Source organism: Arthrobacter sp. Leaf141, from assembly GCF_001424565.1.
Taxonomy (GTDB): domain Bacteria; phylum Actinomycetota; class Actinomycetes; order Actinomycetales; family Micrococcaceae; genus Arthrobacter.
Genome location: NZ_LMOL01000022.1, coordinates 15,772 through 58,955 on the forward strand (window position 1 = coordinate 15,772; position 43,184 = coordinate 58,955).

Genomic DNA, 43,184 nt, shown 5'->3' on the forward strand with positions numbered 1-43,184 from the left:
CAGTGGGCGGTGGGTAGTGGACAGTGGCCACTGGACAGCGGCGGGCGCGGGGTCGGTGCAGCTCAGCCTGCCTGCCAGATGTCGGGACCAAACACCTCGTAGTGGATCGAGGTGGCGGGGATGCCGGCGTCGATGGCCTCGCTGCGGATGCTGCGCATAAAAGGCAGGGGGCCGCAGAGGTAGAGGGCGGCGCCGGCTGGCAGGTCCACTTCCCGCAGGGACATAAAGCCCTGGTTGGATCCGGCTGCGGGCTCCTCCAGCCACAGCTGCAGTTCCGCGCCGTCCAGCCGCGCGACGTCATGCGTCATCTGACTGCGCAGCGCCCAGCTGTCCATTGTGCTTTCTGCGTGCAGCACCAGGACCTGCCGCTCCGAACCGGCCGCCGCGAGCGAGCGCAGAATGGAGGCTGTGGGGGTGCAGCCGATACCGGCCGAGGCCAGGATTACGGGGCCGGTACCGTCTTTGAGCGTGATTCCGCCGTAGGGATTGGAGATCTCCAGGATGTCGCCAACCTGGACGTCCCGGTGCAGGACGGGGGAGACCTCGCCACTGTCGTCGAGTTTGGCGGTGAAGCTGCGGCCGGTGCCGGCGTCCCCCGACAAGGAGTACTGGCGGACCTGGCGGATCCCGTCCGGCAGCGCGACCTTGACGCTGATGTATTGGCCGGGCAGCGCTGCAGTGACGGGGGTGTCGTCGGCAGGTTCCAGTGTGAAGGTCAGGGCGCCGCTGCCGGCGGGGGTTTTGGCGGTGACGGTCCAGGGCATCCACATGCGGCTGTTGGCCTGGCTGGCGTACAGTCCCTTTTCGAGTTTGATCAGGGCGTCCGCCATCAGCCAGTAGACCTCGGTCCACGCTGCGGCGATGTTGGGGGTGATGACTGCGGCGAGGTCCTCGGCGATGGCGGCGAACAGGTGCTGGTACACCACCTGGTACTGCGGTTCGCTGATGCCAAGCGACGCGTGGCGGTGGGCGATGCGCGCCAGGACAGCCTCGGGCAGAGTTCCTGGATTGTCCACCAAATGGGTTGCAAATGCGGCGATGCTGCCGGCCAGGGCCTGCTGCTGGGTGCCGGAGCGCTGATTGGACCGGCTGAACAGGCCGTCCAGCAGTTCCGGGTGGGCGGTGAACAGCCGGTCGTAGAAGTTGGTGGTGATGGCACCGATCCGTGAGCCAACCAGCGGGAGGGTGGCTTCGATGACGGGGCGTGATTTGTCCGACAGCATGGGAACTCCTGAAGTAGGGACCGGGGCCTTCGTTCGGCCGATAATACTTGCATTGGAAATGCAAGTATTTATGCCCCATTTCTACACTGCGTAGAAATTTGGGTCAAATCCCTCGTGGGTGGGCAGCTGGGTGCGGGCAAAACCGGTCGGGTCAGAGCCCGGGGCGCAGGCCAATCAGTTGGAAGACCGGCGCCATCTGGCCGCTTCCGGGCAGTTCCGCCACCACGACGGTGTCGAGCTCCCGGTAGAAGGCCTCGCGGGCCCTGGCCAGCGCGGCCCGCAGCTTGCAGTCGTTGATCAGCGGGCACGGTCCGCCGGGGGCCACGCAGTCCGCAGGATCGGTCCGCGTATCAAGCTCCCGGAGGACCCGGCCAACAGTGACCCGGCGGCCGGCAGGGTTCAGCCGGGAACCGCCTGAGCGGCCACGCTCCACATCGATCAGGCCAAGGGCCCGCAGCCTGGCCATTGCCTTGCTCACGTGGTTATACGGCGTCCCCACCGCATCGGCGATGTTTTGGGTGGTGAGCAGGGTCCCGTCCGGGACTGCGGCGAGCACCAGCAGTGCCCGCAGGCTGACATCCGCGAACGCGTTGATCTTCACGGCAGCTCTGGTCTAGTCCACCCAGATAACGGGCTCGTTAGTGTCTGCCGCGAGTTCCCCGAACTCCCACGTGTGGGTGGCCTGGTTGGCCGCGTACGGCAGCACGGCGGCGAACACTGCGCCGTCCCGGTGCTCGGTGGCCACGGAGATGGCGTCCGAGTCCTCCTCGAGCAGCATGATGTCGCAGACCACTGCCGCCGCCCGGAAATCGTCCCGGTTCTGGCGCAGCAGGGCGTGCAGGTCGCTGATCATGGCGTCGGCGTCGAAATCCGCGTCCTCCCCTGCCGGGGAATCAGCGGGGGAGACCGCCACCAGGCGCACCTCGCCGTCGTTCTGCACGGTCAGGGCGAAGGGCAGGAAACCGCCGTTGCGCTCCAGCTGTTCCTGGGCTGCACTGACGCCGGTCCCCAGGAGGTTTTCCAGGTCCGTGGCCGTGGCCTCGGGCACCGAATCGCGCCATGGGAGGTCGCCGTTCGTGGTCTGGTCCGCGGCGGCAACGCCGTTCTCTTCCGCCAAGGGTCAGGCCCGCACGATCGACAGGACCCGGTCGCGGACGCGTTCCATGGTGGCGCGGTCCGTGGCCTCTGCGTTGAGCCGCAGGAAAGGTTCGGTGTTGGAGGGGCGGAGGTTGAACCAGTAGCTGCCGTCGTTGGCCGTGAACGTGCTGCCGTCCATGGTGTCGATGGTGATGTCCTCGGCGGCGAAGTCCTGCCGGACGCGGTCCACAGCGCCGGCCTTGTCCTCGATTTCGGAGTTGATCTCGCCTGAGCTGACGTACGGTTCATATTCGCGGCCCAGGTCGGAGAGCGCGCCGTCCTGCTCGCCGAGCGCGGCGAGGACGTGCATGGCGGCCAGCATGCCGGTGTCCGCGTTCCAGAAGTCCCGGAAGTAGAAGTGGGCTGAGTGCTCGCCGCCGAACACCGCGCCTTCCTCAGCCATAACGGCCTTGATGAAGGAATGGCCGACACGCGTGCGGACGGCGCGGCCGCCGTCGTGCGCCACCAGTTCCGGAACCGCGCGGGAGGTGAGGAGGTTGTGGATGATCGTGGGGGTGCTTTCGCCCTGGGCTTTCGCGCGGGCAATCTCGCGGCGCGCCACCATACCGGTGATGGCCGACGGCGACACCGGCTCGCCTTTTTCGTCAATCACAAAGCACCGGTCGGCGTCGCCGTCGAAGGCGAGGCCGATATCGGCACCGTGCGCCACCACCGCTGCCTGCAGGTCGCGGAGGTTTTCCGGCTCCAGCGGGTTGGCCGGGTGGTTGGGGAAGGACCCGTCCAGCTCGAAGTAGAGCGGAACGATGTCGAAGGGAAGCTTGGGCAGCAACGTGTCGCCGAGGACGGCGGGGGTGGTCAGGCCGGCCATGCCGTTGCCTGCGTCCACCACGATCTTGAGCGGGCGGGAACCGGTGAGGTCCACCAACGTGCGCAGGTACTCGGCGTAATCCTTGAGGACGTCACGGACGCCGATCAGGCCACGGGTTTCCGCTGCGGGGATGCTGCCGGTGTTGAGGTACTGCTCGGCGAGGGCCTGGATGTCCTTGAGCCCGGCTTCGGAGGAAATGGGCACGGCCCCGGCCTTGGACATCTTGATGCCGTTGTAGCCGGCGGGGTTGTGGCTGGCGGTGAACGTGGCGCCCGCCCGGTTGAGGAACCCGCAGGCAAAGTACAGCTCATCGGTGGAGATCAGGTCCAGCAGCTCAACGTTGGCGCCGCGGGTGGCTGCGCCGTCGGCGAAGGCCTTACTGAACTCGGGGGATGAGGGACGCATGTCCCCGCCCACCAGGATGGTCTGGCCCTCAAGTTCCAGAATGTCCACAAAGGCGGCCCCCACGGCTTCGACAATTTCGGCGGTGATGGACTCGCCCACAATGCCACGGACGTCGTAGGCCTTGAAGGATGCTGAAAGATCAAAAGTCTTTGTCTGTTCGCTAGTCACGGGCTTTATCTTACGTGGGCCGGTGAAGCGGCTGTTCAGGCGCGGGCGCGGCGGCATTTTGTGACGCCGCCGGGGCACGGCCCCCGGCCCGGTTGTCCACAAACGGGACTCCGGTTGGGCGGGGTGTCGGTGCCGGCTGGGATACTGAATCAATGGTCGATAACCAGAACGCCACCGCAATGTCCCCTTCCACAGAAACCGGAACCGCCCCCACCGGCACCCTGGTGGCCGGTGATGCCCCGGCTCCCGGCGGCACCCGCGGGCAGGCGCTGGAAGTCCTGCGTGGCCTGGTGGGCCACCCTGACGCCGCGTTCCACGACGGCCAGTTTGAAGCCATCGAGGCACTGGTCGACGGCGGCCGGCGGGCCCTGGTGGTCCAGCGCACCGGCTGGGGCAAATCGGCGGTCTACTTTGTGGCGTCCCTGCTGCTGCGCCGGCGCGGTGCGGGGCCAACCCTGATCGTTTCGCCGCTGCTGGCCCTGATGCGGGACCAGGTGGCCGCCGCGGCGCGGGCCGGAGTCCGGGCGGTGGCCATCAACTCCGCAAACCAGCTGGAATGGGATGCGGTGCGCCAACAGCTGGCAAATGATGAGGTGGACGTCCTGCTGGTGTCCCCGGAACGGCTTACCAACCCGGCGTTCCGCGAAACCCAGCTGCCGGAGCTGATCCGGCGGACCGGGCTCCTGGTCATTGACGAGGCCCACTGCATTTCCGACTGGGGCCACGATTTCCGGCCGGACTACCGCCGCATTGCGGACCTGATCACGCAGTTGCCGGACACCGTCCCCGTGCTGGCCACCACGGCCACCGCCAACTCACGTGTGGTCCATGACATCGAGGAGCAGCTCGGCGCAGGTGTCCTGACCATCCGCGGCGCCCTGGGCCGTGACTCGCTGCGGCTGGGCGTCCTCCGGCTGCCGGACTCCCGGCAGCGTCTGGGCTGGCTGCTCACGCACCTGGCGGAGCTCCCCGGCAGCGGCATCATCTATACCCTCACGGTGTCCGCGGCGGAGGACACCGCCCGGCTGCTGGCGGAGGCAGGCCACGAGGTCCTTGCCTACACCGGCCGCACCGATCCGGCGGACCGCGAACGTGCCGAGCAGCTTTTGAAGGACAACCAGGTCAAGGCCCTCGTGGCCACGTCCGCGCTGGGCATGGGCTTCGACAAGCCGGACCTCGGCTTTGTGGTGCACCTCGGGGCGCCGTCCTCTCCGGTTGCCTACTACCAGCAGGTGGGCCGCGCCGGCCGTGGCGCCGCCAACGCGGACGTCCTGCTGCTCCCTGGCTCGGAGGACCGTGACATCTGGCAGTACTTCGCCACCGCCTCCATGCCGTCAGAGGAAAAGGCTGCGGCAGTGCTCACCGCCCTGGCCGAAGCCGGATCCGCCTTGTCCACGGTGGCGCTCGAAGCGCGTGTGGACCTTCGCCGGACCCCGCTGGAGCTGCTCCTGAAGGTACTGTCCGTGGACGGCGCAGTGGAGCGCGTTGGCGGCGGCTGGCGCTCCACCGGCCAGCCCTGGATCTACGATGCCGAGCGGTACGAGCGCATTGCCGAAGCCCGGGTGGACGAGCAGGACTCCATGGTGATCTACCAGGACACCGCCGGGTGCCGGATGGAGTACATAACCTCCGTCCTGGACGACGAAACGGCCCACCCCTGCGGCCGCTGCGACAACTGCGCCGGGCAATGGTTCCAGGCCGATGTGGCTGCCGATGCCACGGCAGCCGCGGGCCAGACCCTCAGCCGGGCGGGCGGCCCGCTGGAAGCCAGGCTGCAGTGGCCCAGCGGCATGGACCGGCTGGGCGTCCCGGTGAAGGGGAAGCTTAAAGCGGGGGAGGGCCTGTCGGAAGGACGGGTCCTGGCGCGGCTGACGGACCTGGGGTGGGGCGGGGCCCTGCGGGGGATCTTCGCTTCAGGGGCCCAGGACCAGCCCGTGGAGCCGGGCATGCTGCAGGCCTGCGTGCAGGTCCTGCGCGAATGGGGCACCGGGGACGGCCGCAGCGCCGGCTGGAGCGGCGCCGGGAGGCCGGCCGCCATCATCAGCATCCCGTCGCGGAGCAAGCCCCAGCTGGTGGGCTCGCTGGCACGGGGCATCTCCGAGATTGGCCGCATCCCCTACCTGGGGGAGCTGCAGCTGGCCCACGGCGGACCCACCGGCGCCCGCGGCGGCAACAGCGCCTACCGCCTGGCCGGCGTCTGGGACAGGCTGGTGGTGGGCCCCGAACTGGAAGAAGCCCTGGCCGGGGTGCAGGGCCAGAGCGTGATGCTCATCGACGACCTCGTGGACAGCCGCTGGACGGTGACCGTGGCCGGCCGTGCCCTCCTGCAGGCCGGGGCGGGAGCCGTGCTGCCGCTGGTGCTGGCGCAGGCCGGCTGACGGGCAGGGCGCGCGGGGAGGTCCGGGTTCAGGCAGGTCCGGCTGCGTTTGCTGCGTTGCCGGGTCGGCTGACTTCCGCGCCCGCGTGCCGCGATAAAAAGAGGCTGTCCACGGTGCTGGCCAGCATCAGGACAGCCATGGCCAGGAACGCGCCGCGGAACGGGGCCGCCTGGTCCTGCCCAAAAACGGCCACCCCGTCGAAAAGCCGGATCAACAGGGCCGCCACGGCGATGCCGGCCCCGGCGGCGAGCTGCACCAGGGTGGCCGACACCGTGTTTGCCGAGGTCAGCATGGCGGGGACGATGTCCGCGTACTGCACCGACGCGTAAGCGGAGAACCCGATGGACCTGAAAACGCCGCTAAGGACCAACAGGGCGAAGATCAGGGCGCCGGGTGTATCCGGGGTCAGCGCGGCGCACAAGGCGAAGGTCACCGCTGATGACAGGGAAGCAAACACCAGCATCGCCTTGAACCCGAAGCGCCGGATCAGCGGCGTGGTGGCAGGCTTGATGCCAATATTGCCGATGAAGACCGCCGCCACCATGATGCCTGCCTGCAACGGCGACCAGCCGAAGCCCGACTGGAACATCAGCGGCAGCAGGAACGGGACCGAGCTGATGGTCAACCGATAAATGAAACCGCCCGTGGCCATGGCCCGGAACGTGCGGGTCCGGAACACCTCCAGGTTGAACAGCGGGTTCCGGGCGCGGCGCATCCACAGCACCGCTGCCAGCAGGGACACCGCCCCTGCCGCCGCCGACAGGGCAACCCACGGCGTCTCCGGGTGGCCGCTGGCGAGCTCAAGGCCCACCACCAGGGCGCCAACACCCATGGTGGTGAGGGCGAGGCCGGGCCAGTCGAGCCGCCGCCCGGGGTCGCCCGCGGAAACGGGAACCAGGCGCAGCGCCGCCACAAACGCGGCCAGGCCCAGGGGCAGGTTGATCAGGAAGATCCAGTGCCAGGAAAGGTACGTGGTCAGCGCACCGCCCACCAGCGGGGCCAGCACGGGGGCGAGCAATCCGGGCCAGACAAGGAAAGCCGTGGCCCGCAGCAGCTCCGACTTGGGCGTGCCGCGGAGCACCACCAGCGTGCCCACCGGCACCATCATGGCCCCGCCCGCGCCCTGGATGATCCGGCTGATGGTCAGGGCCGTCAGGTCCTGGCTCAGCGAGCAGGCCAGTGAAGCCACCGTAAACACGGCCAGGGCCAGGCAAAACACCCGACGGGCGCCGAAACGTTCAGCCAGCCAGCCGCTGATGGGAATCCCCACGGCCACGGTCAACAGGTACGCCGTCATGGTGATGTTCACGTCCGCGGCGGGGACGTCGAAGTCAGCGGAGATGTTGGGGATGGCGGTGGTGAGGATGGTTCCGTCGAGGAACTCCATAAAAAACGCCGCCGCCACCAGGAGGGCAAGGCGCGGGTTCCAGGCCGGCCCGGTACCCGGTTCCGCGGCGGCCTGCTTGCTTGTTGACATCGTTTTATCCTGCCACCGGGCCCGCCGGCGCCGGTGGTGCTGTCCGTCCTGCGGACCGGCAGGCCGGACACACGCCCGGCCCTGCCGGCTGCCTGGGTGTTCAGAAGCCCCGGGTACGCAAAAGGCCAGGTACGCAAAAGGCCCCGGTCAAGGACCGGGGCCGAACGCGGAGACGGGGGGATTTGAACCCCCGGTGGAGTTGTGCCCCACACTTCATTAGCAGTGAAGCCCATTCGGCCGCTCTGGCACGTCTCCAATTGCTATTCCTAGCCCACCAAGAATACGCAGATGTGGCCATGCAGTGCAAAACGGCAGGCGCCCTGTCCGCAGCAGGCTTCCCGGGCTCGCGGTTTCAGCCGGAAATCCCGGCCTGCCCGGGCCGGACCATCCTCATTTCGGCAAGGTTTTCCCACTCCGGAACCAGGTCCGCAGCGCCATCGGCCCTAAAGCCGAAGTGCCGGTAGAAGCCGATGGCGCGGGCGTTTTCCGAGGCCACCCAAAGGCTAGCGGCATCGGTGCCAAGCGCTGCCCGCAGCAGTCGGCCACCAAGACCCAGGCCCTGGTGCGAGGCCAGGAGGTACAGCCCCCACAGTTCACGGTCCGCCGCTGGCGGTTCCACGCCTGCGGTGCTTGGCACGGGCCGGACGCCGGCGAACCCCACTGCCGTGCCGCCGTCGTACGCTGCCCATAGGATTCCTGCCGGCGGATCCGCCAGCAGCTGCGTCCACAACGGCAGCCGGCCTGCGGGTTCCAGCGCCGCCAGGAACCCGTCCGACAGGATGCCGTGGTAGGCCTCCTGCCAGCAGCGGACGTGCACCTCGGCAAGCCGCCCGGCGTCCGCCGCCGTGGGCGGCCTTATGGACAGCACGGGGCTCACCCGGCCCCGCCAGCAAGGGCCTTCCACAGGAAGTGCTGGCTTCGGGCCTGCAGCGCTGCTGCCTGCCGGTTGTCGGAGGCGCCGGCGTGGCCGCCCTCAAGCGCTTCGTGGAACCACACGTTGGGGATGCCCATGGCCAGCATCCGGGCAGCCATCTTGCGGGCCTGCACGGGACCCACCCTGTCATCCGAGGTGGCGGTCCAGATGAACGTTTCGGGGTATTCCACGCCGTCCTTGAGCAGGTGGTAGGGCGAGAAGGTCCGGATGTACTCCCACTGGTCCGCTACGTCCGGATCGCCGTATTCGGCGATCCACGAGTGCCCGGCGGACAGTTTGGTGTACCGGCGCATGTCCAGCAGCGGCACCCCGCAGGAGACCGCGCCGAAAAGTTCGGGGTACGAGGTGAGCATGTTGCCCACCAGCAGGCCGCCGTTGGACCCGCCCACACACCCCAGCCGCTCCCTTGAGGTCACGCCGCGGGAGATCAGGTCCCGGGCCACGGCCGCGAAGTCCTGGTACGCCTTGTGCCGGTTTTCCTTCAGGGCCGCGCGGTGCCAGGACGGCCCGTATTCGCCGCCGCCGCGGATGTTGGCCACCACGTAGACGCCGCCGCGCGAGTGCGTCCCGCCGCCGTCCGCCCCGGCCGCGCCGGTGGTGCGCCGCTCCAGCCAGGCCCGGCCCACGGTTCCGCTGTAGGCCGGGGTCCGGGACACCTCGAAGCCGCCGTAGCCGGAAAGCTGCGTGGGGTTCTGGCCGTCCAGGGCCATGCCGCGCGCGGCGATCTGGAAGTAGGGGACCCGGGTGCCGTCCTCGGAGACCGCAAAATGCTGCTGGACCTCGTAGCCGCCGTCGGCAAAGTACGACGGCGACGACTTCACTTCGGCGTGCCGGCTCAGGACCGCGGGGGCGCCGGAGTCCTGGCCGCCACCGTCCGTGCGCTCCAGTGAGCCCCGGAACAGGGTGCTGGGTGTGGTGAAGCCCGTGGCGATGAGCCAGAAATCGTCGCCCGCGCCGCCACCGTCCGTGGTGTCCTCATCATCCACCGCGAAGGCGTTCACGTCGTGCAGCGGCGGGCAGGCATCCAGGATCGTGGAGGTCCAGGCGGCGTCCGGGCTGCCCGATGGTGTGGCGGGGTCCAGGACCCGGATCTCGGCGGAGACGTCCTTGAGCAGGTTCAACAGCAGGAAGTTCCGGGTCCAGCTCCAGGACTGCAAGGACGTGGCGGCGTCAGGGGCGAACAGCACCGAGATGTTCCGGCCGCCTGCGAGGTAGTCCTCGAACTTCGTGGCCAGCAGCGAGCCGGCAGGATACGTGGTGCCGGCCAGGGTCCAGTCCTGCTGGGGACGGAACAGCAGCCACTCCCGGTGCACGCTCAGGTTGACGTCCGTGGGCACGTCGACCGCCACCCAGCCGCCGTCCCGCAGCACCAGGTTGGTCTGGTTGTAGAAATCGATGTAGTCAATGGCGAAGGTCCGCTCGAAGCCGGGGGTGGAGTCGTGGGCCACCACCGCCACCATGTGGTCCGCCGGCACTTCGAAGAGCAGCGGCGCGTCAGCCAGGGCCATACCGCGTTTGAGGGTGACGGCCGTCCGGGCGTACGAGGAGGCGGTCACGGGCAGACCTTCGGCCGTGGAGGCCACCAGCAGGGTGTCGGCATCGAGCCAGGACACGTTGCCCTTGGCTGTGGGGAGGTCGAAGCCGCCGTCGGCCGGGTCCACAAACCCGCGGGACTGGACATCGTATTCGCGGTACCGGTTGGCGTCCCCGCCGTCGGGGGAGAGGGCCAGCAGCGCCAGGCGGTGCGGTTCCCCGGGTGCGGGCCGCAGGAACGTGGCACCGTGGAAGACCCACTCCACGCCTTCCCTGGCGGCCAGGGCGTCCACGTCCAGGAGGACGTCCCACTCGGGCGTATCCGTGCAGTAGCTCTCCCACGTGGTCCGGCGCCACAGGCCCTTGGGGTTGTCCTGGTCCTTCCAGAAGTTGTAGTACCAGTCCCCGCGCTTGCCCACCATGGCGATCCGGTCCGTGGCGTCCAGCACCTCCAGGATGCTGCTTTCCAGGGCTGCGTACTCCGCGTCCTCCAGGAGGTCCTCCGTCCGGGAATTCTGCTCCCGGACCCAGGCCAGCTGTTCTTCGCCGTAGATCTCCTCCAGCCAGACGTTTTCGTCGGTAGGCTCCGGCGCCGCACCCGTGGCGGACGATGAATCAGCTGCTGTGGTGGTCATGCGCCCCATCCAAACAACATCTTCAGCCTGCGGGCAAGTCAAGCGTTCAGCCCTTAGCGGATACGCTGGATGCCGTGGAAACAACGCAGAGCATCCGGACCGTCATCATCGGTGCCGGTCCCCGCGGCACCAGTGTGCTGGAGCGCCTGCTCGCCCACACCGCAGCCCGTCCCGCCGCAACGGCCGGTCCGCGCCTCCACATCGACGTGGTTGACCCCTACCCGGCCGGGCCCGGCCATGTCTGGCAGCCGCACCAGTCCCGGCTGTTCCTGATGAACACCCAGTCGTTTTATCCGACGCTGATTCCCGAGGACCCCGAACTCCCGGCTCCGGTGGCCGGCACCACCTTCGACCAGTGGCGGATCCGTCAGCAGGAGCACCCGGCGTCCTCACTTTCAGCAGCTGAACGGGCCGAACTGGCGGGTCTTGGTTCCACCGGCTTCCCCAGCCGCGCCCTCTACGGCCGGTACCTGCGCAGCACCCTCGAGCAGCTGGTGGACCACGCGCCGCAGGATGTCACCCTTGAGTTCCACGAAACCAGCGCCTTGTCGGTCCACCGCCGCGACGACGGGATGTTCGACGTCGGCCTGGCCGCCGGGGCCGTGCTGACGGCAGGGTCCGTGGTGCTGGCGCTGGGGCACATCCCGTCACGCCTGAACCCGGAGCAGCGGGACCTGCAGGCTGCTGCGCAGCAGCTTGGCCTGCGCTACCTGCCGCCCGCGGTCCCCGCCGACGTCGACTGGGACAGTGTCCCCGCCGGCGAACCCGTCCTGGTCCGCGGGATGGGCCTGAACTTCTTCGACACCATCGGCCAGCTCACCGAAGGCCGCGGCGGCACGTTCCTCAGCAACGGCGGCCAGCTGGAGTATCAGCCCTCCGGCCAGGAACCCCTCATCATTGCCGCGTCCCGCCGCGGAACCCCGTACCGGGCCAAGGCGGCGCTGGAAGGCTACTACCCGGCGTCGGTATCCCTCCGCTACTTCACCGAAGAGGCCCTGGGCCGGCTCCGGAAGGCAGGGATCAGGCCCGGTTTCGACTTCGACCTGTGGCCGCTCCTGCACCGGGACACGCTGTGGGCCTACTACGCCACGCTGGTGCGCTCGCAGCCCGGCGCGGTCCCGGACGCTGACGCTTTCCTGGCTGCCCTGGATGAGGCGCTGCACCCGCACGCCCACACGGCCGCGAACTGGGAAGACACCGTGGAGAGTGTGCTGGCCGTGCATGTGGGACCGCGGCACCGCCTGGACCTTCGTGGGCTGGCTGCGCCCCTGGCCGGCCGGACGTTCGCGTCCCGGGCGGAGCAGGACGCCGCAGTGGTGGAATACCTGCTGGATGACGCCCGCCGGTCCGGCCTGGGCGAGGACGATCCCGTCAAGATGGCCATCGGTGCCCTGCACCACGGCCGGGCGCTCCTCAAAACCGCAGTGGCCGACGGCGGCATCACCGACGAATCGTGGGTGGCCGGCCTGCGCGGCTGGTTCGAAAACTTCGTGGAGGGTCTGGCCAGCGGCCCGCCCGCCCTCCGCTCCGAGCAGCTCGCAGCCCTGGCCACCGCCGGGGTGGTCAGCTTTGCCGGACCCGACCCCAAGTTCGGCGTGGACCGCAAGAGCCGGACGTTCACCGTCAGCTCGCCCTGGGTGCACGATGCGCCGGTGGCAGCCCGGACCATGGTGGAGGCCCTGGCGCCGGGCAACCGGGTGTCCGCGAATGACTCGCCGCTGCTGGAACAACTCCTGGCAGACGGCCTGGTCCGGCCCCGGCTGATGATGACCGCCGAGGGCGCCCCCATCCAGTCAACAGGCCTGGACGTGGCGCCGCACCCGTACCGGCCGCTTGCCGCGAACGGGTCGGTCACCGAGGGCCTCTACGTGCTGGGCCTGCAGCTCTCTTCGGCCCAGTGGGGTACCGCCATCGCGGCTGAAGCGGCACAGCCCGGCAGCCCCGCTTACCGCAGCGCCCAGCGGACCCTCAGGGACGCCGACGAAATCGCCGCCGCCATCCTGGCCGCCTGACCCCCGCCCGGTTAACGTCCAACGCCCGCCCACGGATGTGGGCGGGCGTTGGACGTCAGGGGCGGATCAGCCCCGCAGGCAAACCTGGTACTGGAGCCACTGGATGCCGTAGCGGATCCAGCCCAGCACGTCGTACCACTTGGTGGGGGCCGTGGGGGCCTTGCAGACCGGTGCCGGCGGAGTGACGGCTGCAACCGTCACGTCCGCAGTCACGGTCGTTCCGGATTCCGCGGCGGTCAGCACCAGGGTGGCAGTCCCCGCCGCAGCTCCGGCGGGAACCGGCAGGCTGACGGCGGCGGTTCCGGCTGCCACGGGAACCGTGCCCAGCCGGGTCACCTTTCCGGCCGCGTCGGTAAACACCGCGGTGAGCGAGGTGTTCACCGGGCTGCCCAGGGAGGTGAGGTCCAGCTTGGTGATGGCCAGCGTCACCGGCTCGCCGGGCTTGACCCCGGCCGCTGTGCTGTTGGCTACGGCCACGGAGCGCCGGGCGAAGTCCGGTGCCACGGGACCGCTTTTCTGCAGGTACCCGATCCAGGCGTCGCGGTCCACCAGGCCGGAGTCCTTGGTGCCGGTGCCCTGCGTGAAGACCCGGAAGTTGTCGCCGCCCGTTGCCAGGAAGCTGAACGTGCCGATCCGGTAGGACTTCGCCGGATCGATCAGGGTGCCGTTCACGCGGATCGAGGTGATCCGGTCACCGGCGGCGCGGGCTGCGTCGTAGGTGTAATTGACGTTTTTGGACAGGCCCAGCTGCTGGTAGGCGCGGCTGGGAACCGAACCGTCGGCGTTGGTCTGCCACTGCTGCTCCAGCAGGGTTTTCACCTGCGCGCCGGTCAGCGACGTGGTCCACAGGTTGTTCACAAACGGCAGTACCGCGTTGGCCTCGGCGTACGTGATGGTGCCGTCCGGGGCGTAGTACAGCTCGTTGCGCAGGCCGCCGGGATTGACGACGCCGATCTCCGCGCCGCCGAGGTCCGCGGACTTCAGCGAATCCAACAGGGAATCGGCCACCAGGTTGCCCAGGGTGGACTCGCTGGCACGGTCATCGCGCTTGGCGGGGCCTCCTGCGGGGTCCGGGGTGAACGCGGTGGTGATGTCCTTGGTGACCGAACCGATGGGCTGGTCGCCGATGACGGCTGCGTCGGCGAGGGCCTTCTTGACGATGCCGTCCACCGTTGCGACGCGGGGGTAGGCGGCGATCAGCCCGGCGGCGGGGTCGGTGGTGCGTTTGACGTTCCCGGCCTTGTACGCGGTCACGGCCTTGGTGGCGGTGTCCACGGTCAGCTGGATCTGGCCGATGTTTTCGCCGTAGTTGCCGGTCTGGACGATCGGCCGGGTCTTGCCGTCAACGCCGGGGACGGGTGCGTCCCAGGCGTATTCCTTGTGCGTGTGGCCGGTGAAGATGGCGTCCACGTCGGCTGAGGTTTCGGTGACCAGCTTGGCGAACGGTCCGCCGGCTGCCACTTCCTGCTCCAGTGTTGCGCCGTCCGGGGTTCCCGAGCCGGCGCCGTCGTGGTTCTCCACGATGATGACGTCCGCCAGGTTCCCGGCGGTGATGGTGGCAGCCACCCGGTTGATGGCCGCTACGGGGTCGCCGAACTCGAGGCCGGTGATGCCGGCCGGGGTGACCAGCGACGGGACTTCCTGGGTGACGGTGCCGATCACGGCCACCTTGATGCCGTTCATGTCCAGGACCGTGTACTCCGGCAGGACCGGGGTGGTGGTGCCCTTGGCATAGACGTTGGCGCCCAGGTACGGGAACTTCGCGTTGGTGCCGCCGGCGATCACGCGGTCCCGCAGGTCCGCCCAGCCGCCGTCGAATTCGTGGTTGCCCACCGCGGATGCCTTCAGCTCCAGGGTGTTCAGCACGTCGATGGTGGGCTGGTCCTTGGCAACCGCGGACGCGAACAGCGAGGCGCCGATGTTGTCGCCTGCGGAGAGGAACGCCGTGGCGCCCGGGGCAGCGGCTGCCCGCAGCTTCTCGATGGTGCCGGCGAACTGGACGGTGTTGGTGTCGATCCGGCCGTGGAAATCGTTGATGCCCAGGAAGTTCAGGTCAACGCTGGCTGGAGCGGACTGCAGGTTCAGGCCCACCACCACGGGATCGTGGTCGCTGGCGCGGAACTGGTCCGGGGCGTAGTAGTCGGTGACGTTGTTGTTGTAGCGGCTGTATTCAAGGGCCACCGACTCCACCGAGTTGATGTTCCAGATGTCGGCACCGGACACCACGGCGTCAGCCGCGGGGGAGGCGAGGATGTGGTCCAGGGAACCCACCAGGCCACCGAAGAGGTAGGAATGCTTCGCGGAGCCGTCGGTGTTGCGGGCCTTGTTGTCCTGGTTGACGTAACCGGCGGCGGTGAAGACATTGATGGGGTCTTCGTGGCCGTAGGAGTTGAAGTCGCCGATCAGGAAGACCTTATCGGTGGCCTTGCTGGCCTGCAGGCCCTCGGTGAACGCCAGTAGGGATTTGGCCTGGGCGGTACGTGCGAGGTTCGAAGCGCCCTGGCCCTTGTCGGTGTCGTCCGGGGTGGCTGCGGAGCCCTTGGACTTGAAGTGGTTGGCGATGGCGATGAATTCGGTGCCGGCTGCGCCGCCCACCGGCTTGAAAACCTGTGCCAGCGGTTTGCGGGCGGTGGCGAATGCCGCGGTGTCGTTGTGGATGATGGACTCGCCCACCGTTTCGACTGCCGCTTTTTTGAAGATGAAGGCCGTGCGGATCATGTCTTCATCGGACAGCGGGGGAGCATTGGCGGGGGTCCGGACGTAGTCCCAGATACCGGGCGTCTCGATGTTCAGCGCCGCCACCAGCTTGGCCAGGGCGTCGTCGCGGTTTTTGCCGAACTGGGCGGAGTTCTCAATTTCCATCAGCGTGACCACGTCCGCGCCGGCCTTGGTGATGGCCGCCACGATCTTGGCCTGCTGGCGTTCGAAGTTTTCCGCGTTGGCGGCACCGCGGGCGTCGCAGCCGCTGCGGACCGTGATGGGATTGCCTGCCCGGTCCGGGTAGAACGTGCAGCCGGCAAGGGTGTCGCCGGTGGTGGGGAAGTAGTTCAGCACGTTGAACGAGGCGATCTTGACGTTGCCGCCTACAGCCTGCGGCGCTTCGGTGCGGGTGGCGCCGAAGGATGCCGGCTGCACCGTGTCCTTGTTCGCTGCGGTGAGGTGCGTCAGCGGCTGGAACTTCCAGGCGTCGTTGGAGTAGCCCAGCACTACGTTCGTCGTGAATGTTGCGGGGGATCCGACGCGGACCGGGTCCGTTGTGGTCAGGTACGGCAGGATCTCTGCCTTGGTGCCCGCGTCCTTGAGGAAGTTGGTGCTGGAGCCGTCGTCGAGCTTGATGCCACGCGCCGTGTTGCCGGCCACGGTGGCGGTGTATTCGGCTGACCCGAAGGGCGCGACGGCGGTGGGCTGGACCAGCGGTCCGGTGCCGCCGGCCAGGCCGATTTCGCCGTACTGGTTCAGGGTGTAGTTGTCAGTCACCGTGAGGGGACCCTGCGGGGCCAGGAGCATGCCTTCGAGGGATTCCCGGAAGGTTTCGCTGGCCGGAAGGGTGAAGGCGGTGGCCTTCACCTCGGGCGCGGCTTCGGCAAGTTTGGTGAAGCCGGCGGCCGCGGTCACGTTGACCTGGGTCATGCCGTAGTACTCGGCAACGGCGCCGGTGACCTCGACATGGTCACCGATCCGGACGCCGGCCACGGTGGCGGGGGAGTAGATGAAGATGCCGTCCGAGGCCGCGTGGTTGGTGGCATTGAGGTCACCGCCGGTGCCGGGCGTCTGCAGGTAGTAGCCGTTGAGGCCGCCGGTGGGGAAGGCTGCCGTGATCTTTCCGCGGGTGGTGACAGTGGCCCCCACCATGGGGCTGGCCGTTCCGGTGCCCTGGATCTCGGCGATGGTGCGCGTGACCGGATCCGGGGCGGGCTCGGGATCAGGATCCGGCGTGGGATCCGGGTCAGGGGCGGTGCCGCCCGCGTTCGTCGGTGTGATCGCCGCGGCGAGGGTGAAGTCAGCGGCATTGCTGTTGGTGTCCACCCCGGGAGCGCGGTTCAGGGACCGGACATCGGAGTTACCCGACGGCGCCGTCGCCGGGGCCGTCTCGAAGGTGTTGGAGCCGCCGTAGCCCAGGAGGTCTGCCACGTTGGCGGGCTCGACCGCACTGCCGGTGGTCACCGCGAGGGCACCCGGCTGCCTGGCCAGGATCAGGGTGCCGCCGGCGCCGGCGGGGTTGATGCTGCCGGCCACCAGGTCGGGGGTAGGCAGGGCCGCGCCGCTGGCGCCGTTGCTTCCACCCTGGACCAGGTAGTGGCCCTTGGCGGGAATGCTGCCCGTCAGGGGAGCTACTCCGCTGGGGTTGCCGGTGGAGCCGGCGGCCCGGTACTGGAGCGACCAGCCGCTGAGCGGAACGGCCGTGTCCGATGAGTTGTAGAGTTCAACAAATTTGTTTCTGAACGCTGCCCCGCCGCTGCCCCCGCTCAGGTAGGCCTCATTGATGGTGACGGGGGAAGTGCCCGCGGCCGCTGGTGCGGCGTCCACGGCGGCGGCGGGCAGGGCTGCCAGCGGGGCGGCTATTAGCCCCACTGACAGCGCTGTGCCCAGCGCCAGTTTCCAGGTTGAGTGATGCATTCTGCTCCGGCTTTCGTTGGTTTGCCCCTGTAGGGACGCGACGGAAGGGGTGGGGATTGCCGCCAGGTGTGCTGATCGGGACAATGCCGAAAAGGCGTGGCCCGGGCCATCACAACACCTCCAAATGAACGCAGTATTGATGGGACGTGCATTCGGTTGGTGTGCTGGACATCACAAACACTACCCGCGGGTAGTGTTTGGGGTTGGCCGGCTGGGGTTGGTGCGGCGAAGAATTTACGCCCCCGTAACGGGCTGCGGAGGTTCTAGCCCGCAGGCTGCTGCCGATTGTCGTCCACGATCCTGAACCGCGCGCCGGTGGGGTCGGCGAGCTGCGCCACCCGGCCGAAACCGCTGTCCTGCGGCCCCTCCAGCAAGGTGGCACCCAGGGTCAGCGCCGCGGCCACGCTGGCGTCGGCGTCGTCCACGGCAAAGTAAACCTGCCAGTGCGGCGGGACGTCGGCCGGCAGGTAGGCGGACGCGTCCATGACTCCGGCGTGGGCGTTTTCACCCTCGCCGGAGGTGGCGTACCGGAACTCCGGGGTATCGCTCAGGACGGCGGGCTGCCAGCCGAACACGGTGGCGTAGAACTCCAGGGCGCCCCGGTAGTCCTTCGCATGGAGTTCGAACCAGGCCGGGGCGCCGGGCTCGGCCGCGATATCGAAGCCGTGCATGGCCCCGGGCTGCCACGCGCCGGTGGCGGCCCCGGCGGAGTCCTGGAAGAACAGCATGGTGCCTTGATCCGGGACCTCCAGGGGACCCAGGTGGATGGAACCGCCATGCGCCACCACGGCGTCGGCGGTGGCTGCAGCGTCATCGGTGCGCAGGTAGACGGACCACAGGTCCGGCATGCCCACCTGGTCCGGCTGCCGGGCCATGATGCCCGCCACCGTGCTGCCGTTCCTGGCAGCCATGATGTAGCCGCCGTATTTTTCGGTGTCGCCCACCTCGAATTCCCAGCCGAACAGGCTGCCGTAAAACGCGCAGGCCTGGTCCGTGTCGCTGGTCATAAGGTCGATCCAGCAGGGCGAACCGTTGATGAAATCCGGAGTGGGCATGGAATCTCCTGGGTGCAAGGTCAGCTGTCCGGCCCCAGCGGCCGGATCACTCCAGAGACTATGGCGGGCCCCTGACACTGGCAAGCGCCCTGTGCGGCGGGTGCGGATCGGGCGGTTAAGCAAAAAACCCCGGCGGCCAGATCACTGGCACGCCGGGGTTATTCCGCGGAAGGTAAGAGATTCGAACTCTTGGTACGGGGTTACCGCACACTAGTTTTCAAGACTAGCTCCTTCGGCCGCTCGGACAACCTTCCTCAACGAGTAGTGTTTCATAGGCACTTGCCTGCAACAAAACAGAGCCCGGAAAGTGTCCGGTGCACACTGGTGGCAGGCCAGTATTCAGTCAGGAACGGGAGAGGTCCATGAAAGCCGTCTTTATATCGGAACCGGGCGGCCCGGAGGTGCTGGAAGTCCGCGAGGTGGACGCCCCCGTGCCGGGTACGGGCGAGGTGCTGATCGACGTGGTGGCTGCCGGCCTGAACCGCGCGGACGTGCAGCAGCGCAAGGGCGTATACCCGCCCCCGCCCGGTGTGTCCGAAATTCCCGGCCTGGAGGTTTCCGGCCGGATCGCGGGTTTCGGGCCCGGGGTCGCCAAGGCGTTTTCCCTGGGCGACAAGGTGGTGGCCCTGCTGGCCGGCGGCGGTTATGCCCAGCAGGTGGCGGTCCCCGCCGAGCAGGTCCTGCGGCTGCCGGACGGTGTGGATCTGGTCACCGCTGCGTCCCTGCCGGAGGTCGCGGCCACTGTTTATTCGAACCTGATCATGACCGCGCAGCTGCAGGCCGGCGAAACGGTCCTGATCCACGGTGCCACCGGCGGGATCGGCACGTTCGCCATCCAGCTGGCCAAAGCCTTCGGCGCGCGGGTTGCCACCACCGCAGGGTCCGATGAGAAGGTGGGCACCGCCACGGCCTTCCTCGGTGCGGATATCGCCATCAACTACCGGGAAGAGGACTTTCCGGAGAGCCTGCGCCGCCAGAACGGGGGCAAGGGGGCCGATGTGATCCTGGATGTGGTGGGAGCCAAATACCTCCGCCAGAACGTGGATGCCCTGGCCGAATACGGCAGGCTGGTGGTTATCGGGCTGCAGGGTGGTGCCACGGGCGAACTCGACCTCGGCAAGCTGTTGTCCAAGCGCGGTGCGGTGGTGGCCACGGCCCTGCGGCCCCGGCCTGTCGCCGAAAAGGGCGCCATCATGACGGCGGTGCGCGACGCGGTGTGGCCGCTGGTCAGTGACGGCCGGATCCGCCCCTTGGTGGCCAGGTCCTTCCCGCTGGAACAGGTCAGGGCGGCGCACCGGTACTTCGATACCGGCGATCACGTGGGCAAGATCCTGCTGGTGATGTAGTCCGCCGTTCCGGCGGCGCAGGCGCTAGATACTCAGTATTGCCAGGGGACTTCACTCCGGCTAGGCTCGTCTATACGCGGTATGCACGGGTCTTGGGGGTCCGTGCATACCGGCAGCCAGCCACGCAAGGGAGCCGTATGTCCATCCGCCACAGCCTCCTCGCCCTCCTGCAGGACCAGCCGCGGTACGGCTACCAGCTCCGGGTCGAGTTTGAAAACCGTACGGGCGCTACCTGGCCGTTGAACATCGGGCAGGTCTACACCACCCTGGACCGGCTGGAACGCGACGCCCTGGTGGCCAAGGAGGGCGACGACGGCGAAGGCCACGTGGTGTACAGCATCACCGCCGCCGGGACTGCTGAAGTCCGGGGCTGGTTCGCCGCCCCGGTGGAACGGAACAACCCGCCGCGGAATGAGCTCGCCATCAAGCTCGCGCTCGCCGTGACGCTGCCGGGAGTGGATGTCCAGGCCATCATCCAGGCGCAGCGCGTTGCCTCCATCAGGGCGCTGCAGGATTACACCAGGGCCCGCCGGGACGCCGCCGGCACACCGCGGACAGGAGATACGGCCTGGCTGCTGGTGCTCGACTCGCTGATCTTCCAGACCGAAGCGGAAGTCCGGTGGCTTGACCTTTGCGAGGCGCGGATGGTCCAACAGGCGCAGGCCGCCGGCCAGGCCGTCACCCGCCCATCATCCGCCGGGGTCCCGGAAGACGCCACGCCCACCGCGGATACCCGCCGATGAGCGTCCAGGGTCCGCAGCAGGTCCTCGAACTCGCCAAAGTCAGCCGGACATTCGGCGCGGGCGCCACGGCGGTGGCGGCCCTGCGCGAAGTGGACCTGAGCGTGGCAGCAGGAGAATTTGTGGCCGTGATGGGGCCGTCCGGATCCGGGAAATCCTCCCTCCTCGCTCTCGCAGGCGGACTGGACAAGCCCACGGGCGGCGGAGTCTTTGTGGAATCCACCCCCCTTGCCGGGCTGGGCCTGAATGACCTGGCACGGCTCCGCCGCCGCGCTGTGGGGTATGTGTTCCAGGACTTCAACCTGGTCCCCACCCTGACGGCCGCGGAGAACGTCAGCCTGCCGCTGGAACTGGATGGCACACCCCTGAAAAAGGCCCGCCGGCAGGCCGCCGACGCGCTGCGCCAGGTGGGTATCCCGGAGCTGGCGGACCGTTTCCTGGACCAGATGTCCGGCGGACAGCAGCAGCGGGTGGCAATCGCCCGCGCCATTGTGGGCGAGCGGCGCCTGATTCTTGCCGACGAGCCCACCGGAGCATTGGACTCCACCACCGGGCACGGGGTGATGGAGGTTTTGCGGGCCCGCGCCGATGCGGGTGCCGCCGTGATGCTGGTTACCCACGAGGCCCGGCACGCGGCCTGGGCCGACCGGGTGGTGTTCCTGCGTGATGGCCGGATCGTGGACCAGGCCTCGGCCATGCACGATCCCACGATGCTGCTGACCCAGGCCGGCTTCTGATGCCGTTGAATCTGGCTCCGGCGCCTGGCGGGCGGCGGGGCAGCTTCCGCGTTGCCCTCCGGATGGCCCGCCGGGACATCCGCCGCCACCGCGGCAGGTCGGTGCTGATTGTCCTGCTGATCCTGCTGCCCGTCGCGGCCATGACCGGGGCGGCGACCTTGAACCAAAGCCTGCACCGCACTCCCGATGAGACCGTCCGCTATGAACTGGGCGGCATGCAGGCGCGGTTCAGCACGCTTCCCGCTCCCAACGGCGACTCCGTCCAGGACCCGCTGGATGACACCAGGGTGGTCTCCAGCTCCGGTGCGCACGATCCCGGGTTCGTTGGCAGTGACCCGCTGGACCTTGTCCCGGCGGGGTATGAGGTGGTCCCGCACCGGCAGCTCCAGCTGACCACCCGGGTGGGCGACGGCGACGCCTCCTTCGGCGCGAGGGTGGTCGACGCGCTCCACCCGGCCTTCGCCGGCCGCTACTCACTGCTTTCCGGCCGCGCGCCGCAGTCCCCCGCTGAGGTACTGGCCTCCCCAGGGTTCCTGGACCGGTTCGGCCTGGAGCCGGGCACCACCATCACCACTTCCGCCGGCACGTTCACACCCGTGGGCATCCTCCGTGACGCCGACACCTCTGACGGCAATTCGTTCCTCTACCTTGCGGCGGACCAGGTTCCGGCCGGGCTGCTGGCCGGGGTGGCCGCGGACTCTGTCACCACGTCCTACTACCTCGCCGGACCCGAACCCGTCACGTGGCAGCAGGTCCGGGCGGCCAACCGGGCGGGGGTGGCCGTACTGTCCCGTGACGTGGTGCTCAATCCGCCGCCCGCGGACCAGCAAACGTTCGACGGCGGCCCGTTGCCGGACCAGGGGTTGGCCGCGGAACTCGGCATGTATGCAACGTTTGCGCTGATCGGAGCGCTGGCACTGCTGGAGGTCGGCCTGCTGGCGGGCACCGCCTTTGCCGTTGGCGCCAAAGGCCAGATCCGCGAACTTGCACTGCTGGCCGCTTCCGGCGCCGAAGCGCCCACCCTCCGCGCCGTCGTCACGGCGGCAGGCCTGTGGCTGGGCGGGACCGCCGTTGTGCTGGGCGCGGCCCTGGGGTTCGGCGCGGCAGCCCTTGTGGTGCTGTGGGTCCGGGCTGCCGGTTCGGCCCGCCTGGCCGGGGTGCACCCGGACCCGGTGCCTACAGCCGTCGCCATGGTGATGGGGCTTGCCGCCTGCCTTCTCGCCGCGCGGTCGCCTGCACACCACGTGGCCCGCCGGGCGGTGCTGGGGGCGCTGAAGACCGGGCGCGCCCCGGCCGGAAGCGCGAAAAAGAGTGCCATCACCGGCGCTGCCCTACTGCTGGCCGCCGCCGGTGCCTTCGCCGGAAGCTGGTTCGTGGGACACTCCACCAGCGATCCGGACCGGCTGGCGGAGCTGTTCCCCGTGGCCTCGGGCCTGCTGACCGGGGGTGCGGTGTTGACCGTGGTGGCGCTGTCACTGCTGACCGGGTGGCTCCTTACCCTTCTCCCGCGCCGGACCGGGCGGCTGCCACTGGCGCTCCGCCTGGCTGCCCGCGATGCCACCAGGAACCGCAACCGCACGGTGCCCGCAGTGGCCGCAGTCCTGGCCGCGGCGGCGCTGGCCAGCAGTGCCCTGGTCCTGGCGGCGAGCCAGCAGGCCGGGATCCGCGAAACCTACTCCTGGACCGCCCTTGAGAACCAGGCCTTCCTGCCCCTGTCGCTGGAGCAGCCGCCCCTGGTGGACGGCACCCCGCAGCCAGCCACCGCAGTGGCGCCGGAGCAGCTTTCCGCCGCGCTCAGCGGAGCCCTGGGCACCGTGGCCTGGACCAGGGTGGTCGCCACGCCCGCCCCGCCGCTGAACTGCTTCGATGGTCCCGGTGAAGACCTTGCCCCCGCCCGGACGGCCACCAGGAACTGCCTCCAGTACGCGCTGGGCACCCCGCCGGGCAACGCCTGCCCCGTGACGCCGATGGGGCGGCTGCAGGATCCCGGCGACCCGCGCTGCAAGGGACCGCTGGCCGAGGGGACCGGCTCGCCCCGGTCCATCGTGGTGGGCGGCGCTGACGAGATCCGTGCCGTCCTGGGCGTGGAACCCGGGCCGGCTGCCCTGGCCGTCCTGGCGAACGGCGGAATGGTGGTGACCAACCAGGTCTTTGTCCGCGACGGGACGGTGGAACTTCAAACCCTGGACCTTCGCCGGCCCATGGATGAACCAGCGGGGCGCCAAATGCAGTATGACCCGGTCGGCAGCGTCCCCCTGGTGGCGGCGGTGGTGGAACCGCTGGTTCCGGTTCCCTACTACGGCGTCATTTCCGCCGGCACGGCAGCGCGGCTGGGGATGGAGCCGCGTCCCAGTGAGTTGCTGGTCCAGCTCACGGAGCACCCCTCCGCGGCCCAGGTTGACACTGCCAACGGCGTTATTGCCTCGACGTACAAACACCCCGGCGCCGCCCTCTGGGTGGAACCGGGGATCCCCAGGGACAGTTCCTGGCAGATGTGGGCCATCGTGCTGGCCAGTGCGCTGATCACCGTCAGCGCCGCCGGCATCACCACCGGTCTGGCGCTCGCCGATGGCCGCCGGGACCAGAGGACCCTGGCCGCGGTGGGTGCCGCACCCAGGCTCTGCAAAGCGCTCGCCGGAAGCCAGGCGCTCTTCACGGCCGGGCTGGGCGCGGCACTGGGTGCAGCGGCCGGCGTGGTCCCCGCTGTGCTGCTCGTGGCAGCCACGGAAATGCGGATCGCGCTGGCGGTCCCGTGGACGTACCTGCTGGTCCTGGTGCTGGCAGTCCCGCTGGTGGCCGCCGCCCTCGCCTGGACGTTCACCAGGGCGGCCCTGCCCACGGGCCGGCGGGAGCAAGGAACCTGACGGCCTGCGGGCATGGCCGGGTCCGGGCTGGGGCCAGAAGCCAATAGGTCACACAATTGGGTCTTTTTGATTGACCGCAACAGGCCTAGCGTGGGTTGCAGGAGCCGCCTGCCAGGGGCGGCGGAGCCCACGGAGGAAGCTCATGACAACCCACGTTGCCGATTGCAGTGTCACCCGTTGTTCGTTCAACGACCATGAAGGCTGCACAGCGCACGCCATTACTGTGGGGGGAACGGAAGACCACGCCTCCTGTGCCACCTTCATCGACACCGGCCACAGCGGCGGCCTGCCCAAAGTCCTGGCCGATGTCGGGGCCTGCCAGCGCTCCGAATGCGTTCACAACGACCACCTGATGTGCAACGCCCCCGCCGTGCACGTTGGCCCGGGCGCGGACAACGCCGACTGCCTCACCTACTCGCACGCCTGACCACCGGACACCACTGTCCCGGGACAGGGCCTCCGACCGGACACCCGGCCGGGGGCCCTGCCTGTTTCGCGGCACTGCCACGCAGGTACCGACAGCTGCAACCCAGCCGCCAATCCCGCACCGACCCAACAGCGGCAAACCCCATACCGCCGACCGGCCGGACTGCCCGGCCGGACGCCCGCTGCCCGGCCCGCCCAAGACGTGAGCGCACTCTGCAAGCCAGGTGCCGGCGTCGTTCGCCGCCCCATGCCCGCCGTTCGCCGCACCCCGCCGGCGGCATAACCCGAAAGCCGTCCCGGCAGCCGGATGCATTGGTAAGGTGCCTGCAAGCAACAGTGAACACTCTCAAGGAGGAGACATGGCACCAACACCTGAGCAACGAAGGAATCCATCGCCGGGGGAAGGTGCCGTGGCCACTGACCCGGCCCTGCCCGCCGTCGCCGTGGACGACGCCGTCCTGGAAGCCGAGGACAGGAAGTGGACACCGGCGAAAATCGCCCTGTGGGCCGCCATTGCGCTGCTGGGCGGCGTGGCCTGGTTCATGCTGGCCATTGCGCGCGGCGAAACCGTCAACGCCATCTGGTTCGTCTTCGCCTCCGTCTGCACGTACCTCATCGGCTACCGCTTCTACTCGAAGGTCATCGAGCGCTACCTGACCAAACCTGACGACAAACGCGCCACCCCCGCCGAATATAAGGCTGACGGCAAGGACTACGTCCGGACCGACCGGAACGTCCTGTTCGGGCACCACTTCGCCGCGATCGCCGGCGCGGGCCCGTTGGTGGGGCCGATCATCGCAGCCCAGATGGGCTACCTTCCCGGCACCATCTGGATCATCATCGGCGTGGTCCTTGCCGGCGCAGTCCAGGACTACCTGGTGATGTTCTTCTCCATGCGCCGCGGCGGCCGTTCCCTGGGCCAGATGGCGCGCGAGGAACTTGGTGTGGTGGGCGGCACCGCAGCCCTGGTAGCCACGCTGCTGATCATGGTCATCATCGTGGCCATCCTGGCGCTCGTTGTGGTCAACGCGCTCGGCGAAAGCCCCTGGGGTGTCTTCTCCGTGGGACTGACCATCCCCATTGCGCTGTTTATGGGTGTCTACCTGCGTTACCTGCGGCCCGGCAAAATCATGGAGGTTTCCCTCATCGGGTTTGTCCTGCTGATGGCCGCCATCATCGGCGGCGGCTTTGTGGCCGAGACCGCGTGGGGCGCCGAACTCTTCACCCTGGATAAGGTCACCCTGGCGTGGGGCCTGATCGTCTACGGCTTCATCGCCGCCATCCTCCCGGTCTGGCTGCTGCTTGCCCCCCGCGACTACCTGTCCACCTTTATGAAGATCGGCGTGATCGTGATGCTGGCACTTGCCATCATTGTGGTCCGGCCTGAAATCACCGTGCCGGCGTTCAGCGAGTTCGCCGGCCGCGACAACGGCCCGGTGTTCTCCGGAGCGCTGTTCCCCTTCCTGTTCGTCACCATCGCCTGCGGCGCGCTCTCCGGCTTCCACGCCCTGATTTCCTCCGGCACCACCCCCAAACTGGTGGAGAAGGAACGGCAGACGCGTTTTATTGGCTATGGCGGAATGCTGATGGAATCCTTTGTGGCCATCATGGCCCTGGTGGCTGCCATCTCGATCGACCGCGGCCTGTACTTCGCCATGAACGCCCCGGCCGCGCTGACCGGCGGCACCGTCGAAACTGCCGCCACCTGGGTGAACAGCCTGGGCCTCGCCGGCGTGAACATCACCCCCGATTTCCTGGCCCAGACAGCTGCCAACGTGGGCGAGGAAAGCATCATCTCGCGCACCGGCGGCGCCCCCACCCTCGCAGTGGGCCTGGCCCACATCATGCAGCAGTTCATCGGCGGCACGGCCATGATGTCGTTCTGGTACCACTTCGCCATCATGTTTGAGGCCCTGTTCATCCTGACCGCCGTGGACGCCGGCACCCGCGTTGCCCGCTTTATGCTGCAGGACTCGGTGGGCAACTTCATTCCCAAGTTCAAGGAAGCCTCCTGGCGGCCCGGAGCCTGGCTCTGCACCGCCATCATGGTGGGGGCGTGGGGTGCGGTGCTCCTGATGGGCGTCACGGACCCGTTGGGCGGGATCAATACCCTGTTCCCGCTGTTCGGCATCGCCAACCAGCTGCTGGCCGCCATCGCGTTGTCCGTGTGTCTGGCCATTGTGGCCAAGAAGGGCACGTTCAAGTACCTGTGGATTGTGGCCCTGCCCCTGGCATTCGCCGCCGTCGTCACCATTACGGCGAGCTTCCAGAAGATCTTCTCCGCCACCCCGTCGGTGGGCTACTTCGCCAACAACGCAGCATTCAGCAAGGCGCTGGCGGACGGGAAAACCGAGTTCGGCTCGGCCAAGTCTGTGGCTGCCATGGAGGCAGTGGTCCGCAACACCGGGATCCAGGGCTGGCTGTCGGTGATCTTTGTGGTGCTGAGCATCATCGTGATCGCCACCGCCCTGCTGGCAACCGTAAAGGCCTTCCGGACCCGGGACGCCGCCGGGCGGCCTGAAGGCAACGAGGACCCGGCCGTGCCATCGAAGGTGTTCGCCCCGGCCGGGGTCATCCCCACGGCCGCCGAGCGTGCCCTGCTGGCTGAGTGGGACAAGGTGCCCGCCAGCCAGCGGTTCGAACGGGCGGGACACCACTGATGCCGGCGCCCATGGCGGTCCTGGCCAAAGGCGTCAGGGGCGCTGCCCGCTACCTGGGCAGCGTGATGGGCGCCGACGCTTACACCCGGTACCTGGAACACCACCAGGCTATGGGGCACCAGTCGGCGCCCCTGACAGAGCGGGAGTTCTGGCGTGACCGTACGGACCGCCAGGACGCCAACCCCCAGGGCCGCTGCTGCTGATTGAGCCTGCAGCGGACAACCCCGTCAGGGACGTTCACACGGGGGCCGGGGACGGATCGCTCATGAGAGTATGAACGCATGAGCGATCCGATCCCCGCACAGGCAGCCGAGGACCTACCGGTGGAAGGCACCACCCTTGACGGGGACCGGCCCGGCGACGGCGGGTCCGCTCCGGCGGAACCCGCGCCCGGGGCCGGCGCCCGGACCAAAGGCGGCAACCTGCAGGACCTGGTGGACCAGCCGGCCAAGGTGATGCGGATCGGCACCATGATCCGCCAGCTCCTTGCCGAGGTGAAGTCCGCGCCGCTGGATGACGCCGCACGCGGCAGGCTGGCCGAGATCCACGCCCGCTCCATCAAGGAACTCGAAGACGGGCTGGCGCCCGAGCTGGTGGCGGAACTGGACCGGATCCGGTTGCCCTTTGACGATAACGCCACGCCCTCGGACGCCGAGCTGCGCATCGCCCAGGCCCAGCTCGTGGGCTGGCTGGAAGGCCTGTTCCACGGCATCCAAACCGCCATCGCTGCCCAGCACGCAGCCAGGGAACACTCCGCCCAGCTCCAGCTGCGCCAGCTGCCGCCCGGCACTGTGATTGCCCCCGGGGTAGTAATCGGCGACAACGGCGAACCCCAACGAGCCGGCACCCCGCCGGGATCGCCCGCGCAGCCTGGCCAGCCCAACGATCCGGACCACGGTCCCGGACAGTACCTGTAGGCCAGCTTGGGTTTTTTCAGCGCCGCCAGGCAAGGGCGCAAGGACGACACAGAACTGGGCAAGGGGCTGTGGCGGCGCGCCCACGACCGCTTCCACCGCGGCCTTGACCGGTTCCACCAGGTCCTGGAAGGCGTCGAGGACGACCAGCTGTATGCCGAGCTGGTGGAGGTCGCCAACAGCCTCGCAGCCCTCCTGGACCGCGTCCGGATCATCTGCGTGGAAGCCCAGCGGCGTTCCCCCAGCGAGGGGCTGGACATTCCCGTGGCCCTGTCCGGGGTGCACCGGGCGTTGTCCAAGGCCGGCAATTCCCTGGCCACCACCGCTGAAGCTGCCGCCATGCTGCGGCTGGCCGTTGGCCCGGTTCCGGTCGGGGCAGCCTCTGTGCGGCGCCGGGCCGAATCGGTTTTTGAACAGGTGGCCGACGCCGAGAGGCACCTTCGCGGGGACGCTCCGGCAGCAGGACAGCAGGATATTCCCGGTTAAGCGCCTGGCATAGTCCGGCCGGATTCACCCCTTCAGGCGGCAGCGGTTTGGCAGGATGAGGGCATGACTTCTTCACCAACACTGACTTTCAATGACGGAAACACGATCCCCCAGCTCGGCTATGGCGTGTGGCAGGTTGAGGACGACGTAGCGGAAAAAGTGGTCCGCCAGGCTTTCGAAGCAGGCTTCCGGCACATCGACACCGCGAAGATCTACGGCAATGAAGCCGGCGTGGGCCGCGCCATCGCCTCCTCCGGCATCTCCCCGGAAGAGCTGTTCATCACCACCAAGCTGTGGAACGCGGATCAGGGCTACGAGGAAACGCTGGCCGCTTTCGAAGAGTCCATGGCCCGGCTCGGCCTGGAAACCCTTGACCTGTACCTGATCCACTGGATGCAGCCCAAGCAGGACAAGTACGTTGACACCTGGAAGGCCCTGGTGGAGCTGCAGAAGCGCGGCCGGGTCAAGTCCATCGGTGTCTCCAACTTCACCACGGCCGGGCTGCAGCGCCTGATCGATGAAACCGGCGTGGTTCCGGCCATCCACCAGATCGAACTGCACCCTTACTTCAGCCAGCGCGAACTCCGCGAGTTCGGTGCTGCGAACGGCATCCTCACCCAGGCCTGGTCTCCGCTGGGCCAGGGCGGCGAGCTCCTGGAAGACCCGGCAGTGGCTGCCGTCGCGGCCAAGCACCAGGTCACCCCGGCGCAGGTCGTCATCGCCTGGCACCTGGCGATCGGCAACGTGGTCATCCCCAAGTCCGTCACCGAATCCCGGATCCGCGAGAACTTCGCGGCCCTCGAAGTGGCCCTGGACGCCGGCGACATCGAGGCCCTCAACGGCCTGGACCGCACCGCTGCCGGCGAAGGCCGGATCGGTGCCGACCCGGCCGTTTCCGACTTCGCCTGACCACCACGGCCAGGCACCGGCACGGCCCCCACGCCGGCCGCGTGAAGCCGCCGGAACCCGTACTGCCCGCATGGGCGGTGCGGGTTCCCGCGTTAACCGCGTTGCTGCGGCGCCCCGCTGTGCCCGGCGCTAAGCGGCGAGGCGGACCTGCTCGACGGTGACGGTGTCCACCACGGCCCAGCCGTCCGCACCGGTGCTGTGCCGGTCGGCGAACCGCCGGGCGCCGGCCAAGGTGTCGAAGACTTCAGCCCGGGCGCGGCCGCAGTCGGCGTCAAAGTACGTGACGTGAAATTCCTGAACGGTGTGCGTTTCCATGCTTCAAGTCTGCAACCGGGGTACGACATTCCCCGGGATCAGTCCCGCGTGTTGCCCAGGCGGAGCACCCGTTCCTGCGCCAGCATGGCCGTCCGCTCAGCTTTCGCCGCTGCCCGGGCGGCCTGCTTGGCCTCCGCTGCGCCCGCGGCCAGGGCCTTCCGCTCCGCAGCGAGCTGCTCCTCGGCTGCCTTGAGCCGGCTGCGGAGCTGCCCGGTTTCCGTTTCCAGGTCAGCGACAGTGGCACGCGAGCGTTCCGACTGTTCCAGCAGGTCCGCCGCGAGTTGCGCGGTCCTGGCTTCCTCGGCGCGGGCCCCGGCGAGTGATTCCTTCGCCCGGTCCAGCGCTGGTGCGGAGGCCGCCCGGGGGGTTTGCCGGACCGCCTCGAGCCGCGGCTTGGTGCGGGCCGGGGCTTTGGCGGGTTCCGGCGTCGGGCGCTTCTGCAGTGGTTCGGTGTCCGCGGGTTCGTCGCTGGCGGGTTCTGCCCGCGACGCGGAGGAAACGCCCGCGGGTGCTGTTGCTCCCGGGACTGCAGTGGCGCCGTCAAGGTCCACGGCGTTCACGCCATCTGCCGCGAGGGCCTTGAGGAGCAGGCCGCTGCGTACGGCGCCGGCGGCCCCGGGATCGGCCGTCAGGGCCCGCAGCGTCTCTTCGACGTCCGTGGCCATGGCGCCGCTGATGGTCCTGCCGTGATCAGTGGACACTGTCCGGGCGGTGTCGACCGCGGCTGCCAGGAGGGTGCGGCGCTCCCGGGCAAGCCCGCGGAGGGCCGCCGCGTCGAGGTTCGCCTGCGCGGCCTGCATCCGGTGGCCCAGGTCCGCGAGGCCCGCCAGGACGTCCGGCTTGTCGCGGGCCAGCATGTTCACGGCCCAGGCCGCCACCGATGGTTTGGGCAGCTTCAGGACCGCGGCCCCGAGGGCTTTGTCTCCGGCGGCCGCCGCCTTGGCTGCGGCCGCCCGGACGGCCACGAAGTCGTCCAGGGATGTGCTGTACAGCGTGTCTGCGATGCCGGCCAGCTGGTCGTCGTCCATGCACGCCATCTTAGGCATGCGCGCGGAGTCAGGCCTGCTGGCCGGGGGACCGGATAATGCGGCGGCGGGTCGCCTCGGCAATGGCGGCCGTGCGGTTGTCCACGCCCAGCTTTCCGTAAATGTGGACCAGATGGGTCTTGACCGTGGCCTCTGAGATGAACACCCGCTGCGCCATGGCCCGGTTGGACAGCCCGGTGGCGAGCAGTTCAAGCAGCTCCACCTCACGCCGGGTGAGGGCCATGCCGGGGTTGGTGATCCGGTCCATCAGCAGCGCGGCCACTTTGGGTGCCAGGGCGCTTTGGCCTGCAGCGGCGGCAAGCACCGCCTGCTGGATCTGCTCCGGTGGCGCGTCCTTGAGCATGTAGCCGCTGGCGCCCGCTTCGACGGCGGCAAGGATGTCGGCGTCGGTGTCGTATGTGGTGAGGATAAGGACGGGCGGAGCCGGGTCCAGCAGCCGGATCAGCCGGGTGGCGGTCACACCGTCCATCCCGGCGCCCATCTGCAGGTCCATCAGGACCAGGTCCACTGGATCGCCCAGGACCTGCCGGCGCTGCAGTTCGTCGACGGCGGCCTGCCCGTCCGCGGCTTCGGCCGCCACCAGGATGCCCGCAAAATCGGTGAGCATGGCGCGCAGGCCGGCCCGCACCACGGGGTGGTCGTCCACCAGCAGCACCCGGATGGCGGTCATGGGGTGCCCGGTCCGGGCAACGGCAGCCGGATGGCCACCACGGTGCCCTCCCCGGGCGCCGACTGCAGCTCCAGGGTGCCGTGCAGCGCCGCCACCCGCGCGGCCAGGGAACCCAGGCCAAAGCCCCGCCCGTCCGCTTCGGGGCGCACCTCCGCGACCTGTGCTGCCGGGTCAAAGCCGATGCCGTCGTCGTAAACATCCAACGTGACCTCGTTGCCCAGGAATGCCAGCGTCACCACGGCTGCGGAGGCCTGCGCGTGGGCAGTGACGTTGGCCAGGCTGGCCTGGACCGCCCGGAGCAGTGCCACGGCGTGCGGCGGTGGCAGTTCAACGGGGACACCGTCCAGTTCGAAGCGGCAGCGGAGCACCTTCCCGCGGGCCGCAACTGCGGCTTCCGTGGCCGCGCAGAGCCGGCGCAGGCTGTCCACCAGGGAGGCGTCCCGCAGCTGCGGGGCGGAGAGGCCGCGGACAAAGCTGCGGGCCTCGGCCAGGTTGCCGGCGGCGGTATCCTGAACCACCCGGAGGCGGTCGCGGGCGGTGGTGGTGTCGCCGTCCTGCAAAGACTTCTCCGCGGCCCGGGCCATCAGCACAATGCTGGAAAGCCCCTGGGCCAGGGTGTCGTGGATTTCGCGGGCCAGCCGGGTGCGCTCGGCCAGGACACCGGTGTTGTGCTGGGCAGCTGAGAGTTCCGCCCGGGTCCTGCGGAGTTCGTCGGCGGCCCGGCGCTGGCTTTCCGCCTCCAGGTAGAGGGCCCGGTACGCCAGCCCCGTTACCACCGAAAACGCCGCGCCCAGCGCGGGCCCCAGCACCACCGCCGCATGTGGAACGGGAAGCCCGCCGGCAGCCCACTGGGCGCCGATGACCGCGGCCGTCATCACGGCGATGCCCACCAGTGCAGCCCGCCGGGGCAGCAGGTGCAGGTGCAGGAAAAACAGCGGGAACGCCAGCCAGGAAAAGTCCGCGCTGCCGGCCAGGAGCACGGCCCACAGCACCGTGACCGTCGCCAGCCACGGCAGGCCGTAACGGCGCGGATCGAAGCCCTGGCCGCTGGCCGAGAACCGCTTTTCAAGGATGGTGCCCGCCAGGTAGGCGGCCGCCAGGAGTGCGGCGCCGCCCATCAGGGCCGGCCGCAGCGGGTGGGGATCGCCGGCCAGCAACAGCCTTGCCGCTGCCACGGCCAGCAGGACCGCAAAGCCCACATGCAGGGTGATCCGCAGGACGCGGAGGATGGCTGCCGAAGATCCGCCCTCATGACCTGCCGGCGGCGCGGCAGGGGCGGCGGAACCAGGCGCCGCAGGCGGGCTGGCTGGTTCGGTGGCTGGCATCTGTCCAGCCTATGCGCCGGCGGCAACCAGCGGATCAACCGATCGGTTGAGTCCGGTCTCCACACCATGGGCCGCAGGGATCAACCGCCTGCACGATGGCACGCGGCGTGAACCGGCGGAGAGTTGAAAGGGAAAGCCACCCCGCCCTACCGGAAGAAGTCCAACGTGTTCCTCGCCATCCGCGACATCCGTTTTGCCAAGGGCAGGTTTGCCCTGATGGGCAGCGTGGTCGCTTTGATCACCTTGCTCCTGGTCCTGCTCTCCGGCTTGACAGCAGGCCTGGCCGACCAGTCCACGTCCGCGATCGCCCGGCTGGGCAGCGGCGGCACCGGGACCGTGGACAGGATAGTGTTCGGCGGGCCGGCCGGTGCAGGCGCCAAGGCATCCTTTACCGACAGCGCCGTCACTGCGGACCAGGTGGCACTCTGGCGGGACCAGCCAGGCGTCGAGGCCGCCCAAGCGGTGGGGATCAGCCAGTCCCGCGTGCAGGCCACCGGCCCGGACGGGGCGGTCACGGCCACCGCGAACGTCGCAGTCTTCGGGGTAGCGCCCGACGGCGGCCTGGCGCCTGGCCCGGTCACGGCAGGTACCGCTGTGCTCGGCTCGGGGGTCGCGGACGACCTGTCGCTGTCCGTCGGCGACCCGGTCACCGTCGGCGGCATGGAACTGTCCGTCGCCGCCGTTGTGGCCGACCAGTGGTACTCCCATACCAGCGTCGTGTGGGTGGACCTGCCCGTCTGGGCTTCGCTGGCCCATGTATCCGGGCCTGCCCAGGCCGGCACCGTGGCCGCCGTCACGCTCGGGCCGGCCGGCGCGGACGAAGCGGCGGCCAACGCAGCTGCCGGCACCGTCAGTGCCACCCGCACAGGCTCGTTCCAGGCTTTGGGTTCGTTCCGGAGCGAGAACGGATCGCTGATGTTGATGCAGGGGTTCCTGTACGGCATCTCCGCGCTGGTCATTGTGGCGTTCCTGACCGTGTGGACCATCCAGCGGACCCGGGACATCGCGGTGCTGAAGGCCTTGGGTGCCGGCAGCGGCTACATCCTGCGGGACGCCATGGCGCAGGCGGCGCTGGTCCTGGTGGCCGGCGCGGCCGTTGGTGGTGGTGCCGGCGTTGTTGGCGGCCTGCTCGCCGGCCAGGCGGCGCCGTTCCTGGTCTCACCCGTCACCACCCTGGTACCCGTGCTCGGCATTGTGTGCCTGGGCCTGGCCGGCGCAGCGCTGGCGGTACGCCGCGTCGCCGGGGTTGACCCATTGCTTGCCCTCGGTGGCAACTGACCTGCCCCGCCATAATGCCGCAGCCAACTCAGCCTGCACGCCATCTCCAGCCATCAGAAGGATTTAACCCATGTCAGCCAACTCCGATTCCGCGCCGCTGTCCCTCGTCAACGCCACCCTTGAGTATCCGGATGGGGAAGGCATCGTCACGGCCCTCGACGGCGTCCACCTCACCGTGCAGGCCGGCCGGATGATGTCCCTGGTGGGTCCGTCCGGATCCGGAAAGTCCAGCCTGCTCGCCGTTGCCGCGACCCTGGTCCGGCCCACGTCCGGGCTGGTGCTGATAGCCGGCACCGACGCCGGCGGACTGGGGCAGCGGGAGCTCAGTGCCCTGCGGCGGGAAACCATCGGGATCATCTTCCAACAGCCGAACCTTCTGGCGTCCCTGACCGCCGTCGAACAGCTTATTATCGGCGCCCACCTGCGGGGTGCACCGCTCCGGGATGCGGGCGCCAAGGCTAAGGAGCTGCTGTCACTGGTGGGCCTGGCGGACTGCGCCGGCAAGCGTCCGCACCAGCTGTCAGGCGGGCAGCGCCAGCGCGTCAATATTGCGCGCGCGTTGATGGGGAAACCCAGGATCCTGCTGGTGGATGAACCCACGGCAGCCCTGGACCACGACAGAAGCCGGGAAATCGTGCAACTGCTGCGTCGCATCACCGACGAGTTCCAGGTGGCAACCGTGATGGTTACGCACGACACCGAGTTTGTGCCGCTGACCGATGACGTGGCCACCATGCGCGATGGCCGGCTGGGGCTTGCCGTACGCACCGGCTGATGTCCCGGGCGGTCAGCGCCGGAGCTTGGCTTCCGCCAGCGCCGTCTGCAGCTCCCGCCAGGCACCGGTGGACCAGAGCGCCCACACCACCAGCGCCGGCTGGAAAAACAGCCGGATCAGGCGGCTCCGGTCCGAATCCAGTCCGAACCCGTCAGTGCCGGTCGCGTACTGGGAGATGTTGCCGGGAAAAATGGCTATAAAGAAGGCGGCGGCCACCAGCCCCACCGGAACCCGGCGCCGCCGCAGGACGATCAACGCCGCCCCCAGGCTTACCTCCACAACGCCGGATGCCAGCACCACAAAGTCCTTGTCCGCGGGGAACCACGGCGGAACCTGCGCCTGGAATTCCTGCCGCGCAAACGTAAGGTGGCTGATGCCGGCAAAGACCAGCGCACCGCCCAGGGCCACGGCGCCGATAAGTCGCGGGGCGGAGATTTTCCCGGCCGGTCGCGTGAGGAGCCCGGCCAGTGCAGTTCGCAGAGATGACATTACTGAACGGTAACATCAGGAGCTCCCGGTTCCTGCAACGGAGGATGGGGCGCGGTGCCCACCGGGGATGATCCAATGGGTGCGGGGACGCGCCACAAAGGGTGCGCCGCCGTCACGGTGCGGGCAGCCCCGCAGCGCGTGGCCCGAGCGAGGAACGAGGAATCGACATGTCCCTGAAGGACACCCTGAAAGCCGATGTTGTCACCCATATGAAGAATGGGAACAAGACGGCGCTGACCACCGTCCGCAACGTGCTGGGCGAGATTGAGACGCGGGAAAAATCCGGCAAGACCCCCGTTGAGCTCGACGACCTGCAGGTCACGGCCCTGCTGCAGAAGGAAGCTGCCAAGCGCCGGGACACCGCAGCCATCTACGCCGCGGCCGGCGAGGACGGGCGCGCCGCAGCGGAAATCTCAGAGGCGGACATCATCGAGGCGTACCTGCCCCAGGCGCTGACGCGCGAAGATGCCGAAGCCATCGTGGACGAGGTAGTCGCCGGGCTTAAGGCCGACGGCCACGAGTTGACGGTCCGGTCCATGGGAACGGTGATGAAATCAGTCACGCCCCGCATTGCGGGCCGGTTCGACGGCAAGGCAGTCAGCGAGATCGTGCGCGCACGGTTGGCCCAAGTGCAGCGTTAACCAGCAAAAAACCCCGTACAGTCGCAGATTTCCGCGACGATACGGGGTTTTTCCCGAGCTTCCTATCAGAATCGAACTGATGACCTTTTCATTACGAGTGAAACGCTCTACCGACTGAGCTAAGGAAGCACCGCACGAACTTTCCGGCGAACCGGGCGCTTCATGCAAGAGTCAACTGTAATGGAGTCCCGGCGCCCGGGTCAAAATGGCCGGCGCCTCAACATACGGTGTTGTCGGCCGGCACCTGGCCGCTCAGCAGGTAACGGTCCACGGCGTCCTCCAGGCAGCTGTTCGACCGGCCGTAGGCGGTGTGCCCTTCGCCTTCCCAGGTCATCAGCGCGGCGTTGCCCAGCTGCCTGCGGAGGGACCCGGCCCATTCCACCGGCGTCGCGGGGTCTCCCGTGGTGCCGATGACCACAATCGGGGACCCGCCGGTGTACTCCACCAGCGCCGGGGTGCGGATGTTGCCGTATGGCCAGTCCGTGCAGTTGGTGCCGCCGTAAGCGAAGAAGTAGCCGAAAGTGGGGGACTCCTGCATCAGGCGCTGCTGCTCGGCCCGCATGGCGGCGGGATCGGTGACCATGGGGTAGTCCAGGCAGTTGATGGCGTTGAAGGCAAACGTGGAGTTGGACGAATAGGTGCCGTTGGCAGTGCGGTCCGCGCCGAGGTCGGCCAGCCGCAGCACCAGGCTTACATCGCCCGACGTGGCCGCTTCCAGGGCCTGCGTGAGGGCCGGCCAGCTTTGGTCGTTGTACAGCGGGGTAATCAGGCCGCTCACAAACATGTTGGCGTTAACCAGCCGGCCGTCCTTTGCCGTCCGCGGGGTCTGCTGCACGGCGGCAATGAGGTCCCGGATCTGCTGGACCCCGGAATCAACGTCGCCGCTCAGCGGACAGCCGTCCTGGCGGAGGCAGCTGGCAACGTAGGCGCGGATGGCCTTTTCAAAGGCCTTCGCCTGGCCGCTGGTCAGCTCCTCGTTGCTGATGGACGGATCCAGGGCTCCATCGAGCACCATCCGGCCCACGTTGTCCGGGAACAGCGAGGCGTAGGTGGAGCCCAGGAACGTTCCGTAGGAGTAGCCAACGTAGTTGAGCTTCGCGTCATTCACCACGGCGCGGAGGATGTCCATGTCCTTGGCGGAACTGACGGTGTCAAGGTGCGCCATCACGGGGCCGGTCTGCTCCGCGCACCGGGCGGCGATGGCCTTGTTGTCGGCCAGTGCGGCGGCCAGGCCGGCGTCGGTCTCCAGGTCGTAGATTTTGGCCCGTGCCTCGTCCCGCTCGGCATCGTTCAGGCAGGTGACTGGCGCTGAGCGTTTGACGCCGCGCGGGTCGAAGCCCACCAGGTCGAAAGCGTCCCGGACGGTGGTGGGGAACTGGGTCCCGGCCGCGTCCTTGACGAAGTCGTACCCGGAGGCGCCGGGTCCGCCGGGGTTGACCAGGAGGCTGCCGGTTTTGGTGCCCGTGGCAGGTGCCCGCAGCGCCGCAATCTGGATGGTTTCACCGTCCGGATCCGCGTAGTCCTCGGGAACAGTGACCCTGGCGCACTGGAATTCCTGCTCGCAGGGCTCCCAGACCACTTCCTGGGCGTAGAAGTCCGCCAGGCCTTCCGGCGCCGAGGCGACGATGGAGGGATCGGCCTTGGCTGTGGCGGCTTCCTGGTTCCCGCTGCCATTAACCAGCGTGCAGGAGGCCAGTACCAGCGAGAGGGCCAGGGCGCCGGCGGCACGGAACGCCACGGCAAGGGGTCGGGCGCGTGCGGGCAGGTGGCGGGCAGTCATCGGGTCTCCTTGGAGGTCTCAGATCAGGCTGGCTGCCATGGACTCTATGGCCAACAGCGGTGCAACGTTGGTGGTGGTGATGCGTTCGCGGGCTTTATTGATGGCATCCATCCGGGCCAGGGTGGCTTCGGGAGCTGACCGCCGGGCGAACTCTTCGAGCTCACTGCGCAGTTCAATGTTCACCAGCTCCACAGCGTTCCCCAGCTGGATAATCAGCACATCGCGGTAAAACGACAGCAGGTCAGTCAGGGTCCGGTCCAGGGAGTCTGTGATGGACCGCTTGGCCCGCCGTTTCTGATCGTCTTCGAGCTGTTTGACCTGGCTCCGCATGGCCGGCGGCAACGTCCCTGACTCGGGGGCACCGAGCGTGGCCAGCAACGCAATCTTCTCCGCGGCGTCGCGCTCCTCGTTGGAACTGTTCGCTTCCGCGGTGGCGATCTTCACCAGTTTATCCGCCATCATCACCGCCGCGGTAACACCGCGGAGTCCCAACGGGAAACGCACCGTCTCCAGCCGGCGTTCCCGGGCGGCCGGGTCGCGGGCCAGCCGGCGCGCGATGCCCACATGGCTTTGCGCGGCGCGGGCGGCCCGTTCCGCGAGTCCGGGCTCCACCCCGTCGCGTTTGACCAGCAGCGCAGCAACGTCTGCAGCCGGCGGAAGCCTCAGGGCGACGCTGCGGCACCGGGACCGGATGGTCACCAGCACATCGGCGGGGGAGGGGGCACACAGCATCCATACGGTCCGCGGCGTTGGTTCCTCGATGGCCTTGAGCAGCACGTTGGTGGTGCGCTCGGCCATCCGGTCGGCGTCCTCCACCACGATGATCCGCCACCGCCCGGACGAGGGACGGTTACCGGCGGTGGCCACCAGGTCCCTGGCCTCGTCGATGGTGATGGTCACCTTTTCCGTCCGGACGAAGGTGACGTCGGAGTGGGTCTCGCCCAGGATGGTGCGGCAGGCGGGGCAGTGCCCGCAGCCCCGGAGCGCCACATCCTCCTGGTCGCAGTTCAGGGCCGCCGCAAACGCCCGCGCCGCGTTGGAGCGGCCGGAGCCGGGCGGTCCCGTAAAAAGCCAGGCGTGGGTCAGGCTGTCGCCGCTGGCCGCCTGGCGCAGTTGTTCGACGACGGCGGGCTGGCCCTGCAGGTCATCCCAGACGGTCACGGCAGATCACCTGGGCCGACGTCGGCCGGAAGGGAAGCAGCTGGAAGGGAAGCGGCCGGGTGGGAAACCTCGGGAAGGGAAGCGGCGGGAGGGGAAGCGGCGGGAGGGGAAGCGGCCGGCTGGGAAGGCGCGGGGAGGCCGGCAGGGGTTGCTGCGCCGCCGGCCAGCAGCGCCTCCACCCGCTCCAGGATCCGCGCGGCGAGGTCCGCCACGGACAGGTGCGCCGGGAGCACCAGGTAGGTTCCGGGCCGGGCGCCGGCCAGGGCAAGGAATGCGTCGCGGATCCGGGAGTGGAACTCATCCGCCTCGGATTCGAGCCGGTCCTCGGCAGCTTCGCCGGCTGTGCGGCGGCGGCGGCCCATGGCCGGGTCAACATCCAGCAGGACGGTCAGGTCCGGTTGCAGGCCCGAGGTGGCCCACTCGTTCAGGGTCCGGACGGCGTCCTGGCCCAGGTTCCGGCCGGCACCCTGGTACGCCACGGAGGAGTCGATATACCGGTCGGTCAGGACAACCGTGCCGCGCTCCAGTGCCGGCCTGATCACCTGGCCGGCGTGTGCCGCGCGGGATGCCGCGAAGATGAGCGCCTCGGTGTGGGCGTCGATGTGGCCGTGGCCATGGTCCAGGACCAGCGAGCGGAGCTTTTCGCCAATGGGAGTCCCGCCGGGCTCGCGGGTGCGCAGCACTGTCAGCCCGCGGGATTCCAGTGATTCAGCCAGCCGGGCTGCCTGCGTGGACTTGCCGGCACCATCGCCGCCTTCAAACGCGATGAATAGGCCGGCCGTTAGTGTGCTCACCGCACCAGCCTACCGATCCCGGCCCGCAATCCCCGATTGGGGCGCCGCGCTGGGGATAACCGCCCGGCGCCCGGCGGGCGGCCCTGCTTTCCGCCCGCTCCCTGCCGGACAGTACGCTTTTTCGCATGAGCCTTTCTGAACAGCAGGCAGCCGCCCTGTCCCCGGACACCTTGGTGGTGGCTGCCGGACGCCCGCCGCGGGAGCGCGACCAGCCCGTCAACCCGCCCCTGGTCCTCTCCTCCACCTATTTCGGTACGGGCCCGCTGGCCGACGGCGACCGCGGCTACGGCCGGTACTCGAACCCCACCTGGGACCCCTTCGAGGAGGCACTGGGCCAGCTCGAAGGCTCGGACCTGCCCGGGCTGCTCTACGCGTCCGGCCTGGCAGCCGTCAGCTCCGCGTTGTCGCTGATCCCCGCAGGAGGAGTACTGGTGATGCCCACCCACAGCTACTCCGGCACCCTGGTGATGGCAGCCGAACTGGCGCAGAAGGGCTTCATCGAGCTCCGCACCGTGGACATCGCGGATACTGCGGCCGTGATCGAAGCCCTGGCCCCGGCCGGTCCGGATGGCCGCCAGGCCAGCATGCTGTGGCTGGAGAGCCCCACCAACCCGATGCTCGGCATCGCCGAAGTCTCCGTCCTGGCCGAAGCCGCCCACCGGGCCGGTGCCATGGTGGTGACGGACAACACCTTTTCCACGCCCTTGGGGCAGCAGCCCCTGAAACTGGGTTCCGACGTCGTCCTCCACTCGGTGACCAAATACCTGGCCGGCCATTCGGACGTTGTCCTCGGCGCCCTGGTGACCGCCAACCCCGAAATCCGGGCCGCGTTGCTCCACCACCGGATCATCCACGGCGGCATCGCCGGGCCGTTCGAAGCCTGGCTTGCCCTGCGTGGCCTGCGCACCCTGGCGCTCCGGGTGGAGCGGTCCCAGGCGTCCGCCCAGATCCTCGCGGAGCAGCTCAGCGCCCACCCGCGGATCGAATCCGTCCGGTTCCCAGGCCTGGCCACGGATCCGGGCCACGAACGGGCCAGGAGCCAGATGAACGGTTTCGGGTCCATTGTCTGCATCCAGGTGGCCCCCGTGGCAGGGCTCACGGGCGCCGAAGCCGCCGATGCGCTGGTCAGGGGGCTGGAGCTGTGGCTGCCCGCAACCTCGCTGGGCGGGGTGGAATCCCTGATCGAGCGGCGCCGCCGGCACGCCGCGGAGCCGGCCAGTGTTCCGGAGAACCTGGTCCGGCTCAGCGTCGGTGTGGAGAACGCCGCAGACCTCTGGGCCGATTTGCAGCAGGCGCTGGACCGGTTGGGACGCTAGGCTGGGTCCGTGGACGGTGAACTGATTATTGTGCCCGTAGAACGGGCAGTGTTCTTTATCCTGGCGCTGGTGGCGCTGGGACTCGAGCTGTGGGCCGTGGTGGACTGCGCCCGGCACCGCGCGAACGCCTTCGAGGCCACCGGAAAGCGGACCAAGCCCTTCTGGCTCGCCCTCACCGGAGGCGCAGCCCTGGTGGGAGTGATCTCCCTGTTCGGCAGCGGCGGTGGGATCTTCGGCACCCTAGGCCTCTTCGGCCTTGCGGCAGTGGTGGCAGCGTCCGTGTACCTCGCCGACGTCCGGCCCGCCGTCAAGGACGCAGGCCGCGGCGGCAGCCGCAACATGGGCCCCTACGGCCCCTGGTGACCCGCCGGTTGGACGGGTAGCGGCGCCACCGCCGCCCAACCGACCGTCAGCTCACCCAGCCGCCACCGCGCCGGCCCGTCCTGGACCGGCCAGCCGCCGGCGCGGAGCCGCCGGCACATGCCCAGCCAGCGTTGCCGGTTGCCAAATGACGCCAGCGCAGCGCTCTCCAGCCAGGCCCGGTCCATGGCCTGCAACAGAGCGTGGACCGGCTCGCCGGGCACGTTGCGGTGGATCAGCGCCTTGGGCAGCCGCTCCGCCACGTCCGAAGGCATCGCGAAGCTGCCGAACCGGACGGAGAAGCTCAGCGACACCGGCTCCCGGGCGTCCAGGGCAATCCAGGACGCCCGGCGGCCGATCTCATCGCAGGTCCCGTCGATGAACAGCCCCTCCGGCGCGAGCCGGTCCTGCACCAGCCGCCACAGCCCGGCCACGTCCGCTTCCTCATACTGGCGCAGCACGTTGAACGCACGGACCAGGACCGGCCGGCCGGGGACAGGCAGTTCAAAACCGCCCACGTGGAAGCTCAGCCCCGGCCGCTGCAGGGGGAGCGCCGCCCGGACCCGATCGGGCTCAATCTCGATGCCGCAGACCCGCACGTCAGGCCTGGCGACCGCCAGCCGCTCATAGAGTTCGACGGCGGTGGCCGGCGTTGCGCCGTAGCCCAGGTCAACCACCAGGGGCTCAGCCGCGGACCGGAGGCGCCACGCCTGCGGCCCGGTGAGCCAGCGGTCCACCCGGCGCATCCGGTTGGGGTTGGTGGTGCCGCGGGTGACGTTTCCCACCGGACCGCCCTGCCGGCGGGGGACACCCCTGCCGGAAATCTGCGGGGCAACCACCCGTTCAGCCTTTTGCACCACGGCCCCACTTTATCCCGGGGCGGGTTACGCAGGGTGCCGTGTAACGCAGGGCGGGCGGCAACCCCGCTCGGTTAGGATAAAAATCATGACTTACAAGCTGATTCTGCTGCGCCACGGCCACAGCGAATGGAACGCCAAGAACCTGTTCACCGGCTGGGTGGATGTCGACCTGAACGAGCAGGGCCTCAAGGAGGCGGTCCGCGGCGGCGAGCTGCTGGTGGAGCACAACGTCCTGCCGGACGTCCTTTACACCTCCCGGCTGAAGCGGGCCATCAACACCGCCAACCTGGCACTGGAAAAGGCCGACCGTGGCTGGATCGACGTCAAGCGCGACTGGCGCCTCAACGAGCGCCACTACGGCGCGCTGCAGGGCAAGGACAAGGCCCAGACCCTCGCCGAATACGGCGAGGAGCAGTTTATGGAATGGCGCCGGTCCTACGACACCCCGCCGCCGCCCCTGGCCGACGACTCCGAGTTCTCCCAGGTGGGCGATCCCCGTTACGCGGACATCGGCGACGCCGTGCCCCGCACCGAATGCCTCAAGGACGTCCTGGTCCGGCTGCTGCCCTACTGGGAGTCGGACATCAAGGAAGACCTCAAGGCCGGTAAAACGGTCCTGGTCACCGCGCACGGCAACTCGCTGCGGGCCCTGGTCAAGCACCTGGACGGCATCAGCGACGACGCCATCGCCGGCCTGAACATCCCCACCGGCATCCCGCTGGTATACGACCTCGACGAGGACTTCAAGCCCGTCAAGGCCGGCGGTACCTACCTGGACCCGGACGCCGCGGCGGCAGCCATCCAGGCCGTGGCGAACCAGGGCAAAAAGTAGGACTTCAGGACGTACGACGGCGGGCCGGTGACCTTGGAAATCCAAGGTCACCGGCCC

The 43,184-nt window shown here is 68.8% G+C and carries 36 protein-coding genes and 3 tRNA genes; 18 read left to right on the plus strand and 21 right to left on the minus strand.

The annotated features are described in order from the left end of the window. Positions 1–62: 62 nt before the first annotated feature. From ASF72_RS14790 to ASF72_RS14805, 4 genes are all read right to left on the minus strand, one after another. Positions 63–1,223, minus strand: coding sequence for a globin domain-containing protein (locus tag ASF72_RS14790; protein ID WP_056600164.1), 1,161 nt, complete (start codon positions 1,221–1,223; stop codon positions 63–65). 151 nt (positions 1,224–1,374) lie between these two features. Continuing rightward, complete coding sequence (locus ASF72_RS14795; RefSeq protein ID WP_050686112.1) at positions 1,375–1,824, minus strand: RrF2 family transcriptional regulator; 450 nt, start codon at positions 1,822–1,824, stop codon at positions 1,375–1,377. Between the two features lie 12 nt (positions 1,825–1,836). Beyond that, on the minus strand, positions 1,837–2,340 hold the full coding sequence (locus tag ASF72_RS14800; protein WP_056600168.1) for a hypothetical protein: 504 nt from the start codon (positions 2,338–2,340) through the stop codon (positions 1,837–1,839). 3 nt (positions 2,341–2,343) lie between these two features. Then, positions 2,344–3,762 (minus strand): phosphomannomutase/phosphoglucomutase, encoded by a 1,419-nt coding sequence (locus tag ASF72_RS14805; protein ID WP_056600171.1) that lies wholly within the window; start codon positions 3,760–3,762, stop codon positions 2,344–2,346. Positions 3,763–3,914: 152 nt separating this feature from the next. Here ASF72_RS14805 and ASF72_RS14810 point away from each other — a divergent pair, with 152 nt between their 5' ends. Then, entirely contained in the window at positions 3,915–6,140 is a 2,226-nt protein-coding gene (locus tag ASF72_RS14810) for a RecQ family ATP-dependent DNA helicase (protein WP_082484308.1), read from the plus strand. A gap of 28 nt (positions 6,141–6,168) precedes the next feature. Here ASF72_RS14810 and ASF72_RS14815 read toward each other — a convergent pair whose 3' ends face one another. From ASF72_RS14815 to ASF72_RS14830, 4 genes are all read right to left on the minus strand, one after another. After that, positions 6,169–7,617 (minus strand): MFS transporter, encoded by a 1,449-nt coding sequence (locus ASF72_RS14815; RefSeq protein WP_056600178.1) that lies wholly within the window; start codon positions 7,615–7,617, stop codon positions 6,169–6,171. Positions 7,618–7,784: 167 nt separating this feature from the next. Then, positions 7,785–7,872: transfer RNA gene (locus tag ASF72_RS14820), tRNA-Ser, on the minus strand. A 97-nt stretch (positions 7,873–7,969) separates the two neighbouring features. Continuing rightward, positions 7,970–8,485 (minus strand): GNAT family N-acetyltransferase, encoded by a 516-nt coding sequence (locus ASF72_RS14825; protein WP_327019596.1) that lies wholly within the window; start codon positions 8,483–8,485, stop codon positions 7,970–7,972. A 5-nt stretch (positions 8,486–8,490) separates the two neighbouring features. Then, positions 8,491–10,719 carry a prolyl oligopeptidase family serine peptidase gene (locus ASF72_RS14830; protein ID WP_056600186.1) on the minus strand — a complete coding sequence of 743 codons (2,229 nt, stop codon included), beginning with the start codon at positions 10,717–10,719 and terminating at the stop codon, positions 8,491–8,493. Positions 10,720–10,793: 74 nt separating this feature from the next. On the opposite strand from ASF72_RS14830, the gene ASF72_RS14835 reads away from it, so the two are divergent. Further along, on the plus strand, positions 10,794–12,731 hold the full coding sequence (locus ASF72_RS14835; RefSeq protein WP_056600188.1) for an FAD/NAD(P)-binding protein: 1,938 nt from the start codon (positions 10,794–10,796) through the stop codon (positions 12,729–12,731). 66 nt (positions 12,732–12,797) lie between these two features. Here the strand turns inward: ASF72_RS14835 and ASF72_RS14840 are convergent, their stop codons facing one another. The 3 genes from ASF72_RS14840 to ASF72_RS14850 form a co-directional block, all read right to left on the minus strand. Then, positions 12,798–17,348 (minus strand): ExeM/NucH family extracellular endonuclease, encoded by a 4,551-nt coding sequence (locus ASF72_RS14840; RefSeq protein ID WP_056600191.1) that lies wholly within the window; start codon positions 17,346–17,348, stop codon positions 12,798–12,800. 263 nt (positions 17,349–17,611) lie between these two features. After that, positions 17,612–18,403 (minus strand): VOC family protein, encoded by a 792-nt coding sequence (locus tag ASF72_RS14845; RefSeq protein ID WP_056600194.1) that lies wholly within the window; start codon positions 18,401–18,403, stop codon positions 17,612–17,614. A 166-nt stretch (positions 18,404–18,569) separates the two neighbouring features. Further along, a tRNA-Ser gene (locus tag ASF72_RS14850) sits at positions 18,570–18,657 on the minus strand. A gap of 108 nt (positions 18,658–18,765) precedes the next feature. On the opposite strand from ASF72_RS14850, the gene ASF72_RS14855 reads away from it, so the two are divergent. The 10 genes from ASF72_RS14855 (at position 18,766) to ASF72_RS14900 (ending at position 29,485) form a co-directional block, all read left to right on the plus strand. Continuing rightward, a complete protein-coding gene (locus ASF72_RS14855) occupies positions 18,766–19,749 on the plus strand; it encodes an NAD(P)H-quinone oxidoreductase (RefSeq protein ID WP_056600197.1) in 984 nt (327 codons plus the stop codon). A 137-nt stretch (positions 19,750–19,886) separates the two neighbouring features. Beyond that, positions 19,887–20,492 (plus strand): PadR family transcriptional regulator, encoded by a 606-nt coding sequence (locus tag ASF72_RS14860; protein ID WP_056600200.1) that lies wholly within the window; start codon positions 19,887–19,889, stop codon positions 20,490–20,492. After that, positions 20,489–21,226, plus strand: a complete 738-nt coding sequence (locus tag ASF72_RS14865; RefSeq protein WP_056600203.1) for an ABC transporter ATP-binding protein — start codon at positions 20,489–20,491, stop codon at positions 21,224–21,226. The genes ASF72_RS14860 and ASF72_RS14865 overlap by 4 nt, the downstream gene beginning before the upstream one ends. After that, positions 21,226–24,090, plus strand: coding sequence for a hypothetical protein (locus ASF72_RS14870; protein ID WP_056600207.1), 2,865 nt, complete (start codon positions 21,226–21,228; stop codon positions 24,088–24,090). The genes ASF72_RS14865 and ASF72_RS14870 overlap by 1 nt, the downstream gene beginning before the upstream one ends. Positions 24,091–24,232: 142 nt before the next feature. Continuing rightward, positions 24,233–24,517 (plus strand): DUF1540 domain-containing protein, encoded by a 285-nt coding sequence (locus ASF72_RS14875; RefSeq protein ID WP_050686138.1) that lies wholly within the window; start codon positions 24,233–24,235, stop codon positions 24,515–24,517. A gap of 358 nt (positions 24,518–24,875) precedes the next feature. Beyond that, on the plus strand, positions 24,876–27,176 hold the full coding sequence (locus tag ASF72_RS14880) for a carbon starvation CstA family protein (protein WP_056600210.1): 2,301 nt from the start codon (positions 24,876–24,878) through the stop codon (positions 27,174–27,176). Next, positions 27,176–27,379 (plus strand): YbdD/YjiX family protein, encoded by a 204-nt coding sequence (locus tag ASF72_RS14885; protein WP_050686142.1) that lies wholly within the window; start codon positions 27,176–27,178, stop codon positions 27,377–27,379. The genes ASF72_RS14880 and ASF72_RS14885 overlap by 1 nt, the downstream gene beginning before the upstream one ends. A gap of 78 nt (positions 27,380–27,457) precedes the next feature. Continuing rightward, positions 27,458–28,093: a bacterial proteasome activator family protein gene (locus ASF72_RS14890; protein WP_050686144.1), complete on the plus strand. Its 636-nt coding sequence runs from the start codon at positions 27,458–27,460 to the stop codon at positions 28,091–28,093. A gap of 6 nt (positions 28,094–28,099) precedes the next feature. After that, positions 28,100–28,576, plus strand: coding sequence for a hypothetical protein (locus tag ASF72_RS14895; protein ID WP_050686146.1), 477 nt, complete (start codon positions 28,100–28,102; stop codon positions 28,574–28,576). A 63-nt stretch (positions 28,577–28,639) separates the two neighbouring features. Continuing rightward, entirely contained in the window at positions 28,640–29,485 is an 846-nt protein-coding gene (locus ASF72_RS14900; RefSeq protein ID WP_050686147.1) for an aldo/keto reductase, read from the plus strand. A gap of 129 nt (positions 29,486–29,614) precedes the next feature. Here the strand turns inward: ASF72_RS14900 and ASF72_RS14905 are convergent, their stop codons facing one another. Genes ASF72_RS14905 through ASF72_RS14920 form a run of 4 tightly spaced genes read right to left on the minus strand, consistent with a single transcriptional unit; the run spans position 29,615 to position 32,841 of the window. Continuing rightward, positions 29,615–29,800 (minus strand): hypothetical protein, encoded by a 186-nt coding sequence (locus tag ASF72_RS14905; protein WP_050686148.1) that lies wholly within the window; start codon positions 29,798–29,800, stop codon positions 29,615–29,617. Positions 29,801–29,838: 38 nt separating this feature from the next. Beyond that, complete coding sequence (locus ASF72_RS14910; protein WP_056600212.1) at positions 29,839–30,828, minus strand: hypothetical protein; 990 nt, start codon at positions 30,826–30,828, stop codon at positions 29,839–29,841. 28 nt (positions 30,829–30,856) lie between these two features. Continuing rightward, the gene (locus tag ASF72_RS14915; protein WP_056600215.1) at positions 30,857–31,516 is read right to left on the minus strand and encodes a response regulator transcription factor; all 660 of its coding nucleotides are present in this window, start codon (positions 31,514–31,516) and stop codon (positions 30,857–30,859) included. Continuing rightward, positions 31,513–32,841: a sensor histidine kinase gene (locus ASF72_RS14920; protein ID WP_082484312.1), complete on the minus strand. Its 1,329-nt coding sequence runs from the start codon at positions 32,839–32,841 to the stop codon at positions 31,513–31,515. The genes ASF72_RS14915 and ASF72_RS14920 overlap by 4 nt, the downstream gene beginning before the upstream one ends. Before the next feature lie 165 nt (positions 32,842–33,006). Here ASF72_RS14920 and ASF72_RS14925 point away from each other — a divergent pair, with 165 nt between their 5' ends. Both ASF72_RS14925 and ASF72_RS14930 read left to right on the plus strand, forming a co-directional pair. Then, a complete protein-coding gene (locus ASF72_RS14925) occupies positions 33,007–34,119 on the plus strand; it encodes an ABC transporter permease (RefSeq protein WP_056600259.1) in 1,113 nt (370 codons plus the stop codon). A gap of 70 nt (positions 34,120–34,189) precedes the next feature. After that, positions 34,190–34,894, plus strand: coding sequence for an ABC transporter ATP-binding protein (locus tag ASF72_RS14930; RefSeq protein WP_056600218.1), 705 nt, complete (start codon positions 34,190–34,192; stop codon positions 34,892–34,894). 12 nt (positions 34,895–34,906) lie between these two features. On the opposite strand, the gene ASF72_RS14935 is transcribed toward ASF72_RS14930, so the two are convergent. Beyond that, positions 34,907–35,383 carry a DoxX family protein gene (locus ASF72_RS14935; protein WP_200933664.1) on the minus strand — a complete coding sequence of 159 codons (477 nt, stop codon included), beginning with the start codon at positions 35,381–35,383 and terminating at the stop codon, positions 34,907–34,909. 167 nt (positions 35,384–35,550) lie between these two features. On the opposite strand from ASF72_RS14935, the gene ASF72_RS14940 reads away from it, so the two are divergent. Then, positions 35,551–36,024, plus strand: coding sequence for a GatB/YqeY domain-containing protein (locus ASF72_RS14940; RefSeq protein WP_056600222.1), 474 nt, complete (start codon positions 35,551–35,553; stop codon positions 36,022–36,024). A 56-nt stretch (positions 36,025–36,080) separates the two neighbouring features. Here the strand turns inward: ASF72_RS14940 and ASF72_RS14945 are convergent. The 4 genes from ASF72_RS14945 to tmk all read right to left on the minus strand — a co-directional run bounded on the left by ASF72_RS14945 (position 36,081) and on the right by tmk (position 39,759). Then, positions 36,081–36,153: transfer RNA gene (locus ASF72_RS14945), tRNA-Thr, on the minus strand. A gap of 88 nt (positions 36,154–36,241) precedes the next feature. Beyond that, positions 36,242–37,804, minus strand: coding sequence for an alpha/beta hydrolase (locus ASF72_RS14950; RefSeq protein ID WP_056600225.1), 1,563 nt, complete (start codon positions 37,802–37,804; stop codon positions 36,242–36,244). 18 nt (positions 37,805–37,822) lie between these two features. Continuing rightward, a complete protein-coding gene (locus ASF72_RS14955) occupies positions 37,823–38,965 on the minus strand; it encodes a DNA polymerase III subunit delta' (RefSeq protein WP_056600228.1) in 1,143 nt (380 codons plus the stop codon). After that, on the minus strand, positions 38,962–39,759 hold the full coding sequence (gene tmk / locus ASF72_RS14960; RefSeq protein WP_082484314.1) for a dTMP kinase: 798 nt from the start codon (positions 39,757–39,759) through the stop codon (positions 38,962–38,964). The genes ASF72_RS14955 and tmk overlap by 4 nt, the downstream gene beginning before the upstream one ends. Before the next feature lie 125 nt (positions 39,760–39,884). Between tmk and ASF72_RS14965 the strand changes: the two genes are divergently transcribed. Both ASF72_RS14965 and ASF72_RS14970 read left to right on the plus strand, forming a co-directional pair. Continuing rightward, entirely contained in the window at positions 39,885–41,075 is a 1,191-nt protein-coding gene (locus ASF72_RS14965; protein WP_056600229.1) for a trans-sulfuration enzyme family protein, read from the plus strand. Between the two features lie 9 nt (positions 41,076–41,084). Further along, on the plus strand, positions 41,085–41,438 hold the full coding sequence (locus ASF72_RS14970) for a DUF2516 family protein (protein WP_050686158.1): 354 nt from the start codon (positions 41,085–41,087) through the stop codon (positions 41,436–41,438). Here the strand turns inward: ASF72_RS14970 and ASF72_RS14975 are convergent. Next, positions 41,423–42,295, minus strand: a complete 873-nt coding sequence (locus ASF72_RS14975) for a class I SAM-dependent methyltransferase (protein WP_197273578.1) — start codon at positions 42,293–42,295, stop codon at positions 41,423–41,425. The genes ASF72_RS14970 and ASF72_RS14975 overlap by 16 nt on opposite strands. Positions 42,296–42,380: 85 nt before the next feature. Between ASF72_RS14975 and ASF72_RS14980 the strand changes: the two genes are divergently transcribed. Next, positions 42,381–43,127: a phosphoglyceromutase gene (locus ASF72_RS14980; protein WP_050686160.1), complete on the plus strand. Its 747-nt coding sequence runs from the start codon at positions 42,381–42,383 to the stop codon at positions 43,125–43,127. The last annotated feature ends 57 nt before the right edge of the window (positions 43,128–43,184 follow it).

What these genes read in the sequence shown, in the direction of transcription:
- ASF72_RS14790 (WP_056600164.1), bottom strand. Translation starts at nt 1,223, where the DNA reads ATGCTGTCGGACAAATCACGCCCCGTCATCGAAGCCACCCTCCCGCTG.
- ASF72_RS14810 (WP_082484308.1), top strand. Translation starts at nt 3,915, where the DNA reads ATGGTCGATAACCAGAACGCCACCGCAATGTCCCCTTCCACAGAAACC.
- ASF72_RS14815 (WP_056600178.1), bottom strand. Translation starts at nt 7,617, where the DNA reads ATGTCAACAAGCAAGCAGGCCGCCGCGGAACCGGGTACCGGGCCGGCC.
- ASF72_RS14830 (WP_056600186.1), bottom strand. Translation starts at nt 10,719, where the DNA reads ATGACCACCACAGCAGCTGATTCATCGTCCGCCACGGGTGCGGCGCCG.
- ASF72_RS14840 (WP_056600191.1), bottom strand. Translation starts at nt 17,348, where the DNA reads ATGCATCACTCAACCTGGAAACTGGCGCTGGGCACAGCGCTGTCAGTG.
- ASF72_RS14845 (WP_056600194.1), bottom strand. Translation starts at nt 18,403, where the DNA reads ATGCCCACTCCGGATTTCATCAACGGTTCGCCCTGCTGGATCGACCTT.
- ASF72_RS14855 (WP_056600197.1), top strand. Translation starts at nt 18,766, where the DNA reads ATGAAAGCCGTCTTTATATCGGAACCGGGCGGCCCGGAGGTGCTGGAA.
- ASF72_RS14860 (WP_056600200.1), top strand. Translation starts at nt 19,887, where the DNA reads ATGTCCATCCGCCACAGCCTCCTCGCCCTCCTGCAGGACCAGCCGCGG.
- ASF72_RS14865 (WP_056600203.1), top strand. Translation starts at nt 20,489, where the DNA reads ATGAGCGTCCAGGGTCCGCAGCAGGTCCTCGAACTCGCCAAAGTCAGC.
- ASF72_RS14870 (WP_056600207.1), top strand. Translation starts at nt 21,226, where the DNA reads ATGCCGTTGAATCTGGCTCCGGCGCCTGGCGGGCGGCGGGGCAGCTTC.
- ASF72_RS14875 (WP_050686138.1), top strand. Translation starts at nt 24,233, where the DNA reads ATGACAACCCACGTTGCCGATTGCAGTGTCACCCGTTGTTCGTTCAAC.
- ASF72_RS14880 (WP_056600210.1), top strand. Translation starts at nt 24,876, where the DNA reads ATGGCACCAACACCTGAGCAACGAAGGAATCCATCGCCGGGGGAAGGT.
- ASF72_RS14885 (WP_050686142.1), top strand. Translation starts at nt 27,176, where the DNA reads ATGCCGGCGCCCATGGCGGTCCTGGCCAAAGGCGTCAGGGGCGCTGCC.
- ASF72_RS14890 (WP_050686144.1), top strand. Translation starts at nt 27,458, where the DNA reads ATGAGCGATCCGATCCCCGCACAGGCAGCCGAGGACCTACCGGTGGAA.
- ASF72_RS14900 (WP_050686147.1), top strand. Translation starts at nt 28,640, where the DNA reads ATGACTTCTTCACCAACACTGACTTTCAATGACGGAAACACGATCCCC.
- ASF72_RS14905 (WP_050686148.1), bottom strand. Translation starts at nt 29,800, where the DNA reads ATGGAAACGCACACCGTTCAGGAATTTCACGTCACGTACTTTGACGCC.
- ASF72_RS14910 (WP_056600212.1), bottom strand. Translation starts at nt 30,828, where the DNA reads ATGGACGACGACCAGCTGGCCGGCATCGCAGACACGCTGTACAGCACA.
- ASF72_RS14915 (WP_056600215.1), bottom strand. Translation starts at nt 31,516, where the DNA reads ATGACCGCCATCCGGGTGCTGCTGGTGGACGACCACCCCGTGGTGCGG.
- ASF72_RS14920 (WP_082484312.1), bottom strand. Translation starts at nt 32,841, where the DNA reads ATGCCAGCCACCGAACCAGCCAGCCCGCCTGCGGCGCCTGGTTCCGCC.
- ASF72_RS14930 (WP_056600218.1), top strand. Translation starts at nt 34,190, where the DNA reads ATGTCAGCCAACTCCGATTCCGCGCCGCTGTCCCTCGTCAACGCCACC.
- ASF72_RS14935 (WP_200933664.1), bottom strand. Translation starts at nt 35,383, where the DNA reads ATGTCATCTCTGCGAACTGCACTGGCCGGGCTCCTCACGCGACCGGCC.
- ASF72_RS14940 (WP_056600222.1), top strand. Translation starts at nt 35,551, where the DNA reads ATGTCCCTGAAGGACACCCTGAAAGCCGATGTTGTCACCCATATGAAG.
- ASF72_RS14950 (WP_056600225.1), bottom strand. Translation starts at nt 37,804, where the DNA reads ATGACTGCCCGCCACCTGCCCGCACGCGCCCGACCCCTTGCCGTGGCG.
- ASF72_RS14965 (WP_056600229.1), top strand. Translation starts at nt 39,885, where the DNA reads ATGAGCCTTTCTGAACAGCAGGCAGCCGCCCTGTCCCCGGACACCTTG.
- ASF72_RS14980 (WP_050686160.1), top strand. Translation starts at nt 42,381, where the DNA reads ATGACTTACAAGCTGATTCTGCTGCGCCACGGCCACAGCGAATGGAAC.